This window comes from Pseudomonas sp. HY2-MNA-CIBAN-0224, assembly GCF_040310285.1.
Taxonomy (GTDB): Bacteria; Pseudomonadota; Gammaproteobacteria; order Pseudomonadales; family Pseudomonadaceae; genus Aquipseudomonas; species Aquipseudomonas helleri.
Window position 1 is genome coordinate 1 of record NZ_JBEOPQ010000049.1, and the last position, 45342, is coordinate 45342.

45 protein-coding genes and 1 pseudogene are annotated in these 45342 nt (G+C 59.5%); 19 read left to right on the forward strand and 27 right to left on the reverse strand.

The genetic code is table 11. The features are described from left to right. Positions 1-62: 62 nt before the first annotated feature. Positions 63-1631 carry a SulP family inorganic anion transporter gene (locus AAEZ03_RS19150; protein ID WP_350580765.1) on the reverse strand — a complete coding sequence of 523 codons (1569 nt, stop codon included), beginning with the start codon at positions 1629-1631 and terminating at the stop codon, positions 63-65. A gap of 171 nt (positions 1632-1802) precedes the next feature. Between AAEZ03_RS19150 and AAEZ03_RS19155 the strand changes: the two genes are divergently transcribed. The 3 genes from AAEZ03_RS19155 (at position 1803) to AAEZ03_RS19165 (ending at position 5111) form a co-directional block, all read left to right on the forward strand. Next, complete coding sequence (locus AAEZ03_RS19155) at positions 1803-2129, forward strand: DOPA 4,5-dioxygenase family protein (RefSeq protein WP_123750627.1); 327 nt, start codon at positions 1803-1805, stop codon at positions 2127-2129. Between the two features lie 361 nt (positions 2130-2490). Then, positions 2491-4452: a choline transporter BetT gene (betT, locus tag AAEZ03_RS19160; RefSeq protein WP_350580817.1), complete on the forward strand. Its 1962-nt coding sequence runs from the start codon at positions 2491-2493 to the stop codon at positions 4450-4452. Between the two features lie 401 nt (positions 4453-4853). Beyond that, on the forward strand, positions 4854-5111 hold the full coding sequence (locus AAEZ03_RS19165) for a hypothetical protein (RefSeq protein WP_278940812.1): 258 nt from the start codon (positions 4854-4856) through the stop codon (positions 5109-5111). A 90-nt stretch (positions 5112-5201) separates the two neighbouring features. Here the strand turns inward: AAEZ03_RS19165 and AAEZ03_RS19170 are convergent, their stop codons facing one another. From AAEZ03_RS19170 to AAEZ03_RS19180, 3 genes are read right to left on the reverse strand one after another with little or no spacing between them, the layout of a single operon-like run. Next, positions 5202-8264, reverse strand: coding sequence for an efflux RND transporter permease subunit (locus AAEZ03_RS19170; RefSeq protein ID WP_350580769.1), 3063 nt, complete (start codon positions 8262-8264; stop codon positions 5202-5204). Beyond that, on the reverse strand, positions 8261-9331 hold the full coding sequence (locus AAEZ03_RS19175) for an efflux RND transporter periplasmic adaptor subunit (RefSeq protein ID WP_350580772.1): 1071 nt from the start codon (positions 9329-9331) through the stop codon (positions 8261-8263). Before AAEZ03_RS19175 ends, AAEZ03_RS19170 begins: the two co-directional genes overlap by 4 nt. Further along, positions 9328-10419: an efflux RND transporter periplasmic adaptor subunit gene (locus tag AAEZ03_RS19180; RefSeq protein WP_350580775.1), complete on the reverse strand. Its 1092-nt coding sequence runs from the start codon at positions 10417-10419 to the stop codon at positions 9328-9330. Before AAEZ03_RS19180 ends, AAEZ03_RS19175 begins: the two co-directional genes overlap by 4 nt. 115 nt (positions 10420-10534) lie before the next feature. Between AAEZ03_RS19180 and AAEZ03_RS19185 the strand changes: the two genes are divergently transcribed. After that, on the forward strand, positions 10535-11695 hold the full coding sequence (locus AAEZ03_RS19185; protein ID WP_262126036.1) for an AAA family ATPase: 1161 nt from the start codon (positions 10535-10537) through the stop codon (positions 11693-11695). 10 nt (positions 11696-11705) lie between these two features. On the opposite strand, the gene AAEZ03_RS19190 is transcribed toward AAEZ03_RS19185, so the two are convergent. The 4 genes from AAEZ03_RS19190 to AAEZ03_RS19205 all read right to left on the reverse strand — a co-directional run bounded on the left by AAEZ03_RS19190 (position 11706) and on the right by AAEZ03_RS19205 (position 15399). Then, positions 11706-12749 carry an RHS repeat-associated core domain-containing protein gene (locus AAEZ03_RS19190; protein ID WP_350580778.1) on the reverse strand — a complete coding sequence of 348 codons (1044 nt, stop codon included), beginning with the start codon at positions 12747-12749 and terminating at the stop codon, positions 11706-11708. 147 nt (positions 12750-12896) lie between these two features. Next, complete coding sequence (locus AAEZ03_RS19195; protein ID WP_262126038.1) at positions 12897-13679, reverse strand: MetQ/NlpA family ABC transporter substrate-binding protein; 783 nt, start codon at positions 13677-13679, stop codon at positions 12897-12899. A gap of 191 nt (positions 13680-13870) precedes the next feature. Next, positions 13871-14767, reverse strand: coding sequence for a sigma 54-interacting transcriptional regulator (locus AAEZ03_RS19200; protein ID WP_123750635.1), 897 nt, complete (start codon positions 14765-14767; stop codon positions 13871-13873). Positions 14768-14817: 50 nt separating this feature from the next. After that, positions 14818-15399 carry an alpha/beta hydrolase gene (locus tag AAEZ03_RS19205; RefSeq protein ID WP_048387212.1) on the reverse strand — a complete coding sequence of 194 codons (582 nt, stop codon included), beginning with the start codon at positions 15397-15399 and terminating at the stop codon, positions 14818-14820. A 165-nt stretch (positions 15400-15564) separates the two neighbouring features. Here AAEZ03_RS19205 and AAEZ03_RS19210 point away from each other — a divergent pair, with 165 nt between their 5' ends. Then, positions 15565-16044, forward strand: a complete 480-nt coding sequence (locus AAEZ03_RS19210; protein ID WP_123750643.1) for an Mpo1 family 2-hydroxy fatty acid dioxygenase — start codon at positions 15565-15567, stop codon at positions 16042-16044. A gap of 26 nt (positions 16045-16070) precedes the next feature. On the opposite strand, the gene AAEZ03_RS19215 is transcribed toward AAEZ03_RS19210, so the two are convergent. After that, positions 16071-16715 (reverse strand): HAD family hydrolase, encoded by a 645-nt coding sequence (locus tag AAEZ03_RS19215; RefSeq protein ID WP_350580783.1) that lies wholly within the window; start codon positions 16713-16715, stop codon positions 16071-16073. 22 nt (positions 16716-16737) lie between these two features. Further along, positions 16738-17286, reverse strand: a complete 549-nt coding sequence (locus AAEZ03_RS19220) for a gamma carbonic anhydrase family protein (protein ID WP_048372587.1) — start codon at positions 17284-17286, stop codon at positions 16738-16740. Positions 17287-17457: 171 nt separating this feature from the next. Here AAEZ03_RS19220 and prlC point away from each other — a divergent pair, with 171 nt between their 5' ends. Both prlC and AAEZ03_RS19230 read left to right on the forward strand, forming a co-directional pair. Beyond that, the gene (gene prlC, locus AAEZ03_RS19225) at positions 17458-19509 is read left to right on the forward strand and encodes an oligopeptidase A (protein ID WP_350580788.1); all 2052 of its coding nucleotides are present in this window, start codon (positions 17458-17460) and stop codon (positions 19507-19509) included. After that, positions 19506-19784, forward strand: a complete 279-nt coding sequence (locus tag AAEZ03_RS19230; protein ID WP_350580791.1) for a YheV family putative zinc ribbon protein — start codon at positions 19506-19508, stop codon at positions 19782-19784. Before prlC ends, AAEZ03_RS19230 begins: the two co-directional genes overlap by 4 nt. 107 nt (positions 19785-19891) lie before the next feature. On the opposite strand, the gene AAEZ03_RS19235 is transcribed toward AAEZ03_RS19230, so the two are convergent. The 5 genes from AAEZ03_RS19235 to oscA form a co-directional block, all read right to left on the reverse strand. Next, the gene (locus AAEZ03_RS19235; protein WP_048372581.1) at positions 19892-20872 is read right to left on the reverse strand and encodes a sulfate/molybdate ABC transporter ATP-binding protein; all 981 of its coding nucleotides are present in this window, start codon (positions 20870-20872) and stop codon (positions 19892-19894) included. Positions 20873-20875: 3 nt separating this feature from the next. After that, positions 20876-21748, reverse strand: a complete 873-nt coding sequence (gene cysW / locus AAEZ03_RS19240; RefSeq protein ID WP_123750649.1) for a sulfate ABC transporter permease subunit CysW — start codon at positions 21746-21748, stop codon at positions 20876-20878. A 13-nt stretch (positions 21749-21761) separates the two neighbouring features. Next, positions 21762-22583, reverse strand: coding sequence for a sulfate ABC transporter permease subunit CysT (gene cysT, locus AAEZ03_RS19245; RefSeq protein ID WP_048372576.1), 822 nt, complete (start codon positions 22581-22583; stop codon positions 21762-21764). A gap of 90 nt (positions 22584-22673) precedes the next feature. Then, the gene (locus AAEZ03_RS19250) at positions 22674-23687 is read right to left on the reverse strand and encodes a sulfate ABC transporter substrate-binding protein (RefSeq protein ID WP_048387195.1); all 1014 of its coding nucleotides are present in this window, start codon (positions 23685-23687) and stop codon (positions 22674-22676) included. A gap of 59 nt (positions 23688-23746) precedes the next feature. After that, the gene (gene oscA / locus AAEZ03_RS19255; RefSeq protein WP_048372573.1) at positions 23747-23929 is read right to left on the reverse strand and encodes a sulfur starvation response protein OscA; all 183 of its coding nucleotides are present in this window, start codon (positions 23927-23929) and stop codon (positions 23747-23749) included. 309 nt (positions 23930-24238) lie between these two features. Between oscA and AAEZ03_RS19260 the strand changes: the two genes are divergently transcribed. Together AAEZ03_RS19260 and AAEZ03_RS19265 are read left to right on the forward strand one after the other, a co-directional pair. After that, complete coding sequence (locus AAEZ03_RS19260; protein WP_048372571.1) at positions 24239-24508, forward strand: TIGR02647 family protein; 270 nt, start codon at positions 24239-24241, stop codon at positions 24506-24508. Positions 24509-24696: 188 nt separating this feature from the next. Beyond that, positions 24697-25971: pseudogene (locus tag AAEZ03_RS19265) on the forward strand (class I adenylate cyclase domain-containing protein); the annotation flags it as partial. A gap of 77 nt (positions 25972-26048) precedes the next feature. Here AAEZ03_RS19265 and rnk read toward each other — a convergent pair. The 3 genes from rnk to cyaY form a co-directional block, all read right to left on the reverse strand. Next, a complete protein-coding gene (gene rnk / locus AAEZ03_RS19270) occupies positions 26049-26462 on the reverse strand; it encodes a nucleoside diphosphate kinase regulator (RefSeq protein ID WP_153335024.1) in 414 nt (137 codons plus the stop codon). A gap of 215 nt (positions 26463-26677) precedes the next feature. Then, positions 26678-26884, reverse strand: coding sequence for a DUF1289 domain-containing protein (locus AAEZ03_RS19275; protein WP_123750651.1), 207 nt, complete (start codon positions 26882-26884; stop codon positions 26678-26680). A gap of 2 nt (positions 26885-26886) precedes the next feature. Beyond that, complete coding sequence (gene cyaY, locus AAEZ03_RS19280) at positions 26887-27219, reverse strand: iron donor protein CyaY (RefSeq protein WP_123750652.1); 333 nt, start codon at positions 27217-27219, stop codon at positions 26887-26889. A gap of 205 nt (positions 27220-27424) precedes the next feature. Here cyaY and lptM point away from each other — a divergent pair, with 205 nt between their 5' ends. The 6 genes from lptM to AAEZ03_RS19310 are packed head-to-tail and all read left to right on the forward strand — an operon-like array spanning position 27425 to position 32008. Next, positions 27425-27580: an LPS translocon maturation chaperone LptM gene (lptM, locus tag AAEZ03_RS19285; RefSeq protein WP_048372563.1), complete on the forward strand. Its 156-nt coding sequence runs from the start codon at positions 27425-27427 to the stop codon at positions 27578-27580. Positions 27581-27589: 9 nt separating this feature from the next. Then, entirely contained in the window at positions 27590-28837 is a 1248-nt protein-coding gene (gene lysA, locus AAEZ03_RS19290) for a diaminopimelate decarboxylase (protein ID WP_048372561.1), read from the forward strand. 4 nt (positions 28838-28841) lie between these two features. Beyond that, positions 28842-29672: a diaminopimelate epimerase gene (gene dapF, locus AAEZ03_RS19295; RefSeq protein WP_123750654.1), complete on the forward strand. Its 831-nt coding sequence runs from the start codon at positions 28842-28844 to the stop codon at positions 29670-29672. Between the two features lie 13 nt (positions 29673-29685). After that, the gene (locus AAEZ03_RS19300) at positions 29686-30402 is read left to right on the forward strand and encodes a DUF484 family protein (RefSeq protein WP_123750655.1); all 717 of its coding nucleotides are present in this window, start codon (positions 29686-29688) and stop codon (positions 30400-30402) included. 2 nt (positions 30403-30404) lie between these two features. Further along, entirely contained in the window at positions 30405-31301 is an 897-nt protein-coding gene (gene xerC / locus AAEZ03_RS19305; protein WP_123750656.1) for a tyrosine recombinase XerC, read from the forward strand. Further along, positions 31298-32008 (forward strand): HAD family hydrolase, encoded by a 711-nt coding sequence (locus AAEZ03_RS19310; RefSeq protein WP_350580801.1) that lies wholly within the window; start codon positions 31298-31300, stop codon positions 32006-32008. Before xerC ends, AAEZ03_RS19310 begins: the two co-directional genes overlap by 4 nt. Before the next feature lie 189 nt (positions 32009-32197). Here AAEZ03_RS19310 and sutA read toward each other — a convergent pair whose 3' ends face one another. From sutA to glnK, 3 genes are all read right to left on the reverse strand, one after another. After that, on the reverse strand, positions 32198-32524 hold the full coding sequence (sutA, locus tag AAEZ03_RS19315) for a dormancy-specific transcriptional regulator SutA (RefSeq protein ID WP_350580804.1): 327 nt from the start codon (positions 32522-32524) through the stop codon (positions 32198-32200). Between the two features lie 457 nt (positions 32525-32981). Next, positions 32982-34319 (reverse strand): ammonium transporter, encoded by a 1338-nt coding sequence (locus tag AAEZ03_RS19320; RefSeq protein WP_153391026.1) that lies wholly within the window; start codon positions 34317-34319, stop codon positions 32982-32984. Positions 34320-34353: 34 nt separating this feature from the next. Beyond that, positions 34354-34692: a P-II family nitrogen regulator gene (glnK, locus tag AAEZ03_RS19325; protein WP_002555808.1), complete on the reverse strand. Its 339-nt coding sequence runs from the start codon at positions 34690-34692 to the stop codon at positions 34354-34356. 417 nt (positions 34693-35109) lie between these two features. Between glnK and AAEZ03_RS19330 the strand changes: the two genes are divergently transcribed. After that, on the forward strand, positions 35110-35370 hold the full coding sequence (locus AAEZ03_RS19330; protein WP_048387176.1) for an accessory factor UbiK family protein: 261 nt from the start codon (positions 35110-35112) through the stop codon (positions 35368-35370). A 93-nt stretch (positions 35371-35463) separates the two neighbouring features. On the opposite strand, the gene AAEZ03_RS19335 is transcribed toward AAEZ03_RS19330, so the two are convergent. The 5 genes from AAEZ03_RS19335 to AAEZ03_RS19355 form a co-directional block, all read right to left on the reverse strand. Continuing rightward, positions 35464-36192 carry an amino acid ABC transporter ATP-binding protein gene (locus AAEZ03_RS19335; RefSeq protein ID WP_123750660.1) on the reverse strand — a complete coding sequence of 243 codons (729 nt, stop codon included), beginning with the start codon at positions 36190-36192 and terminating at the stop codon, positions 35464-35466. Beyond that, entirely contained in the window at positions 36189-36875 is a 687-nt protein-coding gene (locus AAEZ03_RS19340) for an amino acid ABC transporter permease (RefSeq protein ID WP_123750661.1), read from the reverse strand. Before AAEZ03_RS19340 ends, AAEZ03_RS19335 begins: the two co-directional genes overlap by 4 nt. A 2-nt stretch (positions 36876-36877) precedes the next feature. After that, complete coding sequence (locus AAEZ03_RS19345) at positions 36878-37606, reverse strand: amino acid ABC transporter permease (RefSeq protein ID WP_048372545.1); 729 nt, start codon at positions 37604-37606, stop codon at positions 36878-36880. A gap of 110 nt (positions 37607-37716) precedes the next feature. Beyond that, positions 37717-38613 carry an amino acid ABC transporter substrate-binding protein gene (locus AAEZ03_RS19350; protein WP_350580810.1) on the reverse strand — a complete coding sequence of 299 codons (897 nt, stop codon included), beginning with the start codon at positions 38611-38613 and terminating at the stop codon, positions 37717-37719. 53 nt (positions 38614-38666) lie between these two features. Next, complete coding sequence (locus AAEZ03_RS19355) at positions 38667-39869, reverse strand: pyridoxal phosphate-dependent aminotransferase (RefSeq protein WP_350580812.1); 1203 nt, start codon at positions 39867-39869, stop codon at positions 38667-38669. A 359-nt stretch (positions 39870-40228) separates the two neighbouring features. Here AAEZ03_RS19355 and kdgD point away from each other — a divergent pair, with 359 nt between their 5' ends. Together kdgD and AAEZ03_RS19365 are read left to right on the forward strand one after the other, a co-directional pair. Then, on the forward strand, positions 40229-41140 hold the full coding sequence (gene kdgD, locus AAEZ03_RS19360; protein WP_123750665.1) for a 5-dehydro-4-deoxyglucarate dehydratase: 912 nt from the start codon (positions 40229-40231) through the stop codon (positions 41138-41140). Between the two features lie 174 nt (positions 41141-41314). After that, positions 41315-42808, forward strand: a complete 1494-nt coding sequence (locus AAEZ03_RS19365; protein ID WP_278938653.1) for a YifB family Mg chelatase-like AAA ATPase — start codon at positions 41315-41317, stop codon at positions 42806-42808. An 11-nt stretch (positions 42809-42819) separates the two neighbouring features. Here AAEZ03_RS19365 and AAEZ03_RS19370 read toward each other — a convergent pair whose 3' ends face one another. After that, a complete protein-coding gene (locus tag AAEZ03_RS19370; protein ID WP_123750667.1) occupies positions 42820-43740 on the reverse strand; it encodes a LysR substrate-binding domain-containing protein in 921 nt (306 codons plus the stop codon). Between the two features lie 152 nt (positions 43741-43892). Here AAEZ03_RS19370 and AAEZ03_RS19375 point away from each other — a divergent pair, with 152 nt between their 5' ends. Continuing rightward, a complete protein-coding gene (locus tag AAEZ03_RS19375) occupies positions 43893-45263 on the forward strand; it encodes a NorM family multidrug efflux MATE transporter (RefSeq protein WP_048372533.1) in 1371 nt (456 codons plus the stop codon). Positions 45264-45342: the final 79 nt, after the last annotated feature.

The following is a 45342-nucleotide window of genomic DNA, read 5'->3' on the forward strand; positions in this document are numbered from 1 at the left end:
CGAGCTTGCCTCGCGATCTTTTGATCTTCAAAAAGATCGCGAGGCAAGCTCGCTCCTACAGGTCAGTCCTCAAATAAAATCGGGCATTTGTCCGCGCCTTCCAGCTTCTTCAATTCTTCCACCACCGGCGCCCGTGCCCGGCGCAAGGTCAGGCTGCGGCCTAGCCCCAGCAAGCGGCGGGCTTCCTGGTGCAGCATCTCAACCCCCGAGTAGTCGATAAAGTTGATGTGCTGCGCCTCGATCACCACCCGCTGCCCCTGGGTGCGTTGCAAACGCACTTGCAGGTAATGGCTGGCGCCGAAAAAAATCGACCCGCCGACCCGCAACACCTCTTCATCCCCCTCTGTCCATTGCTGGATACGCGGGCGCGAAGTGCGCTTGAGGTAGAAAAACAGCGACGCCAGCACCCCGGCATAAATCGCTGTTTGCAGCTCCAGCAGCAAGGTGGCGACGCAGGTCAGCGCCATCACCGCGAACTCGGCGCGGCTCACCCGCCACAGCGCCCGAATGCCGCGGGTGTCCACCAGCCCCCAACTGATCAGCAAAATGCTCCCCGCCATGGCCGGGATCGGAATGTGCGCAATCAGCGCGGAGCCGGTGATCGCAAACAGCGCCACCCACAACGCGGAAAACACCCCGGCCAGCGGCGAGCGGGCGCCGGCTTCGTAGTTGAGCCCCGAGCGGGTGAATGAGCCCGAGGACAAATACCCCGAGAACAACGCGCCGAACACGTTGGACAAGCCTTGTGCGCGGATCTCCTGATTGGCATCGAGCATCTGCTGCGAACGTGCCGCTATCGAGCGAGCAATCGACAAACTGGTCACCAACCCCAGCATGCCCACCGCCACGGCACTGGGCAGCAGGCGCAACAGCGTTTCGATATCCAGCGGCAGCGGGCTAAACGGCGGCAAACGCCCCACAAACGCCTGCACCAACTGCACATGGCCAAACACTGACGGCAGCAGCCACACGGCCAGGCTGGCGAGCACCAGGGTCAACAGCAGCGTCGGCCAGCGTGGCAGCCACAGCTTGAGTGCGACGCCCAACAGCACCGTCCCCACCCCGAGCCCCAACGAAGCGGGGTCGAAGTCGCGTACATGGCGCAACAGCGTCAGCAGGCTGTCCAGCGCCGTGGTTTTACCCGGCACGTCAACGCCCAGCACATTGGGCAACTGGCCCAGGGCAATCACCACCGCCGCGCCCAGGGTGAAGCCGACCACCACCGAATGTGAGACAAAATTGGCCAGCGCGCCGAACTTCAGCATCCCCAGCAGCCACTGAAAAATCCCCGCCAGAAACGTCAACAGCAGGATCAGGCCGATGTAGTCCTGCGTGCCGGGCACCGCCAGCGGGCTGACACTGGCAAACAGCACAATCGAGATGGCAGCCGTCGGCCCGCAGATCAAATGCCACGACGAGCCCCACAAGCACGCAATAATTACTGGCACAATGGCAGCATATAGCCCGTATTCAGGCGGTAAACCTGCAATCAAGGCGTAGGCGATGGACTGCGGCAGTGCCAGAATTGCACCACTCAAGCCCACCAGCGCATCTCGGCCTACGCTTGCACGGGTTTGTTTGGGCAGCCAATTCAGAAACGGCAGGATGGCAGTGCGGTTGAGCCGGGGCATAACGCTCTCGCTGAGTGTGGGTTTAGAGTGCGCGTGCAAGGTTACCTCTGTGGGAGCGGGCTTGCTCGCGATGGCCTCGCCGCGGATGTTCGCATACACCGCACCGTCTGCATCGCGAGCAAGCCCGCTCCCACATTAATAATGCGTGCAGCACACCATCAAGAGGCGCTTATGCAACGAATCAAGGGCTATCACGCCCACGTCTATTACGACGCCAGCACCATCGACCAGGCGCGCGCGCTGTGCGAAGAAGCGGCGCACCGGTTTGGCATCAGCATGGGCCGCGTCCACGAACGCCCGGTCGGCCCGCACCCCGACTGGAGCTGCCAACTGGCCTTCGGCCCCGAACTGCTCGGCATTGTATTGCCCTGGCTGGCCATCAGCCGACACGGACTTGTGATTTTTCTGCACCCCGACACCGGCAATGACCTGCTGGATCACACCGATCATGCGATCTGGATGGGTGAAATCAGGCCGTTGAATTTGTCTATTTTTTGACCAGAAAGCGAAGCGCTTCGATTTTTTGGAATTTTTTTTCACCCCCTAAAATTCCGCCCGTGACCTACCGTCGGCAAATCCCGGATAGCCCCGTGCCATAACGGCTGAACGTTCGTGCGCGGGCATGTGTCATACCTTGCCATGAGCTAACGTAAGACACGTGTAGCCAAGGGTAGCGATTAGTCCTCACACGCCATCCATGTTTAACTTGAATGCTCGTTCAAGTTAAACCGGTGGTCCGCTGCCCGCTCACAACAGGAGGCTAACCTTTGCCGAACTCGCTCTTTTTACGCCTGTATCACTGCTGCGAGGTGTATTTGCCATGAGTGCACCTTCGACGTCACAGACGTCTCTCATCCGTATGAACCCGCCGGTTTTTTACTTTGCCGCCGGGTTTATTTTGATCTTCGGGCTGGTGGTGATTTCATTGCCCGAAGCCGCCGGAGAATGTCTACTGGCAGCACAAAACTGGGCGGCCAATACGGTCGGCTGGTACTACATGCTAGCGATGACCCTGTATCTGATCTTCGTGGTCGTCACCGCCTTGTCCGGCTACGGCAAGATCAAGCTCGGTGCCGACCACGACGAACCTGAGTTCAGTTACCTGTCCTGGGCGGGCATGCTCTTCGCCGCCGGGATCAGCATCACGCTATTTTTCTTTTGTGTGTCAGAACCCCTCACCCACATGCTCAACCCGCCACAAGGCCCGGCCGGTAACGCCGAGGCGGCGCGCCAAGGCATGCAGTTGCTGTTTTTGCACTGGGGCCTGCACGGTTGGGGCGTGTTTGCCTTTGTCGGCATGGCGCTGGCGTACTTTGCCTACCGGCATAACTTGCCGCTGGCGCTGCGTTCGGCGCTGTACCCGCTGATCGGCAAACGCATCAATGGCCCCATCGGCTACGCGGTTGACGGCTTTGGCATCATCGCCACGGTGTTTGGTCTGGGTGCCGACATGGGGTTTGGGGTGTTGCACCTCAACTCCGGGCTCGACTACCTGTTCGGCATGCCGCATACCCAATGGATTCAGGTGGGGTTGATCACCCTGATGATGGGCGCGGCCATTTTGGTGGCCATCGCGGGCGTCGACAAAGGCGTGCGCGTGATGTCCGACATCAACATGCTGCTGGCCTGTGCCCTGCTGCTGTTCGTGCTGTTCGCAGGCCCGACGCAGCACCTGCTCAACACCTTGATCCAGAACATCGGTGACTATTTGGGCGCGCTGCCGACCAAGAGCTTTGATGTGTATGCCTACAACAAGCCGAGCGACTGGCTGGGCGGCTGGACCGTGTTCTATTGGGCCTGGTGGATCGCATGGTCGCCGTTTGTGGGCCTGTTTATTGCGCGTATCTCCCGTGGCCGGACCATTCGCGAATTCGTCTTTGGCGTGCTGTTGATTCCGCTGGGCTTCACCCTGGCGTGGATGTCTATTTTCGGCAACAGCGCCATCGACCAAGTGCTCAACCACGGCCTGACGGCGTTAGGCCAAGCCGCCATCGACGACCCGTCGCGCGCCTTGTACCTGCTGCTGGAAACCTACCCGTGGAGCAAAACCGTGATCGCCGTGACGGTGTTCATCAGTTTTGTGTTCTTCGTGACCTCGGCCGACTCCGGCACCGTGGTGCTGTCGACCCTCTCGGCGCGTGGCAATAGCGCTGACGAAGACGGCCCTAAATGGCTGCGGGTGTTCTGGGGCGGGATGACCGCGCTGGTGACCAGTGCGCTGTTGTTCTCGGGCAGCATCGACGCGCTCAAGTCGGCGGTGGTCCTGACCTCGCTGCCGTTCTCGCTGATCCTGTTGCTGATGATGTGGGGGCTGCACAAGGCGTTCTACCTGGAATCGCAGAAGAAGATCGCGCAGATGCACTCGCTGGCCCCGGTGGCCGTGTCGCGCCGTGGCCGTGGTGGCTGGCGTCAACGCTTGAGCCAGGCTGTGCACTTCCCGTCGCGTGACGAGGTGTACCGCTTCATGGACACCACGGTGCGCCCGGCGATTGAAGAAGTCAGCGCGGTGTTCCTTGAAAAAGGCCTCAACGTTGTCACCCAGCCCGACCCGGCCAACGACAACGTCAGCCTTGAGATTGGCCATGGTGACCAGCATCCGTTCGTCTACCAGGTGCAAATGCGCGGCTACTTCACGCCGTCGTTTGCCCGTGGCGGCATGGGCCCCAAAGAACTGCGTAACCGCCGTTACTACCGGGCTGAAGTGCACCTGAGCGAAGGCAGCCAGGACTACGACCTGATGGGCTACACCAAAGACCAGATCATCAACGACATCCTCGACCAGTACGAACGCCACATGCAGTTCCTGCATTTGGTGCGTTGACCCTCTCGCGAGCAAGCCCGCTCCCACAGGTGTTGCACAGGACCTGTGGGAGCGGGCTTGCTCGCGATTCAGGCAGCGCGATTACAGACCTTTCCCTGACTTGTGTGGGATGAGGCTTTCTCGTGCTTTGGCCCATTGTGGTGCTCGTTGCGGGCTGCCTATAGTTCGCTCCGTCGCTGAATCATCAGCGTTCGGGCGTGCAAGCCTGATCATAGGATTCCAACTTTTCAAAACGCTTGGTAGGCTCCGCGCCTGCACTCAGCGTTATGGCGGTTGTGCGTGGGAGATCTTCGGGTCTGCCGGATTCCTATGGCCGGTCTTGCACACCCGCGCACAGCTGCCACCCTCTTTCTGCGTGCAAGCTGATTGAAGTGGCTCCTTAATTCATAGGAGTTTCCACCATGTCGCATTTCCTCCCGCAAACCGACAATCCTGTCGATTCCAACGTTCTCTTGATTGATACCCAGGCGTCTGTGTCTTCCTTGCTCACCTGTGCTGAGCAGCGCTTTCAGGCGGCCAAGAATTTGTTGCGCAGTTTGTCCCACATGAACGCCTACAGCAGCGATCCGCATGATTTGAGTGCGGTATGTGAGGCGACGTCGTTGTTGTTGCAAGAAGGCTGCGATGTGCTGGGGGTGTTGGTGTTGCGCGAGGTGTAAAACACCCGGAGCTGCCGCAGGCTGCGATCTTTTGATCTTGAACATCAAATGATCGCAGCCTTCGGCAGCTCCAGGATTAGGCGTTAGCCGTCAGTGAATGGCCGGTGGCGGATTTTTGTTTTCTTTGATGCGGTACCAGGCCACGTACAGGGCCGGCAAGAACAGCAAGGTCAACAAGGTGGCCGAGAAAATGCCGCCGATCATGGCGTAGGCCATCGGGCCCCAGAACACGTCCCGTGCAATCGGGATCATGCCCAGGCTGGCCGCCGCGGCGGTCAGCAGGATGGGCCGACGACGGTGATGCGTGGCCTGGACCACCGCATGCCACGGGTCGAAGCCATCACGTTCGAACTGGTCGATCTGGGTCACCAGAATCACCGTGTTACGAATGATGATGCCGATCAGCGCCAGGATCCCCAAAATCGCGATAAAGCCCATCGGCGTGCCGGTGGGCACCAGCGCCAACACCACGCCAATCAGGCCCAGTGGCGCGACGCTGACCACGATGAACATCTTCTGCACGCTTTGCAGCTGGATCATCAAAAAGGTCGCCATCAAAAACAGCATCAACGGGATGACTTTGGCGATCGGGCCTTGGGCCTTGGCGCTTTGCTCCACAGTGCCGCCGGTTTCGACTTTGTAGCCTTGCGGCAGTTTGGCGATGAAGGCATCGATGGTCGGTTTGAGGTCGTCCACCAGGTCTACCGCCTGAATGTCGCCGCGCACCGCAGCCTTGAGGGTCAAGGTCGGTATGCGGTCACGGCTCCAGACCAGCGGCTGCTCCAGCTCGTAACGCACCGAGGCAAACGCCAGCAACGGGATCGAGGTGCCGCTCGGCGTGGTGATTTGCAGGTTGAGCAGGGTTTCTGGCGTGTTGCGCTCGCTGCCATTGGCCCGGCCGACGATGTCGATCAGGTAGATGCTGTCTTTAACCTGGCTGACGGTGGCGCCGGTGACGATGCTGTTCATCACTTGCGCGACGTCTTCGGACGACAAACCAAACTGGCGGGCCTTGTCTTGCGCGATGTCGACCCGCAGCACTTTGCCCGGTTCGTTCCAGTTGAACAGGGTTTCACCCACGTTGGGGTTGGCGTCCAGCACGGTGGCCAGGTCAATGGCGTGTTTGCGCACCTGGTCGATGTTCGGGCCGCTCACCCGGTATTGCAGCGGCTGGCCCACGGGCGGGCCCAGCTCCAGGGTGTGCACGTAACTGCCAACGCCGACAAACTCTTCACGCAGGCGTTTGTTCAGGCGTTCCATCAACGCATCGCGGCTCTCAAGCCCGGTGCTGACGATCACCAACTGGGCGAAGAACGGGTTTTGCAGTTGCTGGTCCAGAGGCAGATAAAAACGGATCGCGCCCTCGCCCACGTAGGTACTCCAGCGCACGATGTCCGGGTCGTCCTTGAGCGAGGCTTCAAAGCGTTGGGTGACTTTGAGGGTTTCCTGGATCGAGGCGTTTTGCGGCAGGTTCAAGTCCACCAGGATTTCAGGGCGCTCAGAGGCCGGGAAGAACTGGTTTTGCACAAAGGTCATGCCCACCACCGAGGCCAGGAACATCGCCGCCGTGCCGCCGATGGTCCACCAGCGATGGGTCATGCACCACAGCAGGCCGGTGTTGAACGCTTGGGCCAGTCGCCCCGGTTTTTCGGACTTGGGTTTGACCTTGGCGGGCAGCACGCCCACGCCCAGCACCGGGGCAAACAGCACCGCCACCATCCATGACACCAGCAGGGCCACGCCAATCACCGCGAACAGGGTGAAGGTGTACTCGCCCGCCGCGCTGTTGTTGAGGCCGATCGGGACAAAGCCCGCCACCGTGACCAAGGTCCCGGTAAGCATCGGGAAAGCCGTGGAGTGGTAGGCAAACGTTGCGGCCTGCTGTTTGGTTTCGCCCAGTTCCAGCCGCGAGATCATCATCTCTACCGTGATCATCGCGTCGTCCACCAACAGGCCCAGGGCGATGATCAACGCGCCCAGCGACACACGCTGCATGGCAATGCCGGTGAATTCCATAAACACGAAGACCAGCGCCAGCACCAGCGGGATCGAGATCGCCACCACCATGCCCGCGCGCAGGCCCAGGCTGATAAAGCTCACCGCCAGAACGATGATCACCGCCTCAAACAGCGCGCTGGTGAAGCCGTGTACGGCCACCTGAACCACTTCGGCCTGGTCAGAGACCATGTGCACGCCCACGCCCACCGGCAGTTGCGCGGTCAGTTCGTTGATGCGCTGCTGCAGTTGCTGGCCGAACTCTTGAATGTTGCCGCCCGTGTTCATGGCCACGGCCAGGCCAATGGCCGGCTGGCCGTTGTAATGAAACATCGGCGCGGCCGGGTCGACATAACCACGGGTGATGTCGGCCACGTCAGCGAGCCGGTAGAAGCGGTTGTTGACCCGCAGGTTGACCGCCTCAAGGTCGGCCACGCTGTGGAACTGGCCGGAGGCGCGCACCGACATGCGCTCTGGTCCGGCTTCAATGACGCCCGCCGGGGTCACGGCGTTTTGCTCTTGCAGGCTTTGCAGAATGTGCTGTTGATCAAGGCCCAGCGCGGCCAGTTTGCGGGTCGAGAAGTCGAGGTAGAAGGTTTCGGCCTGCTCGCCGATGGTCATCATCTTGCCGCGATTGGGGATGTCGCGGATCCCCAGGCGCACCTCTTCGACGTAGTCGCGCAGCTGGCGCATGCTGATGCCGTCGCCGGTAAAGGCGTAAATCGTGCCGTACACATCACCGAACTCATCGTCGAACCCCGGGCCTTGAATGCCTTGGGGGAAGTCGCCGCGAATGTCGCCGATTTTTTTGCGCACCTCGTACCAGATATGCGGGATGAGCTCGGCCTTGGTGGTGTCTTTCAAGAACACAAACACCGTGGACTCGCCCGGCCGGGTGTAGCTCTGGACGTAATCGAGGGTGTCCAGCTCTTCGAGCTTTTTCTCGATACGGTCGGTGATTTGCAGCATGGTGTCGTCCACCGTAGCGCCGGGCCACTTGGTCTGAATCACCATGGTTTTGATGGTAAAGCTGGGGTCTTCGGCGCGGCCCAGGTTGAAGTACGAAAAGAACCCGGCAAGCACCGCGACGAACATCAGGTACCACACGAATGACTGATGCTCGAGGGCCCACTCGGACAGGTTGAATTTCCCATTCATTGCGAGCTTTCCTTGTCGAGTCTGACTTTTTGTCCGGGTTTAAGGCTGTAGGCGCCCGCACTGACCACGGTGTCACCGCTGCTGATGCCGCCCGAGAGCAACACGGTATTGGCGTCGCGGCGCCACACGGTTACCTCCCGCGTGTTCGCGGTGAGTGTGTGCGGGTCGACGACCCACACACGGGTTTTGCCGTCGGTTTCTTGCAGGGCGGTCTGCGGCACCTGGAAGTGCTGGGTAATCGGGCTGCTGACCGTCACGCTGATGGAGCTGCCTAGGCGGAAGGCCGGCGGGGTCTGGTCCAGGGTTAGCCGCACACGGCGGGTGCGTGTGGCGCTGTCGGCCTGGGGCGCGATTTCGCGAACATGGGCCTTGGTGTTGACGTTCGGGTCGAGCTGGCCTGCGACAAAAAACACGACGTCTTTGGGCAGGGCTTCGGCCAGCGGCGCCGGGAGGTCGATCACCGCTTCTTTGATTTCAGGTCGCGCCAGGGTGGCCACGGCTTCACCGACGCTCACCACCTGGCCAGCTTCGACCGCCCAATCGGTGATCACCGCGTCATGGTCTGCGCGCAGGTTGCAGTAGCTGAGTTGGTCTTTGGCCTGGTTGAGCGCTGCTGACGCTTGTTGCACGGCGGCCTGCGCGGTTTTGAGGTCGGCTTGTGCCGTGTCCAGCTGGGCTTGCGCGCCCACGCCCTGATTGAACAGCTCTTGCTGGCGCCGGGCATTGGCCTGAGCGTTGATCAACTGCGCGCGGGACTTGTCCAGATCGCCTTGGGCGGCGCGCACATTGTTTTGCTGATCGGTCGGGTCGAGGCTGGCCAAAATATCGCCTTCTTTGACCAGCGCGCCTACGTCGTAATAGCGCCGCACGATGCGGCCCGGCACGCGAAAGCCCAAGGTGCTTTCATAGCGGGCTTCGATGTTGCCGGCAAAGCGCCCCAGGTGTTGGGTCAGGTCGGGCTTGGCCACCACGTAGAGCACGGGCCTGACGGGTGGCTCAGGCGGCTTTTTTTCAGAGCAGCCCAGCAACAACAGGGCCGCGAAAGGCGCTATCCATAGGCGGTTCATAGCGCCATCCCCCCTGCTGGCGTGGGCGCTATCTCGACCTTCATGCCGGGGTGTAACAATTGTCCGCCTGCGACCACAACCTTTTCTCCGTCCTTGAGGCCATCACTGATGATCACGCTGCCGGTCAGGTAGCGCCCCACGGTGACCTTTTGCAGGCGCGCATTGTTCTCGCCGTCGACCACCCACACCGCCGGGTCGCTGACATCTTTGGTCAGGGCTGACCATGGCATTTCAATGCTGCGCTGCGGCGCCGGGCTCAGGTTGACGCTGACAATCGAGCCCAGGTCCATGCCCTTGGGCAGTGAGTCCAGTTGCACCTTGATTTGCAGCGTGCCGCTTTGCGCCGCCACGGCGGGGGTGATCTCGCGGATAAAACCGTTGGCCTTGACCGTCGGGTCCTGCAACAGCGTGACTTGCACGGTAGGGTCTTTGGGCGGCTCGATAAACAGCGATTCGTACACGTTGAACACGGCATCGCGGGCGCCATCACGGGCCAGCGAGAACATCGGCATGGTGGCTTGCACCACTTGCCCGACCTCAGCCTGGCGCGCAGTGATGACGCCAGGCGCTTCCGCCACCAGGTTGCTGTAGCTGAGTTGTTCGCGGGCGTTGGCCAGTTGCGCTTGCGCCGCGGCCAATGCGCTTTGTGCGCTCTGCTGGGCCGCATAGGCCGCATCGTATTCGCTTTGGCTGGTGTAGCCCTTTGGCAGCAGCTTTTGCTGACGCACATAGGCGGCGCGGGTTTGTACCACTTGCGCCTGTTGTGCATACACGCTGGCCTGGGCGGTCTCGACCTGGATTTTCAGGTCTTTGGGGTCAAGGCGCGCCAACACCTGATTGGCCTGAATGTGATCACCGACATCGACTTTGCGCTCGATAATCTTGCCGCCGACCCGAAAGGACAGCTGGGTTTCGACCCGGGCCTGAATGTCGCCACTGAGCGCAATGGGAGGTGCATAGTCGCGGCTGGTAACTTCTTGGATATAAACCCGTGGTGATAAAGGCTCTTTGGGGCCTTCTTTACCGCAAGCCGTCAGGAGCGCCAAAAGGCTTAAGCCCCAAGCACACTTGATTCGTGGACCAGCCATGCAGACTCCTTTGCTTGGTGCTGAGTGATCGAGACAATACGACACATAGCGTAGAACAGGGTTCAGACTTTGTGGGACTCTATGCACGCCTTGCTCACACTTTTGAGGTCACCCAATGCTCACCACTCTGGCGGTGGCCAACTATCGCTCTATCAACCAGTTGATCGTCCCGCTGGCGCGGCTCAATTTGATCACCGGCCCCAATGGCAGCGGTAAATCCAATCTGTACCGTGCGCTGCGTTTGCTGGCCGAGACGGCTCAGGGCGGGGTGGTCAATGCGCTGGCCCGTGAAGGCGGGCTGGAGTCGACGTTCTGGGCGGGGCCCGAGGTGGTGTCGCGGCGCATGAAGTCTGGCGAGGTGGCCATCGAGGGCGGCCCGCGCAACAAGGTTAAGCGCTTGCGCATGGGCTTTGCGGCCGACGATTTCAGCTACGCCATCGCCTTGGGGGTGTCGCCGCCTGAGCTGTCAGCGTTTACCCTCGACCCGCAAATCAAGCATGAAAGTATTTGGGTTGGCCCCAGTTATCGTCCGGCCAGTGAGCTGGTGGAGCGCAATGGCCCGATGATCCGTGCCCGTACCGAACGCAGTTGGCAGGTGCTGGCGCAACACACGCCGATGTTCGACAGCTTGTTCGATCAAGTCGGCAGCCTGCAGGCCTCGCCTGAAGTGCTGCGGCTGCGTGAGTCGATTCGCGGTTGGCGTTTTTATGATCACTTTCGCACCGACCCTGATGCGCCGGTGCGTCAGCCGCAGTTGGGCACGCGCACACCGGTGCTGCACCACGATGGCCGCGATCTCGCTGCGGCCCTGCAAACCATCCTCGAAATGGGCGACCCGCAAGTCCTGCACAGCGCCATCAGTGACGCCTTCCCCGGCGCGCGGCTAGAGATCAATGCGATGCCCGGTGGGCGTTTTGCTGTCGAGTTCTATCAAGAAGGGTTGTTGCGCCCGCTGTCGGCGGCGGAGTTGTCGGACGGCACCTTGCGCTACCTGCTGCTGGTGGCCGCCCTGCTCACGCCGCGCCCGCCGACTCTGATGGTGCTCAACGAGCCCGAAACCAGCCTGCACCCCGACCTGCTGCCCGCGCTGGCGCGATTGATCATTCGTACCTCGCTCCATTCCCAGGTGTGGGTGGTGTCCCACGCGCGACGGCTGATTGCCGCCTTGCAGCAAGACCCGGAGTGCAACTGCATCGTGCTGGAAAAAAACCTCGGCCAGACCGAGGTCGTGGGGCAGCGAATGCTGGATCAACCGGCTTGGCATTGGGCGGATTGATAGAGGGAAATCAAAGCAATCGCAGCCGTTGCCCCCAAGTTTCAACTCCACGCAGGGGGATATTGGGGTTGTGCCCCCAAACCGTGGGCATTGGCGGTACTCGGTGGGTTTCTTCGATGGTTTGTTTATTAGCAAAGCTTTGTGAGGTTGAGCTCGACGTTGAGGAAATAGAGTTTCTTGGGGGACGCGGCGGTGGGGTGTTTTTACCCATTAACTTGGCAACTCTCTTAGCTCTGGCTGCCGCTCTAATGCCACTCCAGCCCAGCTTAGTGGCCAAGACAGAGCTGCTTAAACCTAAAATGGCCAAGGTTATGCCCACTGCGGTCATTTCAGTGCTGCCTGTGTTGTTATTTCCCGCTGCCATGCTCAATCGAACGGTGCCGATAATACCTGCGGAAGCTGTAAACCCCACACCAGCGACCTTCGCAAGATCAACGGCCTTGATGGGGCCAGCTTTTAACGCTTTCAAGGATGCGTAAAAGCCCACAGAGGGAATTGCTCCGACCGCTGTCCCGCCCAGCCCAATGACCGACAGGACGACAGGGGCTATCAAGGCAAAGGAAAACTGCCCATTGGGGTCTACCCGGTTAACCGGATCACCCAGGCAATAGCAGTAGGGGTTCAACCCGCCAGCACCAAACGGGCTTAACGTATCGGGGCTGTTAAAGCGCATCAATACGGGGTTGTACGCGCGGTGGCCGTTACCCAACAGATAGTGGCCGGTCATCGGGTCAGGCGCTTCCCCGTTAAACCCTAACAGCTCCTGTTGCCCACGATGATGCCCATACGGGGTGTAAGCCTGCGGGTGTTGGTGTGCGCCGCTGAGTGAATGCAACACGCTGCGTTGCAGGTCGGTGCCCAGCAACAGCGTTGCGGTTGTGTGTTTTTCAGCCAGCAACTGGTCGTGGTGCTGAAAGACTGTCTGGCTGTGTTCGCCCTGGCGTTCAGTGCTCAAGTGCTCACGGTGATAAAAACGCTGCGTCGAGGGCTGGGCGCCTATTGTCGTTGTTGTTAAGCGATCCAGAGGATCATAGGCATAGCGTTTAAGAGGCATGTGGGTTGGCTCTTTGCTGAGTGTCCCCCAGCTTTGCTCCAATGCCAGACCTTGCCTACCTGTTAACTCTGCTAGGTTTTTTTGCCAAATACTAAAAAACGCCGACGCTGTAGGAGCCGTCGGCGTTTTGAGTGGGCGGGCGTTGGATTAGAACGCAGGCACTACCGCACCTTTGTATTTCTGCTCAATGAAGGCTTTGACTTCAGGGCTGGTCAGGGCTTTGGACAGCTTTTGGATTGCGTCGCTGTCTTTGTTGTCCGGGCGAGCCACCAGGAAGTTCACGTAAGGCGAATCAGAGCCTTCAATGATCAGCGCGTCAGTGGCCGGGTTCAGGCCCGCTTCCAGCGCGTAGTTGGTGTTGATCATGTCCAGGTCAACTTGGTCCAGCACGCGTGGCAGCAGTGCCGACTCAAGCTCTTTGAACTTGAAGTTGTGCGGGTTTTTGGCGATGTCTTTCGGGGTGGCCACCGCGTTGGTCGGGTCTTTCAGTTCGATCAGACCGGCCTTTTGCAGCAGGATCAACGCACGGCCGCTGTTGCTGCCTTCGTTAGGGATCGCGATGGTTGCGCCGTCTTTCAGGTCTTTGATGTCTTTAACTTTTTTGGAGTAACCACCAAAAGGTTCAACGTGTACGCCAACCACGGTCACCAGGTTGGTGCCTTTGCCTTTGTTAAAGCTTTCGAGGTACGGCAGGGTCTGGAAGTAGTTGGCGTCCAGACGCTTCTCTGCGACTTGTACGTTGGGCTGCACGTAGTCGGTGAAAACTTTAATGTCCAGATCCACGCCTTCTTTGGCGAGGGTCGGTTTGATCAACTCAAGGATTTCAGCGTGAGGAATCGGGGTCGCAGCGACCACCAATTTTTCGTTAGCCTGTGCCAGGCCTGCCGTCAGAGCAGCCGCCAATGCGGAAAACAACAGAACCTTTTTCATGCAATGTCCTTAAGGGGTGACCGTTCTGGTAACGGTTTTATTGGAGTCGGAGCGAAAGATACCGACTTTCTTTATTCCAGAACAATAATATTTATTCATTCGCTTAGATCGTTTGGTTCTTTAAATCCCTATCTGTAGGAGCGAGCTTGCCTCGCGATCTTTTGATCGTCTAAAAGATCGCGAGGTGGGGGTTATGCCAGCAGCTGTTTCAGCGCCGTCAGCTCCTGCGCCGTTGCGCCTTTAATAAAATGCTCAATCTGCCCCAGGCTGTCAGGCAGGTTTAAATGCTCGGGGCGGATCTCTTCGCCGGTGCTCACCAGCAGCGCAAAGTGGATGACGTTTTCCAGCTCACGGGTATTGCCGGGCCATGTGTGGCGCTCCAATACCCGTTGCGCGCTGTCACTGATAAAGGGCACCGCCAGGTTGAGGCGCTGGCTGTAGATGCCTAAAAAGTATTCGGCCAACGACAAAATATCCCCCGGCCGCTCGCGCAAAGCGGGCAACGGCAACTGCCCCTCGCTGAGGTAGTGATACAGCCGCTCGTGAAATTTGCCAGCCTGTACCGCCTGAGCCAGGTCGATGCTGGTGGCCGCCACCAGGCGCACATCCACCGGGCTGGGCTGATGGGCGCCGACCCGCGTGACTTCGTGGGTTTCCAGTGCGGCCAGCAATTTGACCTGAATGCCCAGCGGCAAATCACCGATTTCATCCAGGTACAGCGTGCCGCCATTGGCGGAGCCGAACCAGCCAGCGCGGCTGCTGGCCGAACTGCTGTGGCTGCCGGGAGCGTAACCGAACAACTCGGCATCGGCGTAGGTGGGGCTGATCGCGCCGCAATTAACAGACACAAACAAACCGGTGCGGTCGCTGGCGCGGTGGATGTGCCGGGCCAACAACTCTTTACCGGTGCCGGTTTCGCCGCGAATCAAGACCGGTAGCGCGCGCGGCGCCAGCAGTTCCAGGTCATCACGCAATTGGCGCGAACGCGGATCGACAAACACCAGTGCTTTGGCGCGAATGCTCAGCGGGCTTTTTTCGGCGTCGGGGAAGGTCAGCAGGGGCTGACCAAAGGTTTCATGCAGACTCATGGCGGGCTCCCGCCCGCCGCCGATGGGTGGGCGCGGGCGTTACAAAAAATTCAGGCGCGGCGCAGGGCACCGTGCTCAATACGGGTTTGCAGGCGATACAAAAAGGCGAAGCCTTGCTCCCAGCGTTGGTGGCCAGACTTGACGTTGATATGTCCGGCGCCGCTGAGAATGCCGACCTCGGCGCCCCATTGGCGGGCAAACTCCATGGCGCGAGGTGCGCTGGCCGCGGCATCGTTGTCAGAGCCGACGACTTGGCTCGGGAACGGCAGGGTTTGCGTCGGGATCGGGGCAAAGTTACGCAGTGCGGGGGCGCAGGTGGGGCGTTCGACATCTGCCGGGGCGACCAGCAAGGCACCGCGCACCTGGCTCAGCAAGCTGGCAGGGGCACGTTCGGCCCAATGCGCAACGGTGATGCAACCCAGGCTGTGGGCAATCAGAATGACCGGCGTGCTGTCGGCGGCAATCGCCTCGGCCAGCGCGGCAATCCAGTCTTCGCGGCGTGGCGTCAACCAGTCGGCCTGTTCCACCCGGGCACTGTTCGGCAAGCTGTTTTGCCAGTGGGTTTGCCAATGATCGTCAGACGAACCTTGCCAACCCGGCACTATCAAATAGCGAATCGATTCATTGCCCATGGCTGTGCGCCTCCAGCGGTATGTGTGTTACCGAGTCAGTATAGGGACGGTTTTTAGATTCGCTAAGGAATAAGAAGCTATTTGTTAATAACCAAAAAACCATCGCCGTCCAGAACGCGCAGGCGTATTACACTCAATGCATTGCCCACCCCGCGAGCTTGCGCCATGAAAAGCCTGGTTGATCATCTGAGCCAATACGCCGCTTACCACCGTGACAAACGCAATATCGTCACCCACTTTGTGGGCATCCCGTTGATTGTGATTGCCGTGGCGGTTCTGTTGTCGCGACCGCAATGGGCGGGCATTTCGCCTGCGGTGTTAGTGATGATCGCCAGTGCGGTGTTTTACCTGCGCCTTGAACTGCGCTTGGGGTTATTAATGACCGTGTTGCTGGGGCTGGCGGTCTGGCTCGGGCACACCTTGGCGGCGCTGAGCACGGGCGCGTGGCTAAGCTGGGGGGTTGGGCTGTTTGTGGTCGGCTGGGTGATCCAGTTTGTGGGGCATTACTACGAAGGGCGCAAGCCTGCGTTTATCGACGACGTAACCGGGCTGATTGTCGGGCCGTTGTTTGTGGTGGTGGAGTTGGGTTTTCTGCTGGGCTGGCGCCAGGATTTGCAGCGCGAAATCGACGCACGAATCGTGTAGGAGCGAGCAAGCCCGCTCCCACCGGTTTATCTAAACGCCTGGTGCAACTGTGCCAGCGTTTCAAAGTGGTAGGTGGGCGCGTGTGCGCTCAGCTCTTCGAAGCTGCCAAAGCCGTAGCCCACGGCCGCCGCGTCCAGGCCGTTGTGGCTGGCGCCGATGAGGTCGTGCTTGCGGTCACCGATCATCAGGGTCTGCGCCGGGTCCAGCCCTTCTTCGGCCATCAGGTGAGCAATTAGCTCGACCTTGTTGGTGCGCGTGCCGTCCAGTTCGCTGCCGTAAATCACTTTAAAGTGCTTGGCAAAGTCAAAGTGCCGGGCGATTTCGCGGGCGTAAATCTGCGGCTTCGAGGTGGCGATGAACAGCTGGCGGCCTTGGCCCACCAGTTCTTCCAGCAGCGGCGTAATGCCCTCAAATACCTGGTTTTCGTACAAGCCTTTGACCGAGAAACGCTCACGGTAAAAGCCCACGGCTTCCCATGCCTGGGCTTCGCTGAAGCCGTAAAACTCGATAAAGGCTTGCAGCAGCGGCGGGCCGATAAAGTGTTCGAGTTTGCGCAGGTCTGGCTCATCAATGCCCATTTTGCTCAATCCATACTGGATCGAGCGGGTGATGCCTTCGCGTGGGTCGGTCAGGGTACCGTCGAGGTCGAACAATACGTTTTGATACTGCATGCAGGGCTCCAAAATAGGCGGCTTAAACGGGCTGGTCGTAGCCTTCGGCCAAGTGCTGGTCTTTGAGTTTTACGTAGTTGCCAGCGCTGTAGGTAAAAAAGGCTTTCTCTTTTTCAGTCAGTTCACGCACTTGCTTGACCGGGCTGCCGACATACAAAAAGCCGCTTTGCAGGCGTTTGCCCGGAGGCACCAGGCTGCCCGCGCCCACGATCACGTCGTCTTCAATCACCGCCCCGTCCATCACGATGCTGCTCATGCCGATCAAAATACGGCTGCCCACGGTGCAGCCATGCAGCATGACCTTGTGCGCGATGGTCACGTCATCGCCGATCAGCAGCGGGAAACCTTCAGGGTTGAACGGCCCGGCGTGGGTGATGTGCAGCACGCAGCCGTCTTGCACGCTGGTGCGCGCACCGATGCGGATACGGTGCATGTCGCCGCGAATCACGGTCAATGGCCAGATCGAACTGTCGGCGCCGATCTCGACGTCGCCAATCACCACGGCCGAACGGTCGACAAAGGCGCGCTCGCCCACGGTAGGTGTGTGCTGCTGGAACGGACGGATGGACACAAATAGCTTCCTTCTTTAGCAGTAATAGGGCGTTACAGGGCTGCGGTAACGGTCGATTGTAATTAAGATGGCCCAAGGTCTGCTGACGTTTCATTACAACGAGGTGAGTGGTTCAGTTTTTGCAATGAAACCTCAACAGATCTTCAATTTCTTCTAGCCAAGGTGCCAAACGTGAGCGAGAAAAACCCTCTATTGCAGCCCTACGACCTGCCGCCGTTTTCGGCGATCCGTCCTGAGCACGTCCAGCCGGCCATCGAGCAGATCCTCGCGGACAACCGTGCTGGCATTCAAAAGATCCTCGCCGATCAAGGCAAGAACCCGACGTGGGCCGGTCTGGTGCTGGCGATGGATGAGTTGAACGACCGTCTGGGCGCCGCCTGGAGCCCGGTCAGCCACTTGAACGCGGTGTGCAACAGCACTGAGCTGCGTGAAGCTTACGAGGCGTGCTTGCCTGCATTGAGCGCCTACTCCACCGAGATGGGCCAGAACCGTGAGCTGTTCCAGGCCTTCGAAGCCTTGGCCCACAGCCCGCAAGTGGCTGACTTTGATCAGGCACAAAAGACCATTCTTGAACACTCGCTGCGCGATTTCCGCTTGTCGGGTATTGATCTGCCAGAAGCCGAGCAGAAGCGCTACGCCGAAGTGCAGAGCAAGCTGTCTGAGTTGGGCAGCAAGTTCTCCAACCAGTTGCTGGACGCGACCCAGGCCTGGACCAAGCACATCACCGACGAAGCTGCGCTGGCAGGCCTGACCGAGTCGGCCAAGGCGCAAATGGCCGCGGCTGCACAGGCTAAAGGGCTGGATGGCTGGTTGATCTCGCTCGAGTTCCCAAGCTACTACCCGGTCATGACCTACGCCGAAGACCGCGCCCTGCGCGAAGAAGTCTACGCCGCCTACTGCACCCGCGCGTCGGACCAAGGCCCGAATGCCGGTCAGTTTGATAACGGTCCGGTGATGGAACAGATCCTCGATCTGCGTCAGGAACTGGCCAAGTTGCTGGGTTTTGGCAGCTTTGCAGAGCTGAGCCTGGCCACCAAAATGGCTGAAACGCCGGATCAGGTGCTGACCTTCCTGCGTGACCTGGCCAAGCGCACCAAGCCGTTTGCGGCGCGTGACCTTGAGCAACTGCAAGCCTATGCCAGCGAGCAAGGCTGCGACGAACTGAAAAGCTGGGACACCGGTTTCTTCGGCGAAAAACTGCGCGAGCAGCGGTACAGCGTGTCGCAAGAAGCCTTGCGCGCCTACTTCCCGATCGACAAAGTGCTGGATGGCTTGTTCGCCATCGTGCATCGCCTGTACGGCATCGACATTGCTGAAATCAAAGGCTTCGACACCTGGCATCCCGATGTTCGCCTGTTCGAAATCAAAGAAAACGGCCAGCACATCGGGCGTTTCTTCTTTGACCTGTACGCCCGCGCCAACAAGCGCGGTGGTGCCTGGATGGACGGCGCCCGTGACCGTCGCCGCACCGCAGCCGGCGAGCTGCAAAGCCCGGTAGCCAACCTGGTGTGTAACTTCACCCCGGCCGTTGCGGGCAAGCCTGCACTGCTGACCCACGACGAAGTGACCACCCTGTTCCACGAATTCGGTCATGGTCTGCACCATATGCTGACCGAGATCGAACACGCAGGCGTGTCCGGCATCAACGGCGTGGCGTGGGATGCGGTCGAGCTGCCAAGCCAGTTCATGGAAAACTGGTGCTGGGAGCCGGAAGGCCTGGCGCTGATCTCCGGCCACTATGAAACCGGCGAAGCGCTGCCAAAAGACCTGCTGGATAAAATGCTCGCGGCCAAGAACTTCCAGTCCGGGCTGATGATGGTGCGTCAGTTGGAGTTCTCGCTGTTTGACTTCGAACTGCACGCCACCCACGGCGATGGCCGCAGCGTTGCTCAGGTGCTGGACGGCATCCGTGATGAGGTCTCGGTCATGCGCCCACCGGCGTACAACCGCTTCCCGAACAGCTTCGCGCACATCTTTGCAGGCGGTTACGCGGCGGGTTACTACAGCTACAAGTGGGCTGAAGTGTTGTCGGCAGATGCGTTCTCGCGCTTTGAAGAAGAAGGCGTGTTCAACCCGCAAACCGGCAAGGCATTCCGCCAGGCCATTCTGGCGCGCGGTGGCTCGCTGGCCCCAATGGAACTGTTCAAGGACTTCCGTGGCCGTGAGCCGTCGATTGACGCCTTGTTGCGCCACAGCGGCCTGACCGAGGACGCGGCAGCATGAGTGATACACCGGTAAACGTGACAAAAAAACGCTTTATCGCCGGGGCTGTCTGCCCGGCGTGCAGCGAGCCTGACAAGCTGATGATGTGGAACGAAAACGACGTGCCGCACCGCGAATGCGTGGCCTGCGGCTACTCCGACACGCTGAATGAACAAGGTCTGTCGGTGCCCAAGGAATTGGGCACGCGGGTCAACACCTCGGCACTGAAAAAACCACCGACGCCGAACGTTCAGGCGGTGCAGTTCTTTCCGAATCCGAAGCTGAAAAAGCCTTAAAGCCTTACGAAAACCCTGTAGTCGCTGACAAAGCATGAGGCTGCGATGCAAACCACATCGCAGCTTCGTACCTCATCAGCGACTACAACCCTCTGGTGAGGGTGTTTTTAGGCCTTCTGCCACACCTTCGGCTTAAAGAACAACGTCTCGCCTCGGGCCAGTTCGGTCAGGCTGTCATGGTCTTTGACTACTTCCACTTCGATCAGCTCGCTTTGACCCTCAACCTTCAACGTCACCCGGGTGGTCGCACCCAGCGGGCGAATGTCGCGTACCTGGGCGGCGTGGTGGTCTTCGAGTTCGTGGCGCGACAACGACACTTCGTGCGGACGGAACAGGACGTGGTTGTCCTCGCCCAAATGCAGGCGGTTGGAGTCGCCCAGGAAGTGATAAACAAAGTCGCTGGCCGGGTTTTCGTAGACGTCACCCGGTGAGCCGATTTGCTCGATCACGCCTTTATTCATGACCACGATGCGATCTGCGACTTCCATCGCTTCTTCCTGGTCATGGGTCACGAACACCGAGGTCAGGTTGATGTCTTCGTGCAGGCGCGCAAGCCAGCGGCGCAGTTCTTTACGGACCTTGGCGTCGAGGGCGCCGAACGGTTCGTCGAGCAGCAGCACTTTAGGCTCTACCGCCAAGGCGCGGGCCAGGGCGATACGCTGGCGCTGACCACCCGACAGTTGCTCCGGGTAGCGGTCAGAGAGCCAGTCCAACTGCACCATGTTCAGCAGCTCGTGGACTTTTTCAGCGATGCGGGTTTCGTTCGGGCGCTCGCCTTTAGGCTTCATGCGCAGGCCGAAGGCCACGTTGTCGAATACCGTCATGTGGCGGAACAGCGCGTAATGCTGGAACACGAAACCGACGTTGCGATCACGCACGTCATGGCCCGAGACGTCTTCGCCGTGGAAGACGATGCTGCCCTGGTCCGGGGTTTCAAGCCCCGCGATGATGCGCAACAGGGTGGTTTTGCCGCAGCCCGACGGGCCCAGCAATGCCACCAGCTCGCCGCTGTGGATGTCCAGATTGATGCTGTCCAGCGCTTTGAAGGCGTTGAAGTTCTTGCTGACGTTACGGACTTCGATCGACATGGTTTATTCCTCCGCGGCGCTGGCGCGCAGGCGGTTAATACGGGATTCGCTCCACTGCTTGAGCAGCAGGATGAAGAGCGCCAGGATCAGCAACAGGGTGGCCACAGCGAAGGCGGCGACGTGGTTGTATTCGTTGTAGAGGATCTCGACGTGCAGCGGCAGGGTGTTGGTCACCCCGCGAATGTGCCCGGAAACCACCGACACCGCGCCAAATTCGCCCATCGCCCGCGCCGTACACAGTACAACGCCGTAGATCAGGCCCCATTTGATGTTGGGCACGGTGACGTGCCAGAACATCTGCCAGCCATTGGCGCCCAGCAAGCGTGCGGCTTCTTCTTCCTGAGTGCCCTGCTCTTGCATCAGCGGGATCAGCTCACGGGCCACGAAGGGCACCGTCACAAAGATGGTTGCCAGCACGATGCCCGGTAACGCAAAGATGATCTGAATGTCGTGGTCTTGCAGCCACTCGCCGAAGAAACCCTGCGCGCCGAACATCAGCACGTAGACCAGACCGGCGATCACCGGTGATACCGAAAACGGCAGGTCGATCAGGGTGACCAGGATACTTTTGCCGCGAAAGCTGTATTTGCTCACGCACCAGGCCGCACTCACGCCAAACACCACGTTGAGCGGTACCGAAATGACGACGGCGATGATGGTCAGCTTGAGGGCCGACAAGGCGTCAGGCTCAAGGATCGCATCGAAGAACGCACCGAAGCCCAGCTTCAGGCCCTGAGACACCACGATCAGCAGTGGCAACAGCAAGAAGCCGATAAAGAACAACCAGCCAAGTGCGATCAGCAGCCGGCGTGAAAGCGGGCTGCCACGGCGTGCAGCGTTGGCGGCGGAAGCCGCGTTTATGGACGAACTGGACATACGCTGGCCTCCTTCAGGATGGGGTTTCGATGCGGCGCTGGATCAAGTTGATCAGCAGCAGCAACACGAAGGAAACCACCAGCATCATCACGCCGATGGCGGTGGCGCCGGTGTAGTCGTACTGGTCGAGCTTGACCATGATCAGCAGCGGCAGGATCTCGGTTTTCATCGGCATGTTACCGGCGATGAAAATGACCGAGCCGTACTCACCGATGCCACGGGCAAAGGCCAGCGCAAAACCGGTCAACCAGGCGGGCAACAGGGCCGGCATGAGGATGTAGCGGAACACTTGCAGGGGCTTGGCGCCCAGGCAGGCGGCGGCTTCTTCGATTTCACGCGGGATGTCTGCCAGCACCGGCTGCACGGTGCGCACCACAAACGGCAGGGTCACAAAGGTCAGGGCCAGGGTAATGCCCAGCGGGGTGTAGGCGATTTTAAAGCCCAGGTCCGAGGCGAACTGGCCAATCCAGCCATGGGGCGCGTACAACGTGGTCAGTGCAATACCGGCCACCGCCGTTGGCAGGGCAAAGGGCAGGTCGATCATGGCATCGATGATCTTGCGCCCGGGGAAGGTGTAACGCACCAGCACCCAGGCCAGAACGGTGCCGATGACGCCGTTGATCAAGGCAGCAAAAAAGGCGGTGCCAAAACTGAGCTTGAGCGCTGCCAACACCCGCGGTGCGGTGATGATGGCCCAAAACTGCTCCCAGGTGAGTTGCGCGGCATGCACAAACATGGCAGCCAACGGTATAAGCACGATGAGGCTGAGGTACACCAAGGTGTAGCCCAGCGTCAGCCCGAAGCCGGGTATGACGGGGGAAATACGACGAGACATAAGAGTCCTTGGTTAACGCACGAAGCCCGCAACGGGGTCGCGGGCTCTATGTTCTAGCTTTCAGCGTGGCTTAATGCCCCGCCCCACAGGTTATTGCGCCTGGTAGATCTGGTCGAACACGCCACCGTCATTAAAAAATTTCGGCTGCGCAGTTTTCCAGCCGCCGAAGTCTTTGTCGATAGTGACAAGCTCCAGTTTCGGAAATTGCTCGGCGTATTTGGCCGCTACTTTTTCATCACGCGGACGGTAGAAGTTCTTGGCTGCGATCTCTTGGCCAGCCGGGCTGTACAGGTGTTTGAGGTACGCGTTGGCGATCTCCAGGTTGCCTTTTTTCTCGGCGTTTTTGTCGACCACGGCCACCGGAGGCTCGGCCAGAATCGACAGCGAAGGTACGACGATGTCGAACTTGTCTGTACCGCCGTCTTCTTTCAGCGCCAGGAACGCTTCGTTTTCCCACGCCAGCAACACGTCACCCTGACCGTTGTTGACGAAGGTAATCGTCGAGCCACGTGCGCCGGTGTCCAGTACCGGTACGTGCTTGAACAACTCTTGCACGTAGGCTTTGGCTTTGGCTTCGTCGCCGCCGTTGGCTTTCAGGCCGTAGGCGTAGGCCGCGAGGAAGTTCCAGCGTGCGCCGCCGCTGGTTTTAGGGTTCGGGGTAATCACCGAGACGTCTTTCTTGACCAGGTCGCCCCAGTCTTTGATGCCTTTAGGGTTGCCCTTGCGCACCAGGAACACGATGGTCGAAGTGTACGGGGTGCTGGCGTCCGGCAGGCGGGTTTGCCAGTCGGCTGGCAGCGAGCCTTTGTTGAGTTTGGAGATTTCATCGATGTCACCGGCCAATGCCAGGGTCACGACGTCGGCGCGCAAGCCATCAACCACGGCACGGCCCTGTTTGCCCGAACCACCGTGAGACTGCTGGATTTTGACGTTGTCGCCCGGGTGGCTGGCTTTCCAGAAATTAACGAACTCAGCGTTGTAATCCTGGTACAGCTCACGGGTTGGATCATAAGAAACGTTAAGCAATTCGTAGTCTTTGGCTACAGCGGAGCCAGCAAAAATGGCACTGGCCAGCGCGGCCAGAGCGTAACGGCGTAGGGACATAGGTGAGGCTCCAAAGCGTTTCTAGTTGTTATGAACGCACTCCAATGAGTGCGTTTGGCTCAATTACTTTTCTGGCTCGGGTTCTGTAACCGGAATTTTTCTTTGCGTTCGATCTGAACCACTTGTGCGTTGTGCACGGTGATTTCGACGGCACCAAAGCGCAGGTCCCGTAGCGCGCTCTGGATTTCCCGCAGAATGGTGGCTTCGTCCTGACCGTCAACGCTACGCAGAGATGCGCTCATGGTGTGCTCCTGGAAATATGGGTTGCCGACTGAGGTGCTGGCGTGGATGTCATAGTAGTGAGGCGCGATTATTCTTAAAAATACTATTTAAGAATGTTTATATAACTGAAAGCGTGGTAGTCGGAGGGAGGCTTTATTCGCGCGCGTAATCGAGGGCAGGGTCTACACTCCAATTGCCTCGTAAGCGCATCAATGCGGGGCCGGCACGACACGCTGCTTATATAAGGTAGGAACTGTCACTGGACAGTTGGTGATAGTGGGATCACCTTAGAGCAGTTGTCGCCTTTTCCTGCATAGTCTGGAGTTTTTATGTCGTTTACCCCTGAGTTGGTTGCCGAACTGGAAGTCCTTGCACTGTTTGACCTGGAAAGTACGCTTGAGGGCCTGAAGATCCATCAGACCGCTGATCCACAACGGATCGCGGCAGCACAACGTTTGTATGACAAAGACCTGATCAATCAACCCGATGGTGGTTACCTGACCAGCCTGGGCCGTGATGCCGCCGAGCATGTCCAAGGGCTGCTGCTGATCCTTACCTCAGAGTCGAAGCTGGGCGAAAAACTGGCAGAAATTGCCTGACATCCCGCATTGCCCACGGAATCTCCCTCTTTGTTGATTCCGCGGGCGCATTCCCTGTTTCCCGTCTAATGTTCACATATGTAAAAAATCTGACGTCAAAAACACAATCGTCCTAAGTCTTTTGTGCTGCTGGCTGTAAACTCACCTCCCCTCCTCTTTCTCGTTTGGCGAGTCGGTCTGAGTGTGCAATGACGCGCCCCCTGGAAGTAAGACCCGCTCTGAGTGAGGGAATCGATCGACAGGTTCTCCATCAGGTGCGTGAGCGGTTTCTGGCGGTCAACAACGGACGTCTGCAGCGCGCAATGGAAGGCCTGTTGCCCGCTCAGCAAACGATCCTGAAGCTGTTGGCCCTGTTGTTTCATGTGAACGACCCGCTGCTGCCCGGCTATGTCTCGGACTGCACGCCGGCCGGTGTCTCGGGTTATGCCCCGGATGCGCCAACCCTGACGGCGGCGCAGGCGTTAGCCGCTGACTTTATCTATCGCCCGCAGCCCGGCCAGCCCCAGGCCATTCACGGCCTGTACTTGATGGGCAGCCTGGGCACGTTGGCGCAGACCGACCAGAGCGATATGGACGTGTGGCTCTGCCATGCGCCGGGCCTGGACGACCAGGCGTTGGCCAACTTGCGCAAAAAATGCCGCCGCCTGGAAACATGGGCCGCGGGCCAGGGCAGTGAGGCGCACTTTTTTCTGATCGATGCCCAGCGTTTCGCCCAAGGCGAACGTGCTCTGCAGTGCGACGTGGATGACTTTGTGAACGCGCAACATTCGTTGTTGCTCGACGAGTTTTATCGCACGGCGATCTGGCTCGGCGGGCGCACACCGTTGTGGTGGTGGGTGCCCGCATATGAAGAAGCCCGCTATGGCGAATTCATTCAGACGCTTGAGGCCCAGCGCCTGATCCCGGTGGATGAGGTGATCGACCTCGGGCATTTGGCGCACATCCCGGCGGCCGAGTTTTTAGGGGCCGGGTTGAAGCAGTTGTTCAAGGGCATCGAGTCGCCCTACAAATCGGTGCTCAAACTGCTGTTGATTGAGGTGTATGCCAGCGAGCACCCTCGGGTGAGTTGCCTGAGCCTGGGCTATAAGCGCGCCGTGTACGCCCATCAATTGGACCTCGATGAGCTGGATCCGTACGTGATGGTGTACCGGCGCATTGAGGGCTACTTGCAGGCCCGTGGCGATGTTCAGCGCCTGGAGCTGGTGCGCCGCAGCCTGTACCTCAAGGTCAATCACAAGCTCTCAGGCCATGCCCCGGCGCAGGGTGCCCCTTGGCAGCGCGCCCTGCTGGAGCGCCTGACCCACGAATGGGGCTGGGATGAGCAGCAGTTGGCGCAGCTGGACAACCGTTCGAAATGGAAGACCGGGCCGGACAGCCGTGAGCGCCTGGCGCTGTCGCGTGAGTTGAATGACAGCTACCGTTTTTTGAGCCAGCTCGCTCGGCATGAATACCCGATCAGGTTGCCCGTTATAACGGTCTAGGGCGTTTGGGCAGCGCTGCAACACCGAGCGCTACCACGGATCTGGTGTATCGGGGCAGTTTAAAGCTCGAAATCGCCTGCGGCTTCTGGCTGATATTTAACTTCAAGCAATTCAAGTTTGAGGGTCTTGCCGCCGGGTGCCGGCCAGTTGATGTGCTGACCCGTTTGCAAGCCCAGCAATGCGCTGCCGACCGGCGCCAAAATCGAAATTTTACCTTCGTCTGCGTTGGCATCTTTTGGGTAGACCAGCGTCAGGTCATAATCTTTGCCGCTGCTTTCTTCACGGCAATGCACGCGCGAATTCATGGTCACGACGTTGGCCGGCACTTCTTCGTGGCCGACGACGTTTTCGGCACGATCCAGCTCGGCCTGCAGCGCAACAACACCGGGTAACGTGTCATCCAGACTGTCGATCAGCTTCTCCAGACGTTGTACGTCCAGGCGTGTGAGGGTGATGGCGGGTGAAGTACTCATGACCTGGCAGACTCCTTTTTTCTGCACGGAAAAGCAAAACCCCGCCAGGACATGGCGGGGTTTTGACCAGCCTCGTGTCGACGAGGCGAACTTGGACACTACCACAGCAAAATAAATACACAAGGTTGCCTGTAGGAGCGAGCTTGCCTCGCGATCTTTTGATCTTTTGAAAGATCGCGAGGCAATCGAGCGTCGACCGGCTGCTCCTACAACGATCAGCCTCTGCGCTCGCGGGCCTGCTCGCAAATGACCCGGCGGCGTGCATCATCTGCCGAGCGCCATTCGCGAATGTCTTCGACGTGGCGAAAACAGCCCAGGCAGACCTTGTGTTCATCCAGCCGGCACGTGCTGATACAAGGGGACGGCACGGCCGGGCTGACGTTGCTGTAGAGCGGTTTTGCGGGTTTAGCAGGCGCAGTCACAATCAGATCTCTTCAAATTCCAGCTCGGCGCCCGCTTGTTCCAGTGTCAGGCGAGCCACCATTTCACTCAGTAGCTCATCGGTACTGTCGTGTACCCAGCGCGAGTTATCTTCGTCGTATTCGAAATGGAAACCACCGCTGCGTGCAGCGAGCCAGAGCTGGCGAAGCGGCTCCTGTCGGCTGAAAATCAATTGGGTGCCATTTTCAAACTTGACCGTTAAAACGCCGGCCGAGTTCTCAATATCAACATCCAGATCACTGTCGTCGAAAACGTCTTCCAGGTTTTCCTGGGTTGCATCGACCAGATCGTGAAAACGGGCTTCAGTCAAACTCATGGTGGAACCTCGTAGTGTCTAGTCATGCTCGGAGCTCGCAAGATACGGGCGCTCCAGACCGATTGCAAACCCTAAGACAACCCGCCGCAATAGCACACCTGATTATCCGGACAGGTGCCCCCCGCGCGAGCCGTCTGCTGCATAGGCAAGCTGGTGGGTGGTCGGTATACTCGGTCGCAATTAATGCTTTTCAAAGGATTTCGCCATGAAGCGCCTGATCTCTTCGTTTGCTGCGCTTGTCGCGGTTGCTTGCCTTGTTTCTGCCTGTGGTCAAAAAGGACCGCTGTATCTGCCCGATGACAGCAAAAACCCGGATGACCAAGCCAAATCGTCGCAATCTCAAGCGCACAAGCATCAATAAGGGAACACCATGGACGCTTTTAATTACCGGGACGGCGAGCTGTTCGCCGAAGGTGTTGCGCTGACGGCTATCGCCGAACGCTTCGGCACCCCGACCTACGTCTATTCCCGGGCGCACATCGAGGCGCAATACAACGCGTATGCCCATGCCCTGGAAGGCATGCCGCATTTGGTGTGCTTTGCAGTCAAGGCCAACTCCAACCTGGGTGTGCTCAATGTCCTGGCGCGTTTGGGCGCTGGTTTTGACATTGTGTCGCGCGGTGAACTGGAGCGTGTGTTGGCCGCTGGCGGCTCGGCAGACAAAATCGTGTTTTCGGGCGTCGGCAAGACCCGCGACGACATGCGTCGTGCGCTGGAAGTCGGCGTGCACTGCTTTAACGTCGAGTCCACTGACGAGCTGGAGCGCCTGCAAGTGGTGGCCGCCGAGTTGGGCGTTCGTGCGCCGATCTCGCTGCGGGTCAACCCGGACGTAGACGCGGGCACCCACCCGTACATCTCCACCGGCCTTAAAGAAAACAAGTTCGGCATCGCCATCGCCGACGCCGAAGACGTGTACATCCGCGCTGCGCAACTGCCCAACCTCGAAGTGGTCGGCGTCGATTGCCATATCGGCTCGCAACTGACCACCCTCGAACCGTTTATCGATGCGCTTGATCGCCTGCTGGGGCTGATCGACCGTCTGGGCGATTGCGGCATTTACCTGCGCCACATCGACCTCGGTGGCGGCTTGGGCGTGCGTTATCGCGATGAAGAGCCGCCATTGGCTGCTGACTACATCAAAGCCGTGCGTTCGCGCATTGAAGGCCGTGATCTGGCACTGGTGTTCGAGCCGGGCCGTTTCATTGTGGCCAATGCGGGCGTGCTGCTGACCCAGGTCGAGTACCTCAAGCACACCGAGCACAAAGACTTCGCCATTGTCGACGCGGCCATGAACGACCTGATTCGTCCGGCGTTGTACCAGGCCTGGATGGACGTGACCGCGGTACGCCCGCGTGACACCGAAGCCCGCCCTTACGACATCGTCGGCCCGATCTGCGAAACCGGTGACTTCCTGGCCAAAGACCGCCAGTTGGCGCTGGCCGAAGGTGATTTGCTGGCCGTGCATTCGGCAGGTGCCTACGGGTTTGTCATGAGCTCGAACTACAACACCCGTGGCCGCGCCGCCGAAATTCTGGTGGATGGCGATCAAGCGTTTGAAGTGCGCCGTCGCGAGACCGTTGCTGAGCTGTATGCCGGCGAAAGCCTTCTGCCGGAGTGAGCCCATGTTGCTGCGTTTTACCAAAATGCACGGCCTGGGCAATGACTTCATGGTTCTTGACCTGGTCAGCCAGCACGCGCACATTTTGCCCAAGCACGCCAAACAATGGGGTGACCGGCACACGGGTGTCGGCTTTGATCAATTATTGATCGTTGAGGCACCGAGCAACCCGGAGGTGGATTTCCGTTACCGGATCTTCAACTCCGACGGTTCTGAAGTTGAACAGTGCGGTAACGGTGCCCGTTGTTTCGCCCGGTTTGTGCTCGACAAGCGTTTGACCACCAAGCGTCAGATCAAGGTCGAAACCAAAAGCGGCATCATCGAACTGAACGTGCGCAGCGATGGGCAGATCAGCGTCGATATGGGCCCGCCGCGCCTGGTTCCGCACGAGATCCCGTTTGTGGCCGACGCCCAGGCGTTGAGCTATGAGGTGGATGTCGACGGGCAGCCGGTGCAGTTGGCCGCCGTGTCGATGGGCAACCCCCATGCGGTGTTGCGCGTTGACGACATCAACGCCGCGCCGGTGCATGAGCTGGGGCCAAAAATTGAACACCATCCGCGCTTTCCGGCGCGGGTTAACGTGGGCTTTTTGCACGTGATTGATCGTCAGCGCGGGCAACTGCGGGTGTGGGAGCGTGGTGCCGGGGAAACCCAGGCCTGCGGTACCGGCGCCTGTGCGGCTGCGGTGGCGGCAATCAGCCAGGGCTGGATGGACTCACCGGTGACCCTCGATTTGCCCGGAGGTCGCTTGTCCATTGAATGGGCTGGCCCAGGCCAGTCCGTGATCATGACCGGCCCGGCGATGCGTGTGTACGAAGGACAAGTCCGTTTATGAGCGAGCGCATCTGATGACCGACCAGCCACAGCCTTCCGACCTTGAACTGCCTGCTGACGCTCTGGAGGCTGCGACGGTTGCGGCCTATCTGGAGGCTCATCCGGACTTCTTCAATCAGCGCGACGAGTTGCTGCTGGCATTGCGGATCCCGCACCAGCGCGGCGACACCATTTCGCTGGTTGAGCGCCAGTTGGAGCTGTTGCGCGCTCGCAACATCGAGATGCGCCATCGTTTATCGCAACTGATGGACGTAGCCCGCGACAACGATCGTTTGTTCGAAAAAACCCGTCGCCTCAACCTCGCGCTGATGGACGCCACCAGCCTTGAAGAGCTGGTGATGGCCGTCGAAGACAGCCTGCGCCAGGATTTCCAGGTGCCGTTTGTCAGCCTGGTGCTGTTTGGCGATAACCCGATGCCGGTTGGGCGCTGGGTCAACAGCGCCGATGCACAACGGGCCCTGGGCGGTTTGCTGGCCGAGGGTAAAGCGGTCAGCGGTAGCCTGCGTGAGCATGAGCTGGACTTCTTGTTCGGCGAAGAACAGCGCAAGCAAATCGGTTCGACGGCGGTGGTTGCGCTCAATCATCTGGGCTTGCATGGCGTATTGGCCGTGGGCAGCCGCGACCCGCAGCACTATAAAAGCTCGGTGGGCATGCTGTTTCTGGGGCATATCGCCGAAGTGCTGGGTCGGGTTTTGCCGCGCTTCACCAGCGCCCTGCGCTCGGTCCGCTAGCGGTGGAACGGCAACTGGACGCTTACTGCACGCACCTGCGCAGTGAGCGCCAAGTGTCTCCCCACACGCTGGAAGCCTATCGCCGCGACCTGAACAAGGTGCTGGCCTTTTGCGTTAAAGAATCCATCCCCGATTGGCCTGCCCTGGATATCCAGCGCTTGCGCCAACTGGTGGCGCGCCTGCATCAGCAAGGCCAGTCTTCGCGCAGTATCTCGCGGCTGCTGTCGGCGGTGCGCGGGCTGTATCACTACCTCAACCGCGAAGGGCTGTGTGATCACGACCCGGCGAACGGCCTGTCGCCGCCCAAGGGCGAGCGCCGCCTGCCGAAAACCCTCGACACTGACCGGGCCCTGCAACTGCTCGAAGGCGCTGTCGAGGACGACTTTTTGGCGTTGCGTGACCAAGCCATTCTTGAGCTGTTCTACTCGTCCGGGCTGCGCTTGTCGGAGCTGACCGGGCTTAACATGGACCAGCTCGACCTGGCAGACGGCCTGGTAGAAGTGCTCGGTAAAGGCAGCAAGATACGCGTGCTGCCGGTCGGCAAAAAGGCCCGGGAAGCGCTGCTGGCGTGGCTGCCTTTGCGCAGCCTGGCCAACCCGCAAGACGACGCGGTGTTCGTCAGCCAGCGCGGCACCCGGCTTGGCCCGCGGGCCATCCAGTTGCGGGTTAAAGCCGCAGGCGAGCGCGAGCTGGGGCAGAACCTGCACCCGCACATGCTGCGTCATTCATTTGCCAGCCATTTGCTGGAATCGTCTCAGGATTTACGTGCGGTGCAGGAACTGCTCGGGCATGCGGACATTAAAACCACGCAGATCTATACCCATCTGGATTTCCAGCACTTGGCATCGGTTTACGACAGCGCCCACCCACGGGCCAAACGCAGTAAGGGCAGTGAATGACCATTGAGCTGATTACCTTCGACCTCGACGACACCCTGTGGGACACCGCGCCGGTGATTGCCAGTGCCGAAACTGTGCTGCAAACCTGGCTGGCCGAAAATGCACCAAAATTGGGCGCGCTGGATGTTGCGGGGTATCAGGCGTTGCGCCAGCGAGTTTTGGTCGACGAGCCGCAGCTCAAGCATCGCATCAGCGCGTTGCGTCGGCGGGTGTTGTTCCACGCCTTGGAGGGCGCGGGTTATGCAGATGCGGAGGCTGAGGCGATGGCAGAGCAAGCGTTTGAGGTATTCATTGAGGCGCGTCATGCGCTAGAGGTGTTTCCTCAAGCTGAGCCTACGCTGATAGCGCTGGCCTCTGACTACACCTTGGGCGTCGTGACCAATGGCAATGCCGACGTGCGCCGCATCGGGCTGGGGCATCACTTTAAGTTTGTGTTGTGCGCCGAAGACATTGGCATTGCCAAACCGGACGCCCGGTTGTTTCACGAGGCACTGCGCCGCGGCGGCAGTATTTCGCCTGCGGCGACCGTGCACGTGGGCGATCACCCCGGTGATGACATTGCCGGCGCCCAGCAGGCGGGCTTGCGCGCCATCTGGTTCAACCCTGGCGGCAAACACTGGGAAGGCGACAAAGCCCCGGATGCCGAAGTGGGCTGCTTGAGCGAACTGCCAGCGGTGCTGAAAACGATGCGTACCCAAGCTCTGTAGTCGCTGGCGAAGCATGAGGCTGCGATGGGTTGCGCAGCGGCCCCAATCGGCGGTCCTGCGGCCCGCATCGCAGCCTCATGCTTCGTCAGCGACTACGGATCAAACAATCGCAGCCTGGGGCGTTCAGCCGTTACCCACAAAAAAACCCGCAGCGACGGCGGGTTTTTTCTTCAAGCAATGGAGCTGGCCTTAGATAGGGCGGCTGCCGTACTTGTTGTCAGGCTTTTTGGGTGGGTCAGCCACCACGTTCGCCTCGACTTCCTGCACTTTACCGCCCCGGGAGAGGAACTCTTCCATGGCGCGAGCCAGAGCATCACGCTCTTTGTTTTTGGCTTCAATGCTGGGCAGGTCATCAACCGACACCGCAGCCTTGGATTTGCCTTTGGCCGCAGGGACCGGCGCATCGTCGCCAGCGTCGTCGTCTGCAACGTCTTCGGCTGCCGCGTCGAGGCCTTCTTCGTTCTCGTCTTCGTCACCTACTTCGAGGTCATCATTTTCCAGATCATCGTCGCTCATGTTCTACCCCATGACTTGCGTAAAGCAGATTAGTTATAGACCAGCTGCACCCAGTATCGACTGCCGCTGGTGAAAAAGTAGCCTTGGGCAAACCGAGGCTCAAGTCTCTTCATCGATTAAGGTGACGAGAACTTATCGAGTTTCGCGATATCGCGCTGCTCGTTCAGGTAAACACGTTGCCCGTAGCCCGAGCTGCGGGCCTTGAAAGCGTCGGGTGCTTATCCTCGCCTTCGTCCTGCCAGGGGCTGTTTTTCGCCCCTTGGCGCGCATTCTAGCGTGCTGAATAAAAAAGCAAAGCGGCTAATAGTCGAGTTGTCACGTAAGCCTTCTTCCTACAAACAAGCGTAGAACTGATCTGAGCCTAAAGTGATCAGAAAAATCATTTCATCGCAGCGAATAGCGCCAGATTTCAGGTAAAAAAATACCCGGCAAGCCGGGTATTTTTTTAAAGGGCGGATTACAGGTTGTAACCACGCTCGTTGTGCTGTGCCAGGTCGAGGCCAACAGCCTCTTCTTCTTCGTTAACTCGCAGGCCCATCACGGCATCCAGCACTTTGAGGATGACGTACGTCACCACCGCGGTGTAGATCACAGTGAAGGCAACACCTTTGAACTGGATCCACACTTGTGTGCCGATGTCCGTCACGGTGCCGAAGCCACCCAGTGCTGGTGCTGCAAACACGCCGGTGAGGATGGCGCCGACGATACCGCCGATACCGTGCACGCCGAATGCGTCCAGCGAGTCGTCATAGCCCAGCTTGCGCTTGAGGCTGGTGGCGCAGAAGAAGCAGATAACGCCTGCCGCCAGACCGATCACGATCGAGCCCATTGGGCCGACGGTGCCTGCAGCCGGGGTGATTGCAACCAGACCGGCTACCACGCCCGAGGCGATGCCCAGTGCGCTTGGCTTGCCGTGGGTAATCCACTCGGCGAACATCCAGCCCAGTGCGGCAGTGGCGGTGGCGATTTGGGTTACCAGCATCGCCATACCGGCGGTGCCGTTGGCGGCAGCTGCCGAGCCTGCGTTGAAGCCGAACCAGCCGATCCACAGCATGGCCGCGCCGACCAGGGTGTAACCCAGGTTATGCGGTGCCATAGGCGTGGTTGGGTAGCCTTTACGCTTGCCGAGCACGATGCACGCGACCAGGCCTGCAATACCGGCGTTGATGTGCACCACGGTGCCGCCCGCGAAGTCCAGCACGCCCCAGTCACCCAGCAAGCTGCCCGGGCCGCCCCAGACCATATGGGCGATTGGCGCATACACCAGGGTGAACCACACGCCCATGAAAATCAGCATGGCCGAGAACTTCATGCGCTCTGCGAACGCACCGACGATCAGGGCCGGGGTGATGATGGCAAAGGTCATCTGGAAGGTGACGAACACCGCTTCCGGGAACAACGCCGCCGGGCCTGTGATGCTGGCCGGGGTGATGCCCGCCAGGAACACCTTGCCGAAGCCGCCGATGAACGAGTTGAAGTTGGTGACGCCCGCTTCCATGCCCGTGGTGTCGAACGCGATGCTGTAGCCATAAATGACCCACAGGATGCTGATCAGACCGGTAATGGCGAAGCACTGCATCATCACAGAAAGAAGGTTTTTGGAGCGCACCATGCCGCCGTAAAACAGCGCCAGGCCGGGAATGGTCATAAACAGCACCAAAGCCGTTGCAGTCAGCATCCAGGCGGTATCGCCGGAGTTGAGGACTGGAGCAGCCACTTCATCCGCCGCCATGGCCAGGCCAGGCAATACAGCGGACAACAGGGCTCCGAGCCCTGCGATTTTACGCAGAGTCATAGTGTTTTCTCCTGGGGCGTTGGGGTTTGGCGGCTTAGATTGCGTCTGTATCGGTTTCGCCGGTACGGATGCGAATAGCCTGTTCCAGATTGACTACAAAAATCTTGCCATCACCAATCTTGCCGGTGTTGGCAGCCTTGGTTATCGCCTCGATAACCCGGTCAAGATCTTTGTCGTCGATAGCGACATCAATCTTCACCTTTGGCAGAAAGTCGACCACGTACTCCGCACCGCGATACAGCTCGGTGTGGCCTTTCTGCCGGCCGAAGCCTTTGACCTCAGTAACGGTAATGCCCTGCACGCCGATTTCAGACAGCGACTCGCGCACGTCGTCTAATTTGAACGGCTTGATAATGGCGGTGACTAGCTTCATGAAACTTCTCCCGAATTGGTGGACTTGCCCCAGGAAAACAAACCCGGCTCAAGTCTATGCGCAGTGTCTGGCTTTGTAACGCTTCGTTGACCTTCTTCAGGCCGCGCAACGTGCATCAGTCGCTGGTGACGCAAGCACTCCCTGAACCACCTGCCGCACTGCCATCGTCATAGCAACTGCATCAGTACATGAGTCATGAGCAACTAAGCAGAAACCTTGCCATGTCTGGAAAATTCAGTAATTTCAGGTACTTATTGCCAGTTGGTGGCGTTGTGCCTGATTTCGCAGAGGTTTTGTGCACGCAAACAGTGCGTAGGTGGGCGGGGGTATGCCCAATAAATGTGCGAGGCCGGGCAGGCAATGCCCTTTTGACACTGCGTGATACACTCACCGCCATCTGTTTTAAGGACCTGCCCCATGCTCGCGCCCAAAGATTTTCTCGACGCCCTGAGTGGCCAAGCCTCACGTTTGTTCAGTGGCGACACCGCGCTGGCGCGCAACGAAATCGAAAGCCAGTTCAAAGCCTTGCTGCAAAGTGGCTTTAGCAAACTGGACCTGGTCAGCCGCGAAGAATTCGACAGCCAGATGGTCGTCCTCGCCCGCACCCGCGCGCGCCTTGAAAGCCTTGAGGCCAAAGTGGCCGAACTGGAAGCCAGGTTGCTGCCGCCCACCGAGTAATGCCCGGATGCGGTGCAACCGTAGGAGCGAGCTTGCCTCGCGATCTTTTGTCGGTTTAAAAGATCGCGAGACAAGCTCGCTCCCACAGATCTATCAGTGCTGCAAGATCTTGGACAGAAAGCTGCGAGCGCGGTCTGAGCGCGGCGCGCTGAAGAACTCTTCTGATTTCACATCTTCAATAATCTCGCCACCGTCCATGAACACGATGCGATCCGCCACTTTGCGGGCGAAGCCCATTTCGTGGGTGACGCACATCATGGTCATGCCCTCGCCCGCCAGTTCCACCATGACGTCCAGGACTTCGTTGACCATCTCCGGGTCCAGCGCTGACGTTGGTTCATCGAAGAGCATGGCGATGGGGTCCATGGCCAGCGCCCGGGCAATGGCGACGCGCTGCTGCTGACCGCCCGACAACTGAATGGGGTACTTGTGGGCGTGGCTCTTGAGGCCCACGCGTTCGAGCAGCGCCATGCCTTTTTTGGTCGCCGCGTGGCGGTCACGGCCCAAGACCTTGATTTGCGCCAGGTTGAGGTTGTCGATAATGCTCAGGTGCGGGAACAGTTCGAAATGCTGGAAGACCATCCCGACCTTGGCGCGCAACGTGGGCAAATCGACGCCCTTGCCGGTCACCGGCTGGTTCTCGATGAAAATATCGCCCTCTTGCACGGGCTCCAGGCCGTTGACGCATTTGATCAGGGTGCTCTTGCCTGAGCCGGAGGGGCCGCACACCACCACCACTTCTCCGCGGGCAAGCTCAGTGGTGCAGTTCTTCAAGACCTGGAAGTTGCCGTACCATTTGCTCAGGTTGTTCATCTGGATCATGCGGTTTTCCCTACGTTTGTTTTCAGGCGTTTGCTCAGGCTGGACAGCAGGTAACAGATCACCAGATAGACCAAGGCAACGAACAGATACAGCTCGACCAGACGCCCGTCACGCTGCGCGAATTTGCTCGCGGCACCGGTGAAGTCGGCGATGGACAGCACGTACACCAATGAGGTGTCTTGAAACAGAATGATGGTCTGGGTCAGCAACAGCGGCGCCATGCGCCGCAAGGCTTGCGGCAGGATCACGTAGAACATCGCTTGTGCCGGGCGCAGGCCCAGTGCCGCCGCCGCTTGCTTCTGGCCGGGGCTGATGCTCTGGATGCCGCCGCGAATGATTTCGCTGTAGTACGCCGCCTCGAACAGGCAGAACGTCACAAAGGCCGTGACCACCGGGCCGATCTGCACGGGGCGTTCAGTGCCGAAGGTCATTTGCAGCAACAGCGGCATCAAAAAGTAGAACCAGAAAATCACCAGCACCAGCGGGATGCTGCGCATGACGGTGACGTAACCCAGGGCAAATCCACGCAGCACGCGGTTGTGCGACAGGCGCATGATGGCCAGCAAGGTGCCCGTGATGATACCCACCGACATGGCGACAAAGGTCAGCAGCAAGGTGAATTTAAGGCCGTTCCACAGGGCCGGCATGGCCCGGACAATAACGCTCGGATCTAAATCAAACATGACTACCTCGTCGCGCCGCGAATGGTCAGGGAACGTTCGATATGGCCCATGACGAAGGTCACCAGCAGCGAAATGACCACATAAATCAGGGTCGCCGCGCTGAATGCCTCGAAGGTGTTGAACGAGTATTCACTGATGTTTCGCGCTTGCGCGGTCAGCTCCATCAGGCCGATGGTCAGCGCCACCGATGAGTTCTTGAGGGTGTTCAACGCCTCGGAGGTCAGTGGCGGGAAGACCACGCGGATCGCTTGTGGCAACAGCACTTGAAGGTACATCTGGTAGGGCCGCAGGCCTAAAGCCAGCGCCGCACCGCGCTGCCCGTGCGCCACCGATTCAATGCCGGCCTTGAACAGCTCCGAAAGCTTGGCCGAGGTAAACAGGGTCAATGCCACCACCGCACTGAAAAACGACGGGTAGGGCAAATCCTGCTTGAGGTAATCCCCGGCCGAAACGGGTAATAACTCGGGCAGGACGAAGAAGCAGATGAACATCTGCACCAGCAGCGGAATATTGCGAAACACTTCGGTGTAGAGGTTGCACAGCCACACCACGGGGCGCAGCGTTGTGGTGCGCAGGGTGCCCACCAAACCACCGATCAAAAACGCCAGGATGAACGCCGCCAGTGTGGTGGCCAACGTCCAGCTGGTGCCGGTAATCAGCCAATGCAGATACGACGAAGACTCTCCGGGAGCGTGCTCCCAAAAAATACTCCAGTTCCAGTTGTAATCCATGAAGCACCAACCTTTGAAGGAGATAGAGGTCGTTGCACACTCTGCTCCCGGCCAACCAAGCGCCTCCTTGTCTTTGACTGGCTGGAATCAGAACGCTTGAGACGGTGGAATCAGACGCCGGTGTCGTTCGGGTTGGCGATGGCTTTTATCAAGGCGTCACTCATCGGCAGGTTGATCACGATGTCTTTGGGCGGGATGGGTTTGAGGAACCATTTCGGATAAATCGTATCGATCTCGCCAGAGCTGTACAGCTGGCTCAAGACGCCGTCGGCAAAGGTTTTGAACTGCGGGTCGTTCTTGCGAATGCCGATGGCATACGGCTCGGCAGACATAGGCTCGGGCAGCAAGGTGTAGGCATTCGGGTTGCGGCTTTGCGCGATGGTGGCCATCAACTGCACGTCGTCGTTGATGTAAGCGACGGCGCGGCCGGTCTCCAGCATCAAGAAGGCTTCGCCGCTGTCCTTGGCGTTGAGGATCTTCAGGCCCAGGTCTTTTTCGCGGTTGAGGTTTTTGGTGATCCACTCACCGCTGCCGCCGGTAATCACCACCACGGCCTTGCCTTTGAGGTCAGCAACACTGTTGAGCCCGGAGGCTTTCTTCACCGCATATTTGGCGCTGGCGACATAGCTGGTGAACAGGAAGCCGATTTGTTTTTGGCGCTCAACGGTGTTGGTGGTGACGCCGCATTCCAGGTCAATGGTGCCGTTGATCAGCAAAGGCGTGCGGGTGGCTGCAACCACCGAGACGTACTGGGTCTTGAGGTTGGGTTCGCCGACTTTGACCTTGATCTGGTCCACGATTTTTTGGCACAGCTCGATGCTGTAGCCGATGGGTTGCTGGTCATCGTTCAGATAAGAAAAAGGCAAAGAGGCGTCACGGTACCCGAGGGTAACGGTGCCTGATTCCTTGATTTTTTTTAGGGTTCCGGTGAGGTCTTCAGCCTGAACAGCGGTGCACAGACAAGCACCGACAATAAGGGCAAGCAGCTTTTTCTTGTGATCGAACATGGGGATCTCCGACTATTTTTATGGCAGCTTTTGCACAGCAAAGGACGAAGGTTTTAGCGCAAGGCTGAAAGGGCTTCGTTGATACGGATAACAGCTTTTTTTATGTGGTCGCGAGAGGTCGCAAACGACAGCCGAAAGTACCCTGGCAGGCCAAAGGCCAAACCCGGTACCACAGCGACCCCAGCGTGATCGAGCAGATACGCAGACAGTTCAACATCATTGCGAATGACTTGCCCTTGAGGGCTGACGCGGCCCAGCAACTGGCTGCATTCCGGGAAGGCATAAAACGCACCGGCGGGCGCGTCGATACGCAACCCGGCGCATTCACGCAGACCTTCGACCAACAAGCGGCCGCGCTCGGCGTATTCGCGGGCGCTGCTGGCGACGAAGTCTTGCGGGCCATCCAGCGCGGCGCGGGACGCCTCTTGAGAGATGGCGCTTGCGCCTGAGGTGCTTTGCGACTGGATCTTGCTGACTGCTGCGATCAGCGCTTTGGGGCCGGCGGCGTAGCCGATGCGCCAGCCCGTCATGGCATACGCCTTGGCCACGCCGTTGATCAACAGGGTGCGTTCGCGCAGTTGCGGGCACGCGGTGGCGAAGGAGACGAAGGGCTGGTCAGCCAGCAACACGTGCTCGTAAATCTCGTCGGACATCACCAGCACAGTGGGGAAGTCCTCCAGCACCTTGCCCAGGGCTTGCAGCTCGGTTTCGGTGTAGATGGCGCCGCTCGGATTGGACGGTGTGTTGAGGATCAGCCAGCGCGATTTGTCGTTGAGTTGGGCGCGCAACGCCTGCGGGCTGAGCTTGAAGCCGACGTCGATGCCGCAGTGCACCACGCGTGGGGTGCCGGCATTGAGCGTGACAATATCGGAATAGGACACCCAGTATGGCGCCGGGATGATCACCTCGTCGCCGGCTTCGAGGGTGGCCATGAACGTATTGAAAATGACCTGCTTGGCGCCGTTGCCGACACTGATTTCATCGACGCTGTAGGTCAGGCCGTTTTCGCGCAGCAGTTTGCGCGAGATCGCCTGGCGCAGGGCGAGGGTGCCTTGGGGGGCGGTGTAGCGGGTATGGCCGTCACGCATGGCCTGGCAGGCCGCGTCAATGATATGCGCAGGGGTGTCGAAGTCAGGTTCGCCCAGGCTCATGTCGACAATGTCGCGGCCTTGGCTGGCTAATTCTTTGGCGCGCATGGAAATAACCATGCTGGGGGACGAAGAGATCTGTTTGACGCGCTGGCTTTCGAAACTCATGAAAATACCCGCCTGTTGTGGAGGTTCGCAGAGAGTCATTCTACGCCTACTATTGTTGTACGACATGGTATGACAACGAGATTGGTTTTCGCAATCGGCAATCTGCACTGAAATCAGGAAAAATACGAGCGCCTGCTGATTTAATTGAGGTGTGTTCTGAATGCCTTAAAAACTGAAGGGGATCCTCAAAAGCGGGCGGTTAGCAGGACCTGTATAGGTGAGTGTCAAAGATTGAACAGGTGACAAAAGCGAGACGGTATTCGTGTTCTTGAGCGTTTCAATTCTATGTTGTACGATGACATACGACATCAGCACTGGCTGAGGTCTTTCTGAAGCGTATTACTCAGGGTGTTCGAATAATGAATCCACAAGAACTGAAGTCCATCCTCTCGTCTGGCCTGCTGTCTTTTCCGCTCACCGATTTCAATGCTCAGGGTGATTTTCACCGTGAGGGCTATATCAAGCGCCTGGAATGGCTGGCCCCGTATGGCGCATCGGCCCTGTTCGCGGCAGGCGGCACCGGTGAGTTTTTCTCCCTGGCGGCCAGCGAATACTCGCAAGTGATCAAAACCGCGGTCGATACCTGCGCCACCAGCGTGCCGATTCTGGCCGGTGTCGGCGGTTCTACCCGTCAGGCCATCGAATACGCGCAAGAAGCCGAGCGCCTGGGCGCCAAAGGGCTGCTGTTGTTGCCGCATTACCTGACCGAAGCCAGCCAGGACGGCGTGGCCGCCCACGTTGAGGCGGTGTGCAAGTCGGTGAACATCGGTGTGGTGGTTTACAACCGCAACGTCTGCCGTTTGACCGCGCCGCTGCTGGAGCGCCTGGCCGAGCGCTGCCCGAATCTGATCGGCTACAAGGACGGCCTGGGCGACATTGAACTGATGGTCTCGATCCGTCGTCGTCTCGGCGACCGCTTCAGCTACCTCGGCGGTTTGCCGACTGCAGAAGTCTACGCCGCAGCGTACAGAGCGTTGGGCGTGCCGGTGTATTCCTCGGCGGTGTTCAACTTCATCCCGAAAACCGCGATGGAGTTCTACCACGCCATTGCCCGCGAAGATCACGACACCGTGGGCAAACTCATCGACGACTTCTTCCTGCCGTACCTGGACATCCGCAACCGCAAAGCAGGCTACGCCGTGAGTATCGTCAAGGCCGGGGCGACCATTTCTGGCCACAGCGCAGGCCCGGTGCGCACCCCGTTGACCGATTTGTTGCCAGAAGAGTACGAAGCGCTGGCGGCTTTGATTCACAAACAAGGCCCGCAGTAAGCGTTCAGTGCGCCTGTCGGAGCGAGCTTGTCTCGCGATCTTTTAAAAAATCAAAAGATCGCGAGGCGAGCTCGCTCCGAAAGGGGGTAACCGTCACATCCGGTATCCATTCCCCGCTACCCTTGGCCGCTGATTCGCGCACGATGCGTGCTTTGCGAACTCAAGGAATGAGTCATGTCTCTGGCGATTGTGTATAGCCGCGCCCAAGTGGGCGTCGAGGCGCCCGTGGTGACGGTCGAAGCGCATCTGGCCAATGGGTTGCCCGCCCTGACCTTGGTCGGGCTGCCGGAAACCGCAGTCAAAGAAAGCAAAGACCGGGTCCGCAGCGCGATTATCAATTCCAGCCTGGAGTTTCCCGCGCGTCGTATCACCCTCAATCTGGCGCCCGCCGACCTGCCCAAGGACGGCGGGCGTTTTGATTTGGCCATCGCGCTGGGCATTCTGGCCGCCAGCGGGCAATTGCCCATCAAGGCGCTGGAGCAAGTGGAGTGTTTGGGTGAGTTGGCGCTGTCGGGGGCCATTCGGCCCGTGCAGGGCGTATTGCCTGCCGCATTGGCGGCGCGGGCGGCGGGCCGGGTTTTGGTGGTGCCGCTGGCGAACGCCGAAGAGGCATGTCTGGCCTCGGGGCTGACAGTGATCGCCGTCGAGCATTTGCTGCAAGCCGTGGCGCATTTTGCTGGCCGCGTGGTGATTGAACCCTATGTGGCCAGCGGCCTGTTGCACGTGAGCAAGCCGTATCCCGATTTGAGTGATGTGCAGGGCCAACTGTCGGCCAAGCGGGCGCTGTTGATCGCCGCCGCAGGCAGCCACAATCTGCTTTTTACCGGGCCGCCGGGCACCGGCAAAACCTTGCTGGCCAGCCGCCTGCCCGGCTTGCTGCCACCGCTCAACGAGCAAGAGGCGCTGGAAGTGGCGGCCATCCAGTCGGTTGCCAGCCATGTGCCGTTGAGTTGCTGGCCGCAGCGCCCGTTTCGTCAGCCACACCACTCGGCCTCCGGCCCGGCGCTGGTGGGCGGCGGCTCAAAACCGCAGCCTGGCGAAATCACCCTGGCGCACCACGGGGTGTTGTTTCTGGATGAACTGCCCGAGTTTGATCGTAAAGTCCTCGAAGTACTCAGAGAACCCATGGAATCTGGTTTTATCGTGATCGCCCGTGCGCGGGACCGCATGCGTTTTCCGGCGCGCTTTCAACTGGTCGCCGCCATGAATCCCTGCCCGTGCGGCTATCTGGGGGAGCCGACGGGGCGTTGCCGCTGCACCCCGGAACAGGTCCAGCGCTACCGCAACAAACTCTCCGGGCCGCTGCTCGACCGCATTGACCTGCACCTGACCGTGGCCCGTGAAACCACCGCGCTCAACCCCCCGCTCGCCTCGGCAGACACCACCGCCAACGCCGCTGGACTCGTCGCGGCGGCGCGCGAGCGCCAGTTGCAACGCCAGGGCTGTACCAATGCGTTTCTCGACCTGCCCGGCGTGCGAACCCAGTGCACCCTGACTGACGTGGACAACACCTGGCTGGAAACCGCATGCGAACGCATGACCTTGTCACTCAGGGCCGCGCACCGCTTATTGAAAGTGGCGCGTACTTTGGCGGATCTGGAACAGGTCGAATCCATTGAACGCAAGCACTTGGCGGAGGCGTTGCAGTACCGGCCAGTGAGTGGCTGAGTGCTACGGTTTTACTGCCGTTGCTCCACCGCCGGCAGCTCCATCACCGCCACTTCATGCAGTAAAAAGTCACTCAGGCGGCGCAAGCGCTCGCCGCCGGGCCGGGTTTTGGGCCAGACCAAATAGTAGTTTTCACCGCTGGCCACGGCCGTGGGGAATGGCAGGCTCAAGCGGTTTTGGGCAACGTCCTCGGCCACCATCAGCAAGTCGCCCATGGAAATGCCGTAGCCGCGTGCGGCGGCGATCATGCCCAGTTCCAGGGTGTCGAACACTTGCCCGCCCTTGAGCGAGACCTGGCCGCTGAGGCCCATGCAATCGAGCCAGCGCCGCCAGTCCCGACGGTCTGGCGTAGGGTGCAACAGTTCGGTGCCGGCAAGCCGTTTTGCGTCCCATGGCTGTTCGTCCAGCAGATTGGGGGCGCCCACCGGGATCAGCATTTCGGCAAACAACAACGTGGCCTCCCAGTCCGGCGGGAAGTGGCCGTTGCCCAGCAACACCGCGCAGTCGAAAGGCTCCTGATTGAAGTCCACATGGTCGATGTCCATCCAGGCGCTGGTTAGTTGCACCTCGTTGCCCGCCTGCAAGTGGCGAAAGCGGCTCAGGCGGGCCAGCAGCCAGCGCATGGTCAGGGTCGAAGGCGCCTTCATGCGCAAGATGTCATCTTCGGCGCGCAAGGTAATACACGCGCGTTCCAGCGCCGCGAAACCTTCCCGCACCCCCGGTAGTAACAGGCGCGCGGCTTCGGTGAGTTGCAAGGTACGGCCATTACGTTGAAACAGTCGGCAGGCAAAATGCGCCTCAAGGGTTTTGATATGCCGGCTGACGGCGCTTTGGGTGATCGACAGCTCTTCTCCCGCGCGGGTAAACGAACTGTGCCGGGCTGCTGCCTCAAAAGCACGCAAGGCATAAAGCGGAGGAAGGCTACGAGACATGAGGATTATTCCTATTGCGCGACATATCTAGACTGTAAAAACGCTAAGTAGCATGAGTATTAATCATGCCACTTATCTTTTTTATCCTTTTGCTTAAAACACTCAACACGCCGAGAATCAAGCCTTTCAACGCACACAAAGAAATCTGACCGATGACCAAACAGCATCCAGTACGTATCGAACTCTGGGCCATTTTGCGGCTGGCCGGGCCGCTGATTGCCTCGCAGTTGGCGCACATGCTGATGGTGCTGACCGACACCCTGATGATGGCGCGCCTGAGTCCGGAAGCCTTGGCCGGTGGCAGCCTGGGGGCAGCGACCTATTCGTTCGTGTCGATTTTCTGCATTGGTGTGATTGCGGCGGTCGGTACGCTGGTGTCGATTCGCCAGGGCGCGGGTGACATCGAAGGCGCGACCCGCCTCACGCAAGCCGGCTTGTGGCTGGCCTGGGCGCTGGCGCTGGTCGGTGCGCTGATGTTGTGGAACATCAAGCCGCTGTTGCTGCTGTTTGGTCAGACCCCGACCAACGTTGAGGCCGCCGGGCAATTTTTGCTCCTGCTGCCGCTGGCCTTGCCCGGCTACATGACCTTCATGGCCTTGCGCGGCTTTACCAGCGCCATGGGGCGGGCGACGCCGGTGATGGTCATCAGTCTGATCGGCACCGTGGCCAACTTCTTGCTCAATTACGCGCTGATTACCGGGATGTTCGGCCTGCCCAAGCTGGGCCTGATGGGCATTGGTCTGGTTACGGCTATTGTGGCGACCTGCATGGCGTTGGGCCTGGCCTGGCATATCAGCCGCCATCCGGCCTACGACGCGTATCCGATTCGCCAAGGCCTGTCGCGGATCAATTTGACTTATCTGCGCGAATTATGGCGTCTCGGTCTGCCGATTGGCGGCACCTACGCGGTTGAGGTCGGGCTGTTTGCCTTCGCGGCGCTGTGCATGGGCACCATGGGCAGTACGCAATTAGCGGCTCACCAGATTGCTTTGCAGATCGTTTCGGTGGCGTTCATGGTGCCGGCCGGGATGTCCTACGCGATCACCATGCGCATCGGCCAGCACTATGGCGCTGCGGATTTGCTCCGTGCACGTCTGGCGGGCCGGGTTGGCATTGGCTTTGGTGCGGCGGTGATGCTGGGGTTTTCGGTGGTGTTCTGGTTCTGGCCTAACGAGTTGATCGGCCTGTTTCTGGACCACAGCGACCCGGCCTTCCGGCCCGTCTTTGAACTGGCGGTCAGCCTGCTGGCAGTGGCGGCCTGGTTTGAATTGTTTGATGGCACGCAAACCATCGCCATGGGCGCGATCCGTGGGCTCAAGGATGCCAAGACCACCTTCTTGGTTGGCCTGTTCTGCTACTGGGTGATCGGCGCCCCGACCGCCTGGCTAATGGCCTTTACCTTCGGCTGGGGCCCGACAGGCGTGTGGTGGGGCTTGGCTATGGGCCTGGCGTTTGCCTCGGTGGGCCTGACCTTGGCCTTCGAATGGAAGATGCGGCGCATGCTCAAGCGCAGCGCGGCGTGAGGGTAGGAGCCAACTGTCTTTCGCTTTGCCCGACAAACGCACATATCAGGGTGGCAGACGCTAAGTTTGCCTTCCGGAT

Excerpts from the sequence above, each read along its gene's own strand:
- AAEZ03_RS19150 (WP_350580765.1), bottom strand. The coding sequence starts at position 1,631 with ATGCCCCGGCTCAACCGCACTGCCATCCTGCCGTTTCTGAATTGGCTG.
- AAEZ03_RS19155 (WP_123750627.1), top strand. The coding sequence starts at position 1,803 with ATGCAACGAATCAAGGGCTATCACGCCCACGTCTATTACGACGCCAGC.
- betT (WP_350580817.1), top strand. The coding sequence starts at position 2,491 with ATGAACCCGCCGGTTTTTTACTTTGCCGCCGGGTTTATTTTGATCTTC.
- AAEZ03_RS19165 (WP_278940812.1), top strand. The coding sequence starts at position 4,854 with ATGTCGCATTTCCTCCCGCAAACCGACAATCCTGTCGATTCCAACGTT.
- AAEZ03_RS19170 (WP_350580769.1), bottom strand. The coding sequence starts at position 8,264 with ATGAATGGGAAATTCAACCTGTCCGAGTGGGCCCTCGAGCATCAGTCA.
- AAEZ03_RS19175 (WP_350580772.1), bottom strand. The coding sequence starts at position 9,331 with ATGAACCGCCTATGGATAGCGCCTTTCGCGGCCCTGTTGTTGCTGGGC.
- AAEZ03_RS19180 (WP_350580775.1), bottom strand. The coding sequence starts at position 10,419 with ATGGCTGGTCCACGAATCAAGTGTGCTTGGGGCTTAAGCCTTTTGGCG.
- AAEZ03_RS19185 (WP_262126036.1), top strand. The coding sequence starts at position 10,535 with ATGCTCACCACTCTGGCGGTGGCCAACTATCGCTCTATCAACCAGTTG.
- AAEZ03_RS19190 (WP_350580778.1), bottom strand. The coding sequence starts at position 12,749 with ATGCCTCTTAAACGCTATGCCTATGATCCTCTGGATCGCTTAACAACA.
- AAEZ03_RS19195 (WP_262126038.1), bottom strand. The coding sequence starts at position 13,679 with ATGAAAAAGGTTCTGTTGTTTTCCGCATTGGCGGCTGCTCTGACGGCA.
- AAEZ03_RS19200 (WP_123750635.1), bottom strand. The coding sequence starts at position 14,767 with ATGAGTCTGCATGAAACCTTTGGTCAGCCCCTGCTGACCTTCCCCGAC.
- AAEZ03_RS19205 (WP_048387212.1), bottom strand. The coding sequence starts at position 15,399 with ATGGGCAATGAATCGATTCGCTATTTGATAGTGCCGGGTTGGCAAGGT.
- AAEZ03_RS19210 (WP_123750643.1), top strand. The coding sequence starts at position 15,565 with ATGAAAAGCCTGGTTGATCATCTGAGCCAATACGCCGCTTACCACCGT.
- AAEZ03_RS19215 (WP_350580783.1), bottom strand. The coding sequence starts at position 16,715 with ATGCAGTATCAAAACGTATTGTTCGACCTCGACGGTACCCTGACCGAC.
- AAEZ03_RS19230 (WP_350580791.1), top strand. The coding sequence starts at position 19,506 with ATGAGTGATACACCGGTAAACGTGACAAAAAAACGCTTTATCGCCGGG.
- AAEZ03_RS19235 (WP_048372581.1), bottom strand. The coding sequence starts at position 20,872 with ATGTCGATCGAAGTCCGTAACGTCAGCAAGAACTTCAACGCCTTCAAA.
- cysW (WP_123750649.1), bottom strand. The coding sequence starts at position 21,748 with ATGTCCAGTTCGTCCATAAACGCGGCTTCCGCCGCCAACGCTGCACGC.
- cysT (WP_048372576.1), bottom strand. The coding sequence starts at position 22,583 with ATGTCTCGTCGTATTTCCCCCGTCATACCCGGCTTCGGGCTGACGCTG.
- AAEZ03_RS19250 (WP_048387195.1), bottom strand. The coding sequence starts at position 23,687 with ATGTCCCTACGCCGTTACGCTCTGGCCGCGCTGGCCAGTGCCATTTTT.
- oscA (WP_048372573.1), bottom strand. The coding sequence starts at position 23,929 with ATGAGCGCATCTCTGCGTAGCGTTGACGGTCAGGACGAAGCCACCATT.
- AAEZ03_RS19260 (WP_048372571.1), top strand. The coding sequence starts at position 24,239 with ATGTCGTTTACCCCTGAGTTGGTTGCCGAACTGGAAGTCCTTGCACTG.
- rnk (WP_153335024.1), bottom strand. The coding sequence starts at position 26,462 with ATGAGTACTTCACCCGCCATCACCCTCACACGCCTGGACGTACAACGT.
- cyaY (WP_123750652.1), bottom strand. The coding sequence starts at position 27,219 with ATGAGTTTGACTGAAGCCCGTTTTCACGATCTGGTCGATGCAACCCAG.
- lptM (WP_048372563.1), top strand. The coding sequence starts at position 27,425 with ATGAAGCGCCTGATCTCTTCGTTTGCTGCGCTTGTCGCGGTTGCTTGC.
- lysA (WP_048372561.1), top strand. The coding sequence starts at position 27,590 with ATGGACGCTTTTAATTACCGGGACGGCGAGCTGTTCGCCGAAGGTGTT.
- dapF (WP_123750654.1), top strand. The coding sequence starts at position 28,842 with ATGTTGCTGCGTTTTACCAAAATGCACGGCCTGGGCAATGACTTCATG.
- AAEZ03_RS19300 (WP_123750655.1), top strand. The coding sequence starts at position 29,686 with ATGACCGACCAGCCACAGCCTTCCGACCTTGAACTGCCTGCTGACGCT.
- AAEZ03_RS19310 (WP_350580801.1), top strand. The coding sequence starts at position 31,298 with ATGACCATTGAGCTGATTACCTTCGACCTCGACGACACCCTGTGGGAC.
- sutA (WP_350580804.1), bottom strand. The coding sequence starts at position 32,524 with ATGAGCGACGATGATCTGGAAAATGATGACCTCGAAGTAGGTGACGAA.
- AAEZ03_RS19320 (WP_153391026.1), bottom strand. The coding sequence starts at position 34,319 with ATGACTCTGCGTAAAATCGCAGGGCTCGGAGCCCTGTTGTCCGCTGTA.
- glnK (WP_002555808.1), bottom strand. The coding sequence starts at position 34,692 with ATGAAGCTAGTCACCGCCATTATCAAGCCGTTCAAATTAGACGACGTG.
- AAEZ03_RS19330 (WP_048387176.1), top strand. The coding sequence starts at position 35,110 with ATGCTCGCGCCCAAAGATTTTCTCGACGCCCTGAGTGGCCAAGCCTCA.
- AAEZ03_RS19335 (WP_123750660.1), bottom strand. The coding sequence starts at position 36,192 with ATGATCCAGATGAACAACCTGAGCAAATGGTACGGCAACTTCCAGGTC.
- AAEZ03_RS19340 (WP_123750661.1), bottom strand. The coding sequence starts at position 36,875 with ATGTTTGATTTAGATCCGAGCGTTATTGTCCGGGCCATGCCGGCCCTG.
- AAEZ03_RS19345 (WP_048372545.1), bottom strand. The coding sequence starts at position 37,606 with ATGGATTACAACTGGAACTGGAGTATTTTTTGGGAGCACGCTCCCGGA.
- AAEZ03_RS19350 (WP_350580810.1), bottom strand. The coding sequence starts at position 38,613 with ATGTTCGATCACAAGAAAAAGCTGCTTGCCCTTATTGTCGGTGCTTGT.
- AAEZ03_RS19355 (WP_350580812.1), bottom strand. The coding sequence starts at position 39,869 with ATGAGTTTCGAAAGCCAGCGCGTCAAACAGATCTCTTCGTCCCCCAGC.
- kdgD (WP_123750665.1), top strand. The coding sequence starts at position 40,229 with ATGAATCCACAAGAACTGAAGTCCATCCTCTCGTCTGGCCTGCTGTCT.
- AAEZ03_RS19365 (WP_278938653.1), top strand. The coding sequence starts at position 41,315 with ATGTCTCTGGCGATTGTGTATAGCCGCGCCCAAGTGGGCGTCGAGGCG.
- AAEZ03_RS19370 (WP_123750667.1), bottom strand. The coding sequence starts at position 43,740 with ATGTCTCGTAGCCTTCCTCCGCTTTATGCCTTGCGTGCTTTTGAGGCA.
- AAEZ03_RS19375 (WP_048372533.1), top strand. The coding sequence starts at position 43,893 with ATGACCAAACAGCATCCAGTACGTATCGAACTCTGGGCCATTTTGCGG.